At 57.8% G+C, this 54,824-nt stretch carries 61 protein-coding genes and 1 pseudogene (2 of these 62 running past the window's edge); 22 read left to right on the forward strand and 40 right to left on the reverse strand.

From position 1 onward, the window contains the following. The 8 genes in view from LIX15_RS19290 to LIX15_RS19325 are tightly spaced (at most 60 nt apart) and all read right to left on the reverse strand, a layout consistent with a single transcriptional unit that may run on beyond the window. Positions 1-901 carry the 5' portion of a phosphotransacetylase family protein gene (locus LIX15_RS19290; protein WP_227775172.1) on the reverse strand. The gene continues 188 nt to the left of window position 1, outside the view, so 901 of the gene's 1,089 nt are visible here — the first part of the coding sequence; it begins with the start codon at positions 899-901; its stop codon lies beyond the left edge, outside the window. Further along, positions 898-3,000, reverse strand: a complete 2,103-nt coding sequence (locus LIX15_RS19295; RefSeq protein ID WP_227775173.1) for an acetate--CoA ligase family protein — start codon at positions 2,998-3,000, stop codon at positions 898-900. The genes LIX15_RS19290 and LIX15_RS19295 overlap by 4 nt, the downstream gene beginning before the upstream one ends. 59 nt (positions 3,001-3,059) lie before the next feature. Then, complete coding sequence (locus LIX15_RS19300) at positions 3,060-3,476, reverse strand: GIY-YIG nuclease family protein (protein ID WP_227775174.1); 417 nt, start codon at positions 3,474-3,476, stop codon at positions 3,060-3,062. Further along, positions 3,473-3,901, reverse strand: a complete 429-nt coding sequence (locus LIX15_RS19305; protein ID WP_227775175.1) for a DUF4149 domain-containing protein — start codon at positions 3,899-3,901, stop codon at positions 3,473-3,475. Before LIX15_RS19305 ends, LIX15_RS19300 begins: the two co-directional genes overlap by 4 nt. Before the next feature lie 60 nt (positions 3,902-3,961). Next, positions 3,962-4,381, reverse strand: a complete 420-nt coding sequence (locus tag LIX15_RS19310) for a YbaK/EbsC family protein (protein WP_227775176.1) — start codon at positions 4,379-4,381, stop codon at positions 3,962-3,964. Further along, positions 4,314-4,997, reverse strand: a complete 684-nt coding sequence (locus LIX15_RS19315; RefSeq protein WP_265338383.1) for a methyl-accepting chemotaxis protein — start codon at positions 4,995-4,997, stop codon at positions 4,314-4,316. Before LIX15_RS19315 ends, LIX15_RS19310 begins: the two co-directional genes overlap by 68 nt. A gap of 1 nt (position 4,998) precedes the next feature. Beyond that, a complete protein-coding gene (locus LIX15_RS19320) occupies positions 4,999-6,822 on the reverse strand; it encodes a methyl-accepting chemotaxis protein (RefSeq protein WP_227775177.1) in 1,824 nt (607 codons plus the stop codon). Further along, the gene (locus LIX15_RS19325) at positions 6,819-8,060 is read right to left on the reverse strand and encodes an ABC transporter substrate-binding protein (protein WP_227775178.1); all 1,242 of its coding nucleotides are present in this window, start codon (positions 8,058-8,060) and stop codon (positions 6,819-6,821) included. The genes LIX15_RS19320 and LIX15_RS19325 overlap by 4 nt, the downstream gene beginning before the upstream one ends. Before the next feature lie 213 nt (positions 8,061-8,273). On the opposite strand from LIX15_RS19325, the gene LIX15_RS19330 reads away from it, so the two are divergent. After that, entirely contained in the window at positions 8,274-8,648 is a 375-nt protein-coding gene (locus LIX15_RS19330; protein WP_227775179.1) for a secondary thiamine-phosphate synthase enzyme YjbQ, read from the forward strand. Here the strand turns inward: LIX15_RS19330 and LIX15_RS19335 are convergent. The 5 genes from LIX15_RS19335 to LIX15_RS19355 form a co-directional block, all read right to left on the reverse strand. After that, complete coding sequence (locus LIX15_RS19335; protein ID WP_227775181.1) at positions 8,641-8,940, reverse strand: zinc ribbon domain-containing protein; 300 nt, start codon at positions 8,938-8,940, stop codon at positions 8,641-8,643. The two genes, LIX15_RS19330 and LIX15_RS19335, sit on opposite strands and share 8 nt — an antisense overlap. 110 nt (positions 8,941-9,050) lie before the next feature. Next, positions 9,051-10,622, reverse strand: coding sequence for a uracil-xanthine permease family protein (locus LIX15_RS19340; protein ID WP_227775182.1), 1,572 nt, complete (start codon positions 10,620-10,622; stop codon positions 9,051-9,053). Positions 10,623-10,699: 77 nt separating this feature from the next. After that, complete coding sequence (locus LIX15_RS19345) at positions 10,700-11,659, reverse strand: carbohydrate kinase family protein (protein WP_227775184.1); 960 nt, start codon at positions 11,657-11,659, stop codon at positions 10,700-10,702. Positions 11,660-11,961: 302 nt separating this feature from the next. Continuing rightward, a complete protein-coding gene (locus tag LIX15_RS19350; protein ID WP_227775186.1) occupies positions 11,962-12,732 on the reverse strand; it encodes a sugar phosphate isomerase/epimerase family protein in 771 nt (256 codons plus the stop codon). Between the two features lie 46 nt (positions 12,733-12,778). Beyond that, complete coding sequence (locus LIX15_RS19355) at positions 12,779-13,756, reverse strand: CARDB domain-containing protein (protein ID WP_227775187.1); 978 nt, start codon at positions 13,754-13,756, stop codon at positions 12,779-12,781. 127 nt (positions 13,757-13,883) lie between these two features. Here LIX15_RS19355 and LIX15_RS19360 point away from each other — a divergent pair, with 127 nt between their 5' ends. Together LIX15_RS19360 and LIX15_RS19365 are read left to right on the forward strand one after the other, a co-directional pair. Continuing rightward, positions 13,884-14,804, forward strand: a complete 921-nt coding sequence (locus LIX15_RS19360; protein ID WP_227775188.1) for a gluconate 2-dehydrogenase subunit 3 family protein — start codon at positions 13,884-13,886, stop codon at positions 14,802-14,804. Beyond that, positions 14,797-16,563: a GMC family oxidoreductase gene (locus LIX15_RS19365; RefSeq protein ID WP_227775190.1), complete on the forward strand. Its 1,767-nt coding sequence runs from the start codon at positions 14,797-14,799 to the stop codon at positions 16,561-16,563. The genes LIX15_RS19360 and LIX15_RS19365 overlap by 8 nt, the downstream gene beginning before the upstream one ends. Before the next feature lie 89 nt (positions 16,564-16,652). Here the strand turns inward: LIX15_RS19365 and LIX15_RS19370 are convergent, their stop codons facing one another. After that, positions 16,653-17,258 (reverse strand): hypothetical protein, encoded by a 606-nt coding sequence (locus tag LIX15_RS19370; RefSeq protein WP_227775192.1) that lies wholly within the window; start codon positions 17,256-17,258, stop codon positions 16,653-16,655. A 228-nt stretch (positions 17,259-17,486) separates the two neighbouring features. On the opposite strand from LIX15_RS19370, the gene LIX15_RS19375 reads away from it, so the two are divergent. Continuing rightward, positions 17,487-18,815, forward strand: coding sequence for an APC family permease (locus LIX15_RS19375; protein ID WP_227775194.1), 1,329 nt, complete (start codon positions 17,487-17,489; stop codon positions 18,813-18,815). A gap of 29 nt (positions 18,816-18,844) precedes the next feature. Here the strand turns inward: LIX15_RS19375 and LIX15_RS19380 are convergent, their stop codons facing one another. Next, positions 18,845-20,059: a Cdc6/Cdc18 family protein gene (locus LIX15_RS19380; RefSeq protein WP_049970716.1), complete on the reverse strand. Its 1,215-nt coding sequence runs from the start codon at positions 20,057-20,059 to the stop codon at positions 18,845-18,847. A 1,468-nt stretch (positions 20,060-21,527) separates the two neighbouring features. Next, positions 21,528-22,958 carry an aldehyde dehydrogenase family protein gene (locus tag LIX15_RS19385; protein ID WP_227775196.1) on the reverse strand — a complete coding sequence of 477 codons (1,431 nt, stop codon included), beginning with the start codon at positions 22,956-22,958 and terminating at the stop codon, positions 21,528-21,530. A gap of 293 nt (positions 22,959-23,251) precedes the next feature. Here LIX15_RS19385 and LIX15_RS19390 point away from each other — a divergent pair, with 293 nt between their 5' ends. Beyond that, a complete protein-coding gene (locus LIX15_RS19390; RefSeq protein WP_227775198.1) occupies positions 23,252-24,055 on the forward strand; it encodes a hypothetical protein in 804 nt (267 codons plus the stop codon). 42 nt (positions 24,056-24,097) lie between these two features. Here LIX15_RS19390 and LIX15_RS19395 read toward each other — a convergent pair whose 3' ends face one another. Continuing rightward, complete coding sequence (locus tag LIX15_RS19395; protein WP_227775200.1) at positions 24,098-24,835, reverse strand: DUF7504 family protein; 738 nt, start codon at positions 24,833-24,835, stop codon at positions 24,098-24,100. Between the two features lie 115 nt (positions 24,836-24,950). Between LIX15_RS19395 and LIX15_RS19400 the strand changes: the two genes are divergently transcribed. Continuing rightward, positions 24,951-26,036 (forward strand): NADH:flavin oxidoreductase/NADH oxidase, encoded by a 1,086-nt coding sequence (locus LIX15_RS19400; protein WP_227775202.1) that lies wholly within the window; start codon positions 24,951-24,953, stop codon positions 26,034-26,036. Between the two features lie 99 nt (positions 26,037-26,135). Here LIX15_RS19400 and LIX15_RS19405 read toward each other — a convergent pair whose 3' ends face one another. Further along, a complete protein-coding gene (locus LIX15_RS19405) occupies positions 26,136-26,624 on the reverse strand; it encodes a DUF7992 family protein (RefSeq protein ID WP_227775203.1) in 489 nt (162 codons plus the stop codon). A gap of 194 nt (positions 26,625-26,818) precedes the next feature. On the opposite strand from LIX15_RS19405, the gene LIX15_RS19410 reads away from it, so the two are divergent. The 3 genes from LIX15_RS19410 to LIX15_RS19420 are packed head-to-tail and all read left to right on the forward strand — an operon-like array spanning position 26,819 to position 27,859. Further along, positions 26,819-27,166 carry a helix-turn-helix domain-containing protein gene (locus LIX15_RS19410; RefSeq protein WP_227775205.1) on the forward strand — a complete coding sequence of 116 codons (348 nt, stop codon included), beginning with the start codon at positions 26,819-26,821 and terminating at the stop codon, positions 27,164-27,166. A 1-nt stretch (position 27,167) separates the two neighbouring features. Next, positions 27,168-27,551, forward strand: coding sequence for a DUF7521 family protein (locus tag LIX15_RS19415; RefSeq protein ID WP_227775206.1), 384 nt, complete (start codon positions 27,168-27,170; stop codon positions 27,549-27,551). Then, the gene (locus tag LIX15_RS19420; RefSeq protein WP_227775208.1) at positions 27,548-27,859 is read left to right on the forward strand and encodes a DUF7521 family protein; all 312 of its coding nucleotides are present in this window, start codon (positions 27,548-27,550) and stop codon (positions 27,857-27,859) included. Before LIX15_RS19415 ends, LIX15_RS19420 begins: the two co-directional genes overlap by 4 nt. Here the strand turns inward: LIX15_RS19420 and LIX15_RS19425 are convergent. Beyond that, a complete protein-coding gene (locus LIX15_RS19425) occupies positions 27,846-28,589 on the reverse strand; it encodes a sensor domain-containing protein (protein WP_227775209.1) in 744 nt (247 codons plus the stop codon). The genes LIX15_RS19420 and LIX15_RS19425 overlap by 14 nt on opposite strands. A 198-nt stretch (positions 28,590-28,787) precedes the next feature. Here LIX15_RS19425 and LIX15_RS19430 point away from each other — a divergent pair, with 198 nt between their 5' ends. Both LIX15_RS19430 and LIX15_RS19435 read left to right on the forward strand, forming a co-directional pair. Continuing rightward, entirely contained in the window at positions 28,788-29,393 is a 606-nt protein-coding gene (locus tag LIX15_RS19430) for a halocyanin domain-containing protein (protein WP_227775210.1), read from the forward strand. Further along, positions 29,390-29,983, forward strand: coding sequence for a hypothetical protein (locus LIX15_RS19435; RefSeq protein ID WP_227775211.1), 594 nt, complete (start codon positions 29,390-29,392; stop codon positions 29,981-29,983). Before LIX15_RS19430 ends, LIX15_RS19435 begins: the two co-directional genes overlap by 4 nt. Positions 29,984-30,040: 57 nt before the next feature. On the opposite strand, the gene LIX15_RS19440 is transcribed toward LIX15_RS19435, so the two are convergent. After that, positions 30,041-30,631: an HAD family hydrolase gene (locus tag LIX15_RS19440; protein WP_227775212.1), complete on the reverse strand. Its 591-nt coding sequence runs from the start codon at positions 30,629-30,631 to the stop codon at positions 30,041-30,043. Between the two features lie 130 nt (positions 30,632-30,761). On the opposite strand from LIX15_RS19440, the pseudogene LIX15_RS19445 reads away from it, so the two are divergent. Continuing rightward, positions 30,762-31,963 (forward strand): annotated as a pseudogene (locus tag LIX15_RS19445) (CobW family GTP-binding protein). Here the strand turns inward: LIX15_RS19445 and LIX15_RS19450 are convergent. Beyond that, positions 31,964-32,110: a hypothetical protein gene (locus LIX15_RS19450; protein ID WP_227775213.1), complete on the reverse strand. Its 147-nt coding sequence runs from the start codon at positions 32,108-32,110 to the stop codon at positions 31,964-31,966. Positions 32,111-32,271: 161 nt separating this feature from the next. On the opposite strand from LIX15_RS19450, the gene LIX15_RS19455 reads away from it, so the two are divergent. Both LIX15_RS19455 and LIX15_RS19460 read left to right on the forward strand, forming a co-directional pair. Further along, entirely contained in the window at positions 32,272-33,468 is a 1,197-nt protein-coding gene (locus tag LIX15_RS19455; protein ID WP_227775214.1) for a GNAT family N-acetyltransferase, read from the forward strand. A gap of 52 nt (positions 33,469-33,520) precedes the next feature. Next, positions 33,521-34,240, forward strand: coding sequence for a DUF7547 family protein (locus tag LIX15_RS19460; protein WP_227775215.1), 720 nt, complete (start codon positions 33,521-33,523; stop codon positions 34,238-34,240). Positions 34,241-34,710: 470 nt separating this feature from the next. On the opposite strand, the gene LIX15_RS19465 is transcribed toward LIX15_RS19460, so the two are convergent. After that, positions 34,711-35,076 carry a Zn-ribbon domain-containing OB-fold protein gene (locus LIX15_RS19465; RefSeq protein WP_227775216.1) on the reverse strand — a complete coding sequence of 122 codons (366 nt, stop codon included), beginning with the start codon at positions 35,074-35,076 and terminating at the stop codon, positions 34,711-34,713. Then, positions 35,076-36,227 carry a thiolase family protein gene (locus LIX15_RS19470; RefSeq protein ID WP_227775219.1) on the reverse strand — a complete coding sequence of 384 codons (1,152 nt, stop codon included), beginning with the start codon at positions 36,225-36,227 and terminating at the stop codon, positions 35,076-35,078. Before LIX15_RS19470 ends, LIX15_RS19465 begins: the two co-directional genes overlap by 1 nt. A gap of 259 nt (positions 36,228-36,486) precedes the next feature. On the opposite strand from LIX15_RS19470, the gene yciH reads away from it, so the two are divergent. Continuing rightward, positions 36,487-36,786: a stress response translation initiation inhibitor YciH gene (yciH, locus tag LIX15_RS19475; RefSeq protein WP_345409544.1), complete on the forward strand. Its 300-nt coding sequence runs from the start codon at positions 36,487-36,489 to the stop codon at positions 36,784-36,786. An 18-nt stretch (positions 36,787-36,804) separates the two neighbouring features. Here yciH and LIX15_RS19480 read toward each other — a convergent pair whose 3' ends face one another. Then, the gene (locus LIX15_RS19480) at positions 36,805-38,430 is read right to left on the reverse strand and encodes an acetate--CoA ligase (RefSeq protein ID WP_227775222.1); all 1,626 of its coding nucleotides are present in this window, start codon (positions 38,428-38,430) and stop codon (positions 36,805-36,807) included. Between the two features lie 172 nt (positions 38,431-38,602). Here LIX15_RS19480 and LIX15_RS19485 point away from each other — a divergent pair, with 172 nt between their 5' ends. After that, entirely contained in the window at positions 38,603-39,196 is a 594-nt protein-coding gene (locus tag LIX15_RS19485; protein ID WP_227775223.1) for a DJ-1/PfpI family protein, read from the forward strand. 57 nt (positions 39,197-39,253) lie between these two features. Here LIX15_RS19485 and LIX15_RS19490 read toward each other — a convergent pair whose 3' ends face one another. The 5 genes from LIX15_RS19490 to LIX15_RS32865 all read right to left on the reverse strand — a co-directional run bounded on the left by LIX15_RS19490 (position 39,254) and on the right by LIX15_RS32865 (position 42,480). After that, a complete protein-coding gene (locus LIX15_RS19490) occupies positions 39,254-39,766 on the reverse strand; it encodes a twin-arginine translocation signal domain-containing protein (RefSeq protein ID WP_227775225.1) in 513 nt (170 codons plus the stop codon). Between the two features lie 583 nt (positions 39,767-40,349). Next, positions 40,350-41,408: a tyrosine-type recombinase/integrase gene (locus LIX15_RS19495; protein WP_227775227.1), complete on the reverse strand. Its 1,059-nt coding sequence runs from the start codon at positions 41,406-41,408 to the stop codon at positions 40,350-40,352. Then, positions 41,395-41,787: a DUF5805 domain-containing protein gene (locus LIX15_RS19500; protein WP_227775229.1), complete on the reverse strand. Its 393-nt coding sequence runs from the start codon at positions 41,785-41,787 to the stop codon at positions 41,395-41,397. Before LIX15_RS19500 ends, LIX15_RS19495 begins: the two co-directional genes overlap by 14 nt. Positions 41,788-42,040: 253 nt before the next feature. Further along, the gene (locus LIX15_RS19505; protein WP_227775231.1) at positions 42,041-42,352 is read right to left on the reverse strand and encodes a hypothetical protein; all 312 of its coding nucleotides are present in this window, start codon (positions 42,350-42,352) and stop codon (positions 42,041-42,043) included. Further along, positions 42,349-42,480 (reverse strand): hypothetical protein, encoded by a 132-nt coding sequence (locus LIX15_RS32865; protein ID WP_265338384.1) that lies wholly within the window; start codon positions 42,478-42,480, stop codon positions 42,349-42,351. The genes LIX15_RS19505 and LIX15_RS32865 overlap by 4 nt, the downstream gene beginning before the upstream one ends. Before the next feature lie 53 nt (positions 42,481-42,533). Between LIX15_RS32865 and LIX15_RS19510 the strand changes: the two genes are divergently transcribed. Then, complete coding sequence (locus LIX15_RS19510) at positions 42,534-42,785, forward strand: hypothetical protein (protein ID WP_227775233.1); 252 nt, start codon at positions 42,534-42,536, stop codon at positions 42,783-42,785. Positions 42,786-42,844: 59 nt separating this feature from the next. Here the strand turns inward: LIX15_RS19510 and LIX15_RS19515 are convergent, their stop codons facing one another. From LIX15_RS19515 to LIX15_RS19525, 3 genes are all read right to left on the reverse strand, one after another. Further along, positions 42,845-43,069 carry a hypothetical protein gene (locus LIX15_RS19515; RefSeq protein ID WP_227775234.1) on the reverse strand — a complete coding sequence of 75 codons (225 nt, stop codon included), beginning with the start codon at positions 43,067-43,069 and terminating at the stop codon, positions 42,845-42,847. Next, positions 43,056-43,376, reverse strand: a complete 321-nt coding sequence (locus LIX15_RS19520) for a hypothetical protein (RefSeq protein ID WP_227775237.1) — start codon at positions 43,374-43,376, stop codon at positions 43,056-43,058. Before LIX15_RS19520 ends, LIX15_RS19515 begins: the two co-directional genes overlap by 14 nt. A 102-nt stretch (positions 43,377-43,478) precedes the next feature. Continuing rightward, positions 43,479-43,802 (reverse strand): PadR family transcriptional regulator, encoded by a 324-nt coding sequence (locus tag LIX15_RS19525; protein WP_227775239.1) that lies wholly within the window; start codon positions 43,800-43,802, stop codon positions 43,479-43,481. 639 nt (positions 43,803-44,441) lie between these two features. On the opposite strand from LIX15_RS19525, the gene LIX15_RS19530 reads away from it, so the two are divergent. Then, positions 44,442-44,753: a hypothetical protein gene (locus LIX15_RS19530; RefSeq protein ID WP_227775241.1), complete on the forward strand. Its 312-nt coding sequence runs from the start codon at positions 44,442-44,444 to the stop codon at positions 44,751-44,753. A 512-nt stretch (positions 44,754-45,265) separates the two neighbouring features. Here LIX15_RS19530 and LIX15_RS19535 read toward each other — a convergent pair. The 3 genes from LIX15_RS19535 to LIX15_RS19545 all read right to left on the reverse strand — a co-directional run bounded on the left by LIX15_RS19535 (position 45,266) and on the right by LIX15_RS19545 (position 46,227). Further along, positions 45,266-45,595 (reverse strand): hypothetical protein, encoded by a 330-nt coding sequence (locus tag LIX15_RS19535; protein WP_227775242.1) that lies wholly within the window; start codon positions 45,593-45,595, stop codon positions 45,266-45,268. Further along, entirely contained in the window at positions 45,592-45,822 is a 231-nt protein-coding gene (locus LIX15_RS19540) for a hypothetical protein (protein ID WP_227775243.1), read from the reverse strand. Before LIX15_RS19540 ends, LIX15_RS19535 begins: the two co-directional genes overlap by 4 nt. Positions 45,823-45,972: 150 nt before the next feature. Beyond that, positions 45,973-46,227, reverse strand: a complete 255-nt coding sequence (locus LIX15_RS19545; protein ID WP_227775244.1) for a hypothetical protein — start codon at positions 46,225-46,227, stop codon at positions 45,973-45,975. Positions 46,228-46,508: 281 nt separating this feature from the next. Between LIX15_RS19545 and LIX15_RS19550 the strand changes: the two genes are divergently transcribed. The 3 genes from LIX15_RS19550 to LIX15_RS19560 all read left to right on the forward strand — a co-directional run bounded on the left by LIX15_RS19550 (position 46,509) and on the right by LIX15_RS19560 (position 47,949). Beyond that, positions 46,509-47,063: a hypothetical protein gene (locus tag LIX15_RS19550; RefSeq protein WP_227775245.1), complete on the forward strand. Its 555-nt coding sequence runs from the start codon at positions 46,509-46,511 to the stop codon at positions 47,061-47,063. Between the two features lie 317 nt (positions 47,064-47,380). Further along, positions 47,381-47,770 carry a DUF7344 domain-containing protein gene (locus LIX15_RS19555; RefSeq protein WP_227775246.1) on the forward strand — a complete coding sequence of 130 codons (390 nt, stop codon included), beginning with the start codon at positions 47,381-47,383 and terminating at the stop codon, positions 47,768-47,770. Then, positions 47,767-47,949 carry a hypothetical protein gene (locus LIX15_RS19560; protein WP_227775247.1) on the forward strand — a complete coding sequence of 61 codons (183 nt, stop codon included), beginning with the start codon at positions 47,767-47,769 and terminating at the stop codon, positions 47,947-47,949. Before LIX15_RS19555 ends, LIX15_RS19560 begins: the two co-directional genes overlap by 4 nt. Before the next feature lie 103 nt (positions 47,950-48,052). On the opposite strand, the gene LIX15_RS19565 is transcribed toward LIX15_RS19560, so the two are convergent. From LIX15_RS19565 to LIX15_RS19580, 4 genes are all read right to left on the reverse strand, one after another. Beyond that, positions 48,053-48,352, reverse strand: coding sequence for a hypothetical protein (locus LIX15_RS19565; RefSeq protein WP_227775248.1), 300 nt, complete (start codon positions 48,350-48,352; stop codon positions 48,053-48,055). Between the two features lies 1 nt (position 48,353). Then, positions 48,354-48,530, reverse strand: a complete 177-nt coding sequence (locus tag LIX15_RS19570) for a hypothetical protein (RefSeq protein ID WP_227775249.1) — start codon at positions 48,528-48,530, stop codon at positions 48,354-48,356. 230 nt (positions 48,531-48,760) lie between these two features. Next, positions 48,761-49,045: a hypothetical protein gene (locus tag LIX15_RS19575; RefSeq protein WP_227775250.1), complete on the reverse strand. Its 285-nt coding sequence runs from the start codon at positions 49,043-49,045 to the stop codon at positions 48,761-48,763. A gap of 12 nt (positions 49,046-49,057) precedes the next feature. Then, positions 49,058-50,983, reverse strand: coding sequence for a hypothetical protein (locus LIX15_RS19580; RefSeq protein ID WP_227775251.1), 1,926 nt, complete (start codon positions 50,981-50,983; stop codon positions 49,058-49,060). Between the two features lie 269 nt (positions 50,984-51,252). Here LIX15_RS19580 and LIX15_RS19585 point away from each other — a divergent pair, with 269 nt between their 5' ends. Continuing rightward, entirely contained in the window at positions 51,253-52,914 is a 1,662-nt protein-coding gene (locus LIX15_RS19585; protein WP_227775252.1) for an O-antigen ligase family protein, read from the forward strand. A gap of 313 nt (positions 52,915-53,227) precedes the next feature. Here LIX15_RS19585 and LIX15_RS19590 read toward each other — a convergent pair whose 3' ends face one another. Beyond that, a protein-coding gene (locus tag LIX15_RS19590; protein ID WP_227775253.1) for a glycoside hydrolase family protein crosses the window boundary here: on the reverse strand, positions 53,228-54,824 show its 3' portion. The gene runs 95 nt beyond the window's last position; only the last 1,597 of its 1,692 coding nucleotides appear in the window; its start codon lies off the right edge, out of view — the gene reads right to left on this strand; the stop codon is at positions 53,228-53,230.

The following is a 54,824-nucleotide window of genomic DNA, read 5'->3' on the forward strand; positions in this document are numbered from 1 at the left end:
TTTTCTCCTCCGCCTTCCCGATGACTGCTCCGGGCGGGCGAAAGCCCCCCGTCAGAATCAGGCATTTCACGCCGGGCGCCTCCAGCGCGACGGTTTGCAGGTCGGGGCGGTCGCCGCCGGTGACGAGGACGGCGTCCTTCGTCCGGCGAAGGTGGCGAAGCGCCTTGTCGCCGCTCATCGCACCGACGAGGAAGCGTTCCACGAAGGCGTCCGTGTCGCCCCCGGTCAGCACCTCGGCGTTGAGTTCGGTCGCCAATTGGCCGACCGTGACGCCCGCGAGGTCCTGTTGGCGTGGAACGACGCCGAGAACCGGAATTCCTCTCCCTTCGAGGAACGGAACCACGTCCGTATCGAGCGGGTCGAAATCCGTGTTGGCCACGGCGTTGAACAGGACGCCGGAAAGTCGGTCGCCGACGTCGTTCACCGCGGCGAGCAGGTCGTCAACGTCGCTTCCGTTTCGGTAGTGCGAGATGAGCAGCACCTTGGCGTCAAGCAGTTCGGCCACGTCGGGGTCGGTAAGTTCCACGATTCCGCCCGTCGTGAGCTTGCCGCCGCCCTCGATTATCATTAAATCGTGACCCTCGGCCAGCGAGTCGAAACTTTCCCGAACCTGTTCGCGGAGTTCGTCGGAACTCTCCCGTCCTCGAATCGCCTGCTGGATGAACGTCGGCGAATAGACGATGGGTTCGAGTTCGTGCATCTCGGCGTCCAACTCCAACAGCTCGCGGGCCAGCATCGGGTCTGCGTCGAGCGTCTTGCCAACGTTGCTCTGGAGTCTGGTTCCTTTGGGTTTCATGTAGCCCACCGACAGTCCGCGCTCCTGTGCGAGTCGCGCCAGAGCGAGGGCGACGGCGGTCTTGCCTGTGCTTTCTTCGGTTGCTGTGACGAGTATCGTGTTCATAGTTCGTCGGTGTCCACGGTCAGTCGAATGTCGATAGCTTGCACGCCGTCGGGCGTGGCGACGAGGGGGTTTACGTCCAGTTCGAGAATCGCCGGGAAGTCGGTGACGAGTTGCGACAGTCGTTGAATACTTTCGACGATGCTTCCTACGTTTGCGGCGTCGCGGCCCCGCGCTCCTCGAAGCAGCGGCGCGGTTTCGATGTCGTTCACCATCTCGCGGGCCTCGCGTTCGCTCACGGGTGCGACCCGGAACGTCGTATCTTCGATGATTTCCACGAAGATGCCGCCCAATCCGAACAGCAGGAGCGGGCCGAACTGCGGGTCGCGGTTCATCCCGATGATGGTTTCGGTGCCCGAATCGAGGTTCACCATCTCCTGCACCTGTACGCCGAGAATCGTCGCGTCGGGTTGGTAGTTGCGCGCCCGCGTCACGAGGTCTTCGTAGGCGTCGTACACGTCCTCGTCCGGAACGCCGACTTTCACGCCGCCGATGTCGGATTTGTGCAGGATGTCGGGTGAAACGATTTTCATCACGACATCGCCCTCGATGTCCTGTGCGGCGTTCACCGCGTCCTCCGGGGCTTCCGCGATAGCTCCCTTCGGCGTCGGGATTCCGTAGGCCGAGAGCAAATCCATCGCTTCCACGCCGAGGCGGTTGTCGCCGCGGTCTTTCGCCCGTGAGAGGATTTCCTCCGCGTGTTCTTCGTCCACCTCGAAGCGGGTCGGGTCTTCGTATTCGCGCTCGCTGATGTCGCGGAACGTGGCGAGGGCGTCTAAGCTCCGAACTGCGCGCGCCGGGTCGAAGTAGTTCGGAATCCCGTCCTCGCGGAGGGTTTCTTCTGCATTCTCGGTTCGTTCGCCGCCCATCATCGCCGCGGCGACGGGTTTGGCGTGCTTCGCTTGGAGTTCGCCGATTACCTCGGCGAGTTCTCCGTAGTCGAGCACTGCGGTCGGTGCGGAAAGCACGACCGCACACCCGACGTTATCGTCGGCTAACGCGATATCGACGGCTTCCGCGAAGCGGTCGATATCGGCGTCTCCGATGGTATCTATCGGATTGTAGATGTTGGCCTCCTCGGGGAGGGCCTCGGAAAGCGCGGACAGCGTGTCCTCCGAAAACGACGCCAGCGACAGCTCCGAATCGCCGACCGCGTCGGTGGTCATCACGCCCGGTCCGCCCGCGTTCGTGACGATTGCCACGTCGTCCTTCTCGGGGAGCGGTTGCCCCGCCAATATTTGTGCGAAATCGAACAGTTCCTGGACTGTATCCACCCGCAGGACGCCCGCCTGTTCGAGACCCGCTTCGTAAGCCCGGTCGCTTCCCGCCAGCGTCCCCGTGTGCGAGGAGACGGCTTGCGCCCCGGCGTCGGTTCGTCCCGACTTGACCATCACGATCGGCGTGTCGTCCGTCGCCTCGCGCGCGGACGAGATGAACTCCCCGCCGTCCTCGACGCCTTCGAGGTACGCAAGAATCACGTCCGTATCCGGGTCGTCGCCCCACGCTCGGACGAAATCCGTTTCGTCCAGCACGGCCTTGTTGCCGAGCGAGACGACGTCCTTGAAGCCGAGTCCCTCGTCGTTAGCCCAGTCGAGCACCGCGGTGATGAACGCGCCCGATTGGCTCATGAACGACATCGACCCGGACAGGGCGTTCTCCGGCCCGAACGTCGCGTTCAAACCGAGGGGCGTGCTCATCACCCCGAGGCTGTTCGGGCCGACGAGGTTGATGTCGTACTCCTCGGCGACTTCCTGCAACTCCCGTTCTCGTTCGGCCCCTTCGCTTCCCGTCTCGCCGAATCCCGCGGTGATGACGACGACGTTTTCGACGCCCGCCTCGCCAGCGCCGCGAACCACATCGACGGCGACGTGCGGCGGGACGACCACCACCGCGAGGTCGACGTCGGGCGCGGACGCGAGGTCGGGGTAGCAATCCAGCCCGAACACCTCGTCGTAGTTCGGGTTCACCGGCACCGTCTCGCCGTCGAAGTCGTCGCGCAGGTTCGTCACGATAGCGCGACCGATGGAGCCTTCGCTCTCTGTCGCTCCCACGACTGCGACGCGCGACGGCGCGAAAAGGTCTGAAAGTACGCGGTCACCCATCAGTTGAGGGTCGGTGGGGAACGGATTAAAAGTAGTCCCCGTCTTTCAAATTTCGAGAATCAATTCCTCTCCAGTTCGTGCGCCCGTCGAACCGCCGATTCGAGGGTGGTCTTTTCGGAGGCGAAATGAAGGTGCGTTCCGCAATTACAGTCCGACGCCCCGATTCCGGAAATCGGCGAAACCTCTCCATCGAGGTTTCGGACGACCTCGCACTCCACGTCTTCCCCGGCAGTTCGCACGTCGTCATCCAACCGCGATTCCGGACTTCCGAGTAGATAGTCGATGTGCCAGTGACGGGCGTCGTTCTCCCTGGCCGCGACTCGCGCGTGGCGCGCCACGCGCGAGAAACCGCCCCGTCCGAAGGCGCTGCCGGTGTAAGCGTACCACCCCAAATCGAGTCCCCTCGTTCCTTTCGCACCAAATTCGATTTTGGTGGCGGTTTCGAGTTCGACCAGCAGGGTGTACGTCCCTTTCATAGATGCGAGAGGACGAGCGCGCCGGCCACCGCGAGCATGGTCACGCCGTTCAGTATCACCGACTGCTTGTGGTATTTTGCGAATCCCTCGTCGCCCGCTTCCTCCATCTTCGGGATGAGTCTGGCATTGGCGTAGATGGTCGCGGCGAGCGCCACCAGCACGAGCGGTGCGACTAAAAATGCGGAAATCGATTCGAGCATTTCCTCGCTCCCGGCGATTATCGCGGCGCTGACCGCGGTAAATCCGAGAATTTCGCCGAATTCGTAGTATTTCGGAAAAATGGCGTTCACCACCTGTCCTGCGCCGCCGTCCAACACGTCGAACGTCGTGGGTGCGCCGATGAACGAGAAGAAAACCATTGCTCCGAACCACATGCCGAGGGTTGCATTCAGCACAACCAGCATGCCGGTTTCGAGGAGGGTCATGGCAGAACAAACGAACGGAACCGAAATCGGTGTTTCGTTTGTTACTCGAGTTTTCCGGTCTCACTCGCTCACGTCCGCGACGGTGGCTCCAGACAGCTCCCGTAGTTTCTCGGGAGAAATCGGAAACACGGCTTTCGGCGTTCCCGCCGCACCCCACACCGTCTCAAATTCGGTGAGCGTCTCGTCCAGATAAACGGGTAGTTCGCTGTCGTGGCAAAAGGGCGGCACGCCGCCGATGGACCAGCCGACGGTGTTTCGGATTTCGTTGGCGTCAGCCATCCCCACCTCGGTTTCGGGTACCTCGCGCAACTCCGCGAGCTTTTCCTCGCTCATTCGATTCGCGCCGCTGGTGACGACCACGACGAGGTCGTCACCTGCACGAAAGACGAGACTGCTGGCGATTTGAGCCACATCACAGCCGATTGCTCGGGCGGCGTCTTCGGCGGTTTTCGTCCCTTCCGGAAACTCGTGAACGTCCACGTCGAAGTCGTATTCGTTTCGGGCGCGGTCTTCGAACTCGCTGGCTCGTTCGTGCATGACGGAAATGTTGTTCGAAACGCCAAATCGGTGATGGTGGCGGTAATCGAAACTCATCGCCGGACCGAAAAAGAGGAAAACCGATTCTACTGCGATCGTCAGAATCGTCCGCGTCGTCCTGATACGCGACGTGGAAGTCGTCAACCGTAGCTGCGAGCGACTCGGCTTTCCGGGCGAGCGATTCGGCGCTCTGGGACACTTCGCCGAGGGATGCAGTTTGCTCTTCTGCGGCGGCCGCGACGTCCTCGGCTTCTTCGGCAATCTGCTCTCCGATTTGGCTCACATCGTCCACCATGGCGACGACGTCCGCGGTCGTCGCCGCCTGCTCGTCCGTCACGTCGTTTATGTCCTCGACGGTCACTTCCGCTCTCGCTCGAACGGTTTCGATGCGTTGTTCGATGTCGCCGACCGCCTCTTTCGTTTCGTTTGCGAGTTCTTTCACTTCGTTCGCGACGACTTCGAAGCCGTCGGTGGAACCGTCCGCACTCGCCGCCTCGATGTTCGCGTTCAACGCGAGCATGTTCGTCTGGTCGGCGATGGAGCGAATCAGTTCGACCACGTCACCGATGCGTTCGATTTCCGTTTCCAGTTCTTCGATGTGTTCCCGATTCGATGGCCGCCATCTCTTCGATTGCGGCCTGTGCCGCCTCCCGACCGTCCTCGCCGAGCGTTTCCGCGTGGTTGGCCGATTCGGCGACTTGGTCGGCGGAGGCCGCGATCTCTTCGATGGTCGCCGACAGCTCGCTCATCTCTCCCGCGGTGTGTTCGAGGCGTTCGGACTGCTCGACCGCCCCTTCGGACATCAACTGTGTCGATTCGGTGACCTGCCGACTCGCCTGTTCGATTTCGTCGGTGCTCGCGGTCACTTCCTGACTCGCCGCGGTGACGGTTTCCGCGAACTCGTTGACGTCGCGTATCGTCGCTTCGAGTTCGTCCATCATCTGGTTGAACTCGCGGGCGATGTCGGTCATCGGTTGCGTCGGGCTTTCCGTCGCCATCCGCTGTGTGAGGTCGCCGTCCGCGGCCTGCCCCATCACCGTACTGAACTCGTTGGCCTTGCGCTGAAGCGCCGCGTTGAGTTGCTCGGCCTCTTGCTGTGCCGACTCCGCCCGCGCCTGCGATGCCTCCGCCTCGGCGCGGGCGCGTTCGATATCCGTCACCATCGCTCGAAGGTCGGTTCGCATTTCCTCTAGCGTCTCGCCGAACTCGCCGGGAACCTCCTTATCGAACACCGGCGCGTCGAACTCCTTCCGAGAGAGGGCGTCCGCCTGTTCTGCCACCGTATTCAGGTATTCGTGCATGGATTCGAACGAACCGAACAACGTTCCCATCTCGTCTTCTCGTTTCGTTTTCGGGAGTTCCGCGTCGAGTCGTCCGGCGGAAATCTCGTCCGCCGTCTTCGAAACGGTCGCAAGCGACTGCGCGGTTCCGCGGCCGATAGAGAGTCCGACGACCACGAGCATCAGCACGGCCATCACCACGAGTACCCCGATGTTCTGCGTAACGTGTGTTTGGAGCGCGAATGCGGATTCGACCGGAACCTGATACAGCAGAATCCAGTCCGTTCCGACGACGGGCGTGTACGCCATAACCGCCGACTTGCCGTCGGCTCCGGACGTTCGTTTGATGTCGCTGTTACCCGAGAGACCGTCCGCGATGGCGGCGCTCGCGTCGTCACCGTACCCCGACAGCAAGCGGGCGTTCTGGTTGTCGAGAACCACGGTTCCCTCTCCGTTCACGACCGTCATGTCGCCCGTCGCAATCGGCGACGAAAGAGCGTGTGAACGCTCGGTCAGCGACGTCGTCATGACGACCATCCGATTCGAATCGGCGGTCGGTGCGACGAACGCGGTCACCGGTTCGCCGCTCTCCTCGTACGGATTCATCACTTGAACGGAATCCGAACCGGACACGGATAGCGAGCCGTTCGCCCACGCGGCGTCGCTCGCCGACGGTGATGTCCCGACTAACTCGTCCGTCGTGCTGGCGAGCACCGTTCCGTTTCGGCTATCGACGTAGTGAATCGCCCGCACATCGTTCGGGAGGTCGATGAGTTTCCGCTCGACGAGCGCCTGTCGCTCCGAGTTGGTCTGATTCGCGGACACCGATTCGGCGAGGAACCGCGTCGTCGAACGCTTCTTCGTGACCCATTTGTGCAGGGCCTCCGCCTCGCCTTTCGCCGAGTTGTTGATTTCCGTGCGGTTTTCTTCCTGCACGAGCTGTTTGGTGTCGAAGTGGATGTAGAACCCGATAGACGAGATGAGAATCAGTATCGTGAACAACACCGTCCCGAACTTCGCTGCGTAGCTTCGCCTGATTCGCGTCGGGAGCACTCCCTCGATTCGGCTCTGGATACCGCGACGGGAATCGTCGGAGTCGGTCACTGTTCCATCTTCCCTTCGAAAAAGGACGAACGCAGGAGTTCGAGTTCGGTGATTGCGCCCCCGTCCACCTGCTCGATGATGTAGGCGTTGAGCGGTTCGAGATTCGCGTTCAAATCGACCGAACTCGACGCACCTTGATAGTTCACGTCCCTGCCAGCGTCGATGAGCGTACTGGCGCGCTCGAAGTCATCGACCGAAACCGTCTGGCCGCGTCCGCCCGAAACGGAGACGAGGTTGTTACTGATGGCGGTCGCAGACGCTTCTCCTGCACTTTCCATCGCGAGGGCCATTAAAAACAGACCGTCGTAGGCCTGCTGCGTGTAGGCCGCGAGCGGCGCGATGTCGCGGAGTTTCTGTTCGAGTTCGATGGCGCCGGTCGTGTTCGTCGCGGCCACCGACGCGCTGTACATGCCGTCCATGTGCGGGGGAATCTCGCTCGGAAGGAGTCCTTCGCTGAGGACGTATTCGCCCTCGTAGGAACTCTCGACCAGCGCTTCGAGAACCGTCGTGTTACCGGATTCACTGGCGAATGCGACCGCATCCGCACCGGACTCCACAATTTTCTTGATTTCCATCGAATACGTTTCCCGTCCGGTCGGGAACGGGACCGATGCGACCACGTCGCCGGAAACGTTGGATTCGATGGTATCCGCGAGTCCCGCACCGAAGCTGTTGTCCACGTACAGAGTAGCAACGCTTTCCACACCGACGTAGCGGTCACTGTTGAGCACTTTCGCCATCACGAGCGCCTGCTGGATGTCGTTCGCGGCGGTGCGTCCGAAGAACTTCGTCCCGTTCGACAGACCCGCCGTCGCAAGCGCGGGATGCGTACTCGACGGACTCACCGCGAAGATATCTTTGTTCGGCAGTTCCTCCGCGAGAACCATCGCGATGTCGGTGACGACCGGGCCGACGAATCCGATGACACCGACATCGGAGAGCGTTTTCAGTGCGTCTTTCGCCTGTTTCGGGTCGAGTGCGGTGTCTTCGACCGTGAGTTCGATTTCGCGGCCGAGTGGGCCACCTTCCTGATTTACATCGGTGACCGCCTGCTCGATTGCTCGTTGATGGTGTTCGGCGACGGTTCCGAGAAAGCCATCGGCCGATAGGGGAAGAACCGCACCCAGTTGAATCGGTGAACGGCCGAGTTTGCCACCGAGACAACCGGCGAGTGCGCCGGTCGCTGGAAGTGTACTGGCGAGACGAATATATATTATTCTCCACACATCAGTATTCATATATACAGATGAATAGGCAAATCGAGGATAATCCTTTCGGTTCACATATCAGTCGTGATAATTGGCGGGTTATTTGTTGACAGTATAACGCTGATTCGACGTAACACGCAAAAGTTGCAAGGCAGGGACGGATGACAGTCGGTCGCAAACGAACGTTTCATATTCACAACGCTACGAAGCGATGGTTTAGAACCTGCGGGTCGAAGACGGGGTATGGAGTTCGAAGTCAGCACGTCGAAACGAGTGGACGTCGTCGATATTACCGAGCAGATTGAACGGCGGGTTTTTTCCGATGCCGATACCTGTACCGTTTTCGTCCCGCATACGACCGCGGGTGTGGTCGTGAACGAGAACGAATCTCGGCTGCTCGCCGACCTCGAAACTGCTCTTTCGTCGCTCGTTCCCGAGAGTGGAGGATATCAGCACGACGAGGTAGACGACAACGCGGACGCACACTTACGTTCGTTGCTTCTCGGTTCCAGCGTTACGATTCCCGTCACGAATGGCAGCCTCGCGCTCGGCACGTGGCAGTCGGTACTGTTCGTGGACTGCGACGGCCCGCGAACCCGGCGAATTATTATCAGATAAACCGCGTGCCGCAGTTCGTACACTCGACTTTCTTCTTGCCCGTGGCGGTTCGCTCCACCGAGAGCGAACCGCCGGAACTGCACTCCGGACAGACGCTCTTCCCAGTTTCGCTGGCTTGGTGCTGTGCCATCCACCGCAGGTTTTTCTCGGCGTGGTGGAGGCGGTCTTTCGTCGTTTCGAGCTCGTCGCGAAGGGCTTTGACTTGCGATTGGAGGTCATCCGCCTGCGAATCGTTCGTCGTCTGCTGGTCGTCCGAGGTGCCCGTCGTGGTTTCCGATTCGTTTACCGTCATTGCTATCTATCCTTGTTGCGTGCTATCTCTAGTCACATCAGGGGAGAATAAAAGCTTGTGGGCAAAAGTTGCGGGAACCAATCGCGTGTGAAAACGAGTCGGAGAACGAGTTAATCGGCCGTTGAGTCCGAACCGCGACCGGTGCCGAATCGCTCCATCGCGGTTTCGAAATCGCTCTCGTCCTCGGTTATGGCTTCCCACGCTTCGAGGCCGCGCTCCCCGCGGGTTCCTTCGACCGTGTTGTCGAGGACGAACGCGACGAGACCGCCGACGGCCATCCCGGTTCCGAGGATGACGTACAACGTGTTCGAAACGAGGTCGGTACCCAAGGCGGGGCCGAGCACCGCGACGTTCGCCAATCCTTGCTGGAACAGTTCCGCGCCGGTCTGGCTTTCGGTGCCGAGACCGCCGATGTACGCCGGAATCGCGAGCCCGGCGAACATGGCGAAGCCGACGATGAACAGGTTGCGCTGGGAATCCAAATCGACGTATTTCAGGTTCGACAAGCCGACAGCGGCGATTTGTCCGAACATGGCGATGAACAGGCCGCCGATGATGGGCGCAGGAATCGTCGCGACGAGTTGGCCGAAGTAGCCGACGAACCCGACGACCAGCATCAGGATCGCTCCGATTTGGACGACGTGGCGCGAGGCCACGCCGGTCAGGCCGATTGCGCCGATGTTTTCGGAGTAGGAAGTCGAACCGTTTCCGGTTCCCATGACCCCGGCGAAGACGCTAGCGATGCCCTCCATTCCGATACCGTGGTCGATGCGCTTTCTGCTCGGGGCGCCGACGCCCGACAGTCGGGCGACGGCGTGGTAGTCGCCGAAGCTTTCTATCATCGACGCGACGACGCCCGCGAACATGCCGATGATGTACGGAAGCGTAAATTTCGGCATTCCCCACTGGAGGGGCATCACTGGCTGAATCGGTTGGGCACTCGCCACTTTCCCAAGCGCTACGTAACCCGGCGTTCCGGGCGCGTAAAATCCGGTCACCGACAGCATCGCGGCGATGAACCACGCCGAAACGACGCCGAGGAGGACGGGGAACAGCCGAAACGCGCGGTGATTATCGAGATACTGCGAGAAGAGAACGATGAGACCGACCGTTAGGCCGACGAGCCACCAGTTCTGATTGGACGCCGCAATCTGCGGAACGTTGAACAGCGACAGGCCGATGAGCGCGATGGTCGGCGCGATGACGACCGGCGAGAGGTACTTTTTCAGTCGGCCCATCAAGCCCAGATAGCCGACCAGCACCTCGACGGCGGCCGCCGCGATGACCGCTCCCTGTAGTTCGAGCAGGGTGACGCGCCATCCGCCGCCGATAACGGCGATAATTGCCAACGCGGGCGCGAGCATCGAAAACGTCGCCCCCTGCACGATTGGGTACCGGTTGCCGAACGTCGTCTGAGCCAGCGTGGCGAGTCCGGAGACGACGAAGAAGGTGCCAACGAACTGCGCGGTCTGGTCTGCGGGCATCTCCATCGCGCCCGCGAGCGCCAGCGGAACGGCGATGTTCGCGCCGATCATCGTGAGGTAGTGTTGAAATCCCAGCAGAACCGATTCCCCGGTCGGCGGTTTGTCCTCGATACCGTACTCCACGAACGACGCTTCCTCCAACGCCGCGTCGTTCGCATCCGCCGACTCCCCATCCGTATCACCTGTCGTTCCTGTCATACCTTCTCAGTCGCGATCTGTTGTTCGGATTCCTCGTAATCGGCATAAAAGTGCCGTTACGAACTCCGGAGGAAAAATTACGATTTTCGAATTTGAGCGACGGACGGTCGGTTCGGTAATGCCGTCATTGCTCCCGACTCCGTCGTCGTCAAGGCGGCGACGGCGTTGGCGAACGCGAGCACTTCGGAGAGCGGTTCGCCGCTAGCGAGCGACGCAAGCGCGCCAGCGGTGAACGCATCCCCCGCACCCGTAGTGTCCTCCACGGAAACGTCGTAGCCCGGGTGACTCAGGGTGTTTTCATCCCACGGTGCATCCTCGGTCGCGTGAGCGTGGGCACCGTTTTCCCCGAGCGTGAGCAGGCAGGTATGTGGCCCATTCTCGCAGACATCGACCGCGAGATTGATCGGGTTTTCCGCGTCGAATCCGGCCGTTCGAAGGTCTTCCGGGGTCGCTTTCACCACGTCCGACAGGCGAAGCATCTGGTCAACCATGTCGAGGTAGCCGTTTTCCGGCCACAGTTCGGGACGAGCGTTCGGGTCGAACACGACGGAACAACCCGCTCTTTTCGCGCGTTCAGCGAGGTCGAGCGTGGCCCGGCGACCCGGGTTGGAGGCCAGCATCACCCCGCCGACGTACACCCATTCAACATCAGCCAGCACGTCGTCGGAGACCCCGCCGGGGCGGAGTTGGGTATCCGCCGTTCCGTCGCGGTAGAAGCTGAACTCTCGGTCGCCCGCTTCGTCGTGCGTCACGAAGGCCAGCGTCGTTTTTGCGTCGGAGTCGCGTTCGACAAATCGGTCGGGAAGAGATTCCGCGAGCGTGTCCGCGAGAAAATCGCCAAACGGGTCGTCCGCGATGCGAGTCCAGAACCACGGCGTTTCGTCCAGCTTGGAGAGTGCGACTGCGACGTTCGCGGGTGCCCCGCCCGGTCTGCGGTCGAACGACGATACGTCGGAGAGCGCACCGGGCTGTTCCGGTAGGAAGTCCACGAGCGTTTCCCCGGAGACGAGGATTCGCGGTTTCGGTGTCTCGGTCATGGTACCCCGTGAGAAGCCCAGTAGGAAAGGGTTTGCTTACTCGATGTGGTTTGTCGCGTGAAAGAGGGAATTGTTCGTGTCGATTATCTCGAAAGGATGGGTTTCGGATGGTTTCGGCGAGGGAAACTATCGAGACTGCGAAGCGCAGACCGGTTACCTTCATTTTCGTTCGTTCCTCTCCGGCAAAACGCTGGGCGGGGAGAACGACAGCCTACCCGCCCAACCCCGAATAGACTGGTCGATTTCCGCGTGACGGTTCGTCTTTCTGAAACGGTGGTCGACTAAACTACCGTTTTCCCGCTTCAGAGCAGCGTATCGAGATACGCCTTGCTCGTCTCGATGTAGCCGTAGTCGAGGGTGAACACCTCAAGCGAGAGCGTTCCGTTCCAACCGTCAGGCAAAGCTGCGAAAATCTCGCGGAAATCGATCGTTCCCGACCCGAACGGGAGATGTTCGTCCTTCGCCCGGCGCGTGTCGTTCAGGTGGAAGTGCGAAATTCGGTCGCCGTGTCTTCCGACGAAGGAGGCCGTGCCACCTGAATCCAGCCCGTCGATTCGCGCGTGACCCGTATCCAGCGTCATCGAAGCGTCCGTCTCCTCGAAAATCCGGTCGAAGTCGTGGATGGTGAACCACCCGTCCGGGATGTTCTCGACGCAGATTTCGAAGCCGAGTTCGTCCGCGAACTCGTCGATTTCTCGAACCGACCGGACGACGTTCGACCCGATAATTTCGGCATCCCACGCGGGTTTCCACGCGCTCGAACTGGCGTGGAGAACGCCTTTGGTCGCTCCGAACGCGCTCGCCGTTTCGACGGCCGCCTGTACTTCCCGAATCGCGCCCCCCCGAACGTGTTCGAAGGGGGAACCGATGTCGAGCGCGAACGGCAAGTGAACCGCGAGGTCGAGGCCGCAGTCGTCGGCGCTCGCCCGGACTGCATCCGGGTCGAGATGCTGGCGCTCGGTCGCGCTGTCCATCATCAGTTCGACGTAGTCGAAACCGAGGTCATCCGCGATTTCGAACGCTTCCCCGTACTCCATCCCGATTTGCGTGACGAACCCCGTCTTTGCGTCCATGTCCGGCGTTCGACGGGTGAAGAATTAGCTCTGGTGGGGGAGGTCGTCAGCGCCGAAGCGAAGCCGACTGGTTCTCGTTCGTCAGCGAGATGCTCGCCGATTGGTTGTCGTCGAAGGCGTACACGCCGTGAGTGAACGTTCCCGGTTCGCTCGGGAGCGTCCCCGGACTAACTTCGAAGGTCACCGTCTGCGACTCGCCCGCACCGAGCGTCAGCGTCTGTCGCTGAACGGTAACCCCACTGAACCGGTACTGCAATTCCTCGGTTCCGTTTCTGTCGCCGGGATTTCGAACCGTCGCGGAGACGTTAAACGACTGGCCGACCGGGACGGTTTCCGGCGCGCTGAGGTTCGTCACTTCGAACGGCCTCTCTTCCGGTCCTGCGATTGCGCGACCCGGCGGAACGGTGGGGCTGCCGACGTTCGTACTGATGTTCGACTCGCTGAAGGTCATCCCGTTGGCTTCGACCGACAGCAGGCCGAGAGCAACCCGGGCGTGTGAAACGCCCGACGGTGCCGTGAGCGTACCATCTTCGAGGTTTTGCCGCGTTCTGGCCGCCGCCGAGGGGGTGACGTCGTCTCCGAGTGCAATTCGCGTATTCGTCACGACCGTCGAGGTTCCATCCACCGTCACCGCGCCGCGTTTCACGAACAACGACAGTGTCCCGTTTCGGAGCGTCAGCAGTCCTCGTTCGATGTGGAGCGGAGCGCCAGCGACGGACACAGTTTCGCCTTCGATTAGTGCCGGTTCGAAGGACGCGTTGGTCTGTGATTGCTGTTGTCCCGCCTGCTGGCCCTGCTGTGATTGTCCCGACTGCAATAGATGTGCTTGCGATGCTTGTCCTGTCTGCTGTGATTGAGACTGTTGTGTCCCGTCCGTCGTCTGTGCGACACCGGCCATCGGCGCGACGACGAGTGCGACTACCACGAAGACGACGCCGAATCGAAATCCCTGCATCGTGCGTTCTACTTCGGTCGGCGCGTTAAACCGACCAGACCGTTCGCGGTGTTCGTCAGCAGTACTCATCGCATTCGCCGATACTATCGCCGATTACTATTCCGGTGGGATGAACAACTGACCAATTACTCCGTGAACAGTCCATAACGGTCGATAATGATTATTCAATCGCACTGGTCGAACAACGGGGACGAAGATGCCAGAAGAACAACCGGAGACACGATTCGATTTCACGCGACGCTCCTTTCTCGGACGGTCAGGGCTCGCAGGAGGAGTAGTTCTGTCGGGGCACGCCGCCGACGTCGCGCGCGGAGAAGTACAACAGGACACACCGAACGGTGATACCGGAGTGGACGAGGACGCGCTCGTCCAACTCGACATCGACCAAGCTCGGCTAGTGCAGGCGATGGCGGAGCGGATTTATCCGTCAGACGAACTCGGGCCAGGTGCGGCCGAACTCGGCGTCGTGTACTTCATCGACCGTCAACTCGCCGGTTTGTCCAACGGATGGGGAGAAGGGGCAAACTGGTACATGGAACCGCCGTTCGTCAACCAGTTCGAGGGTGCGACACTGAATCAGGGATGGCAGTCGAACCTCGTCCCGCAGGAAGCTTACGAGTTCGCGCTCGGATGGATAGAGGAATACGCGAGCAACGAGTTCGGCGGGAGCTTCATCGACCTTTCGACGGAACAGCAAGACGAACTGCTCACGGCGCTCGAAAACGACGATCCCGACAACTTCCGTTCGGTCAAACCGTCGGAGTTTTTCACGCTCTTTCGAACGAACGTTCTGGAAGGCGTCTACTGCGACCCGACTTACGGCGGCAATCGGAATATGGCCGGTTGGCGAATGAAACGCTTCCCCGGGTCGCCCGGCGCGCTCGGCAGTTACAGAGAACTCATCGGCAGGGAGGGATTCATCAGGATACCGCCGCGAAGCGTCGAGGACGACGTGGAGTCCACCGGAATCGAAACCGGTTCGAGTTCGTCGAATTCCGCAAACTCGTCGGAATCGGCAACTCACAGCCACGGTCACAGCCACGGCCCGCGGTACGAACTGGAAGGCGAACAGAAAGACGAGGCGCAGGGCGATTCGGAGGAAGATACCGATGCCTGAAGTGTTAGATCCGGTCGATGTGGTCTGCGTCGGCGTCGGATGGACGGGCGGCATCATCGGCAAGGAACTCGCGCAGGACGGCAAGCAGGTCGTCGGTATCGAGCGCGGCGGCGAGCGCGGCCCCGAGGATTACCTCACCATGCACAACGAACTGCGCTACGCCCTGCGGTACGAAATGATGCAAGACCTCTCGAAGGGGACGCTCACGTTCCGGAACGAACCGAACCAGAAAGCTCTCCCGATGCGACAACTGGGGTCGTTCCTCCCCGGGAAGGGCGTCGGCGGAGCGGGCGTCCACTGGAACGGCCAGACGTGGCGATTCCTCCCCTACGACTTCGAAATCCGGTCGCGGACGCTCGACAGATACGGCCCGGAGAAGATTCCGGAGGACATGCAGTTGCAGGACTGGGGTATCACCTACGACGAACTCAGGCCGTACTACCGGGAGTTCGAGGAGATGACCGGCATATCGGGTGCGGCGGGCAATCTGAACGGAACCATTCAGGAGGAAGGTAATCCTTTCGAAGGACCGCGAAACGAGTACCCGACGCAACCGATGATTACCTCGCCCGTTTTGGGACGATTTATGGAGGCCTCGGCGAGCGTCGGACTGCATCCGTTCATGGCACCCTCGGCGAACCTCTCGGAGGCGTACACGAACTCGGACGGAGTCGCGCGCGGACCGTGTCAGTACTGTGGTTACTGCGAACGATTCGGCTGTGAGTGGGGGGCGAAAGCCGACCCGACGGTCACCGTCCTTCCGTCCGCACAGGAGACCGGCAACTTCGAGCTGCGAACGCAGTGTGACGCGCGCCGTCTCGTCTACGACGAACAGGAAGGCCGCGTGACCGGCGTGAAGTACGTCGATACGGTTGACAACACGGTGTATATCCAACCGGCGGAGGTCGTCGCGCTCACCGCCTACGGCCTGTGGAACGTCAAATTACTCCTGCTATCGGACATCGGCGAACCGTACGACCCGGAAACCGGCGAGGGCGTCGTCGGGAAGAACTACTGCTATCAGAACTTCGGCGGCGGCGCGGCGGGCTACTTCGACGACGAGGAGTGGAACCTCTACATGGGTGCCGGGGCGCTCGGAGCCGCGGTGGACGACTGGAACGGCGACAACTTCGACCACACCGATTTGGACTTCCTCCACGGCGGCAACATCGCCATCAGTCAGACGGGTAAGCGGCCGATAGCCAACAACGAATCGCCGCCGAACATAGAAAAGGAGTGGGGGGCCGAGTTCAAACGCGCCAGCGTCAAATACCACAACAGCACGGCCAGTATCTCGGCGCAGGGTGCGGTTCTTCCCCATCGAACCAACTACCTCGATTTGGATCCGACCTACACCGACGAGTGGGGCGACCCACTGCTTCGGATGACGTTCAACTGGACGGAACAGGACAGGAAACTCGCTGAATTCGAAGGTCAGCGCTGTGCCGAAATCATCGAAGCGATGGGGCCGACGAAGATGGGCGTCGGAACGGAAGTCGTGGGCGAGGGCGGCAACTACGATATTCGTCCGTACCAATCGACGCACAACACGGGCGGCGCGGTGATGGGTTCCGATCCGAACCAATCCGTCGTCAACTCCTACCTCCAGTGCTGGGACGCGGAAAACCTGTTCGTTCCCGGAGCCTCGGCGTTCGCACACAACAGCGGCTACAACCCAACCGGAACGGTCGGTGCGCTAGCGTATCGGGCCGCGGATGGCATCAAGCAGTATTTCAAGCGGCCGGGGATGCTTGGGTAGGACGCAAAAATTCGGTTCGGGCGGTTGCGAGTTCGATTTAGCGAACGATTCTTTTCGTTTCCCCACAGTCTGTTACTGCTACCGCGTCCTCAGCCACCACCTTGCAGAGTGACTTCTCCGACCATCGTCGTCGGATGGATGACGCAGATGTACTGCGCCACGTCCTGCGTGGCGACGAACCGAAGCGTCTGGGTGGCTCCCTGCTGTGAAACAGTTTCCGTCACGTCGATTGCGTCATCGGGCGGCGTTACCTGACCGCCGCCTCCACCGCCTTGTCCCCCGCCGCCTCCCTGATTACCGCCGCCACCGCCGCCCGTGTTCGTCTGCACGTCGGGAAAGATAACCGGGAGGTTCTGTCCGTCCGAGTCCTGCAAGGCGAAGTTGTGGGGTTGGCCGTCTACGTTCTCCCACGTCACTTCGTATACGTTCCCGGTTTGTAGCTCAAGCGTCGGATTCTGCTGTCCCTGGATGGACTGCGGTGAGCGCCCCTGCCACGCCTGTACTTCACCGCCGAATTCGAACGACTCCGCGACGTTTTCTCCCTGCGCTGACGAAAGCGCTGAAATCGTGGACAGTCCAACAAGCGACCCACCTGTGACCGTGAGAAATCGTCTGCGAGTCGTTCGTTTGCGGGTCGTTTGTTCGTGAGCAGTTCGTCCGGAAATTCGATTCCGTTCGCTCGATGGGGTTGTCATACCGCAGAGACAAACAGCAAGAGAATCAATAAACGAAAGCCATCGTTCGAACCGTTGTGCGGCTTCACAACACCGACCAATCCGCGTTTCGTGGCAGTAACCGAGATAACGGCGGGTGAGGCGCGTTTATCGAACAATTACCGACGAGGGAGAAACCGTGTAGCGACAGGGAAGACGACGGAATTTCTAGCGTTAACGCTGATAGGAGTGGAGGCCGAGTTCGGGACGATGGCATCCCAAAAAATCGGACTGGGAGAATCCGTCTCGATGGCGGTTGGGGGGATGGTCGGCGGTGGTATCTTCGCCGTCCTCGGAGTCGTCGCCGTGACCGCTGGAACGCTCGCGTGGCTCGCGTTCGTCGTCGCGGGCATCATCGCGCTCTCGGCGGGCTACTCGTTCGTTCGACTCGGCTACCTCTCTGAGAACGGTGATGGACCACTCACCTACATCGAACGATTCACCGGAAGCACGAACCTGGCCGGGATGGTGGGGTGGACGTTCGTCGTCGGCTACGTCGGAACGATGGCTATGTACGCCTTCGCCTTCGGCGGATACTTCGTCGAACTCGTCGGCGTGGAGTCACTCGCTGGAATTCCCGCGCGACCACTCGTTTCGGCAACTGTCGTCGCCGCTTTCGTCAGCCTCAACGCGCTCGGAGCGCACGCTTCCGGGCGAACCGAGGACGCGCTGGTCGGGCTTAAAATACTCATTTTGCTTCTATTCGGTTTCGGCGGACTCTACTATGGGTTCACGCGCGGCGAAATTCGGTCTGGAATCGCTGCGTTCGGTACCGGCCCCGTCGTCGCGGCGGCCCTCTCGTTCGTCGCGTTCGAGGGGTGGGAACTGCTCCTGTTCGACCGTGACAGCATCCGAAATCCGGACGAGACGATACGAACCGCGATTTATCTCTCCATCGTCGGCGTTACCGGTCTCTACGTCATCGTGGCAGTCGTTACGACGAATCTCGTCTCCACAACAGTCATCCAGCAGAATCCCGACACTGCACTCGCGATGGCGGCGAAGCCGTTTCTCGGTCAGATCGGGTTCGCCCTCATCTCGGTGGCCGCGCTCTTTTCCACCGGAAGCGCCATAAACGCGACGCTGTTCAGTTCGTCTCGCCTGTTAGACAGCATGGTTTCGGAGGAATACCTCCCCGCGCAACTCGGAGGGGATGACGGACACGAACCGGTGCGGGCGCTGGTCGTCATCGGCGTGCTCACGGTCGGGTTCACCGTTTTCGGGAACCTCGATGGAATCTCGTCGTTCGCGTCGCTCGCGTTCATCGTCATCTTCGGAGGTGCGAGCTATCTCGCCTTCAGAACCCGACACGTGGGCGCGACAACCGGAAGCACGATCGTTCCCGCAATCGGAAGTCTCGGTGCGGCCGCAACGGTCGGCGCCCTCCTCTGGCATCTCTACACGAATCAAGGCTCCGTGTTCTGGACGGTCGTCATCATCGTCGTCGTCGTGGTGACTGTCGAACTGCTGTACTTCGAGCGAAAGCCGATAGAAGACGATCTGTCCGCCGTGGAGTCGAGCGTCGAGGATGTCGTGTAGTCGAAGCGGGAATCGAGGTCGAAAGTCGCTTAGACGTAGCCCTTGACGCTCGTGTGAACCCCCATGGCCTCGAGGGTTTCTTCGAGCGCGTCGAGAACGACCGCGAGGTCTTGCTGGAGGGCGTACTCACGGTACTTTCCGCCTGCAGAGCCTTCGTTGATTTCGGACACCGAGAGGATGCCGAGCATCGAGAGATCGTCGAGATGCTCACGGAGCCAGCGTGCGGTGAGGGCTTCGCGCTGTGCAGCGTCTGAAAGCGCCTTGTACCGTGAATAGATTTCGCGCGAACGGGCGGGAGTCTCGCTTTCCGCTTCGAGGGTTGCGAGAGCGTAGACGACCAGTCGCTCGTGGTCGTTCAGGTCTGCGATTCCCCGAGCGACCTGCTCGCGTTCGAGCAAATCGCGACCTCGACGGACGTGTTCCTCGGAGACGCGTGCGGCGTTTTCTTCGCGCGCGAGGTCGCCGGCCTTCAGAAGCAGATCGAGTGCTTTTCGCGCGTCGCCCGATTCCTGCGCGCCGAACGCGGCGCACAACGGAATCACGTCGTCCGTCAACACGTCGTCTTTGAACGCGACTTCCCGGCGTTGGTCGAGGACGGCCCGGAGCTCGTTCGCGTCGTAGGTCGAAAACGAAATCGAGCGCTCACAGAGCGAGGAACGAACTTTCGGGGAAAGACCATCGCGGAAGGTGAGGTCGTTGCTGATGCCGATGAGACCGATTCGTGCCTCGGTGAGATTTTCGTTTTCGCGCGCACGGGAGAGTTGGTAAAGAATGCTATCGTCCTTGAGGTGGTCGATTTCGTCCAGCACCAGCAGAATGATACCGCCGTGGGTGTCGAGTTCGTCCCACATCAGTTCGTACACCTGCGACCGCGAATAGCCGGTTTCGCTGATTCGGTTGGCCGGGTCGCGAAGGGTGTTCACGAGATGGCTCGCTACACGATAGCTGGAGTTGAGACCGTCGCAGTTGACGAGTTCGGTGAAAATTTCCAAGTCGTCGTAATCGCCCGCGTTGTGTTCGAGTTTGTCGAGCAGGAATCGCGTCGCCGCCGTTTTTCCGACACCGGCTTTGCCGTAGAGGAAGATGTTGTCCGGTTGCTCTCCGTAGATGGCGGGTTGGAGCGCTCCGTGATACTCGGCCAACTCGGAGTCCCGCCCGACCAGCGTATCCGGCGTATAATCGTCAAGCAACGCTTCCCGATGTTTGTACGGGGAGTGTTCGCGGACGAATTCGAATGAACCCATTACTCCACCGCAAACGGAGCAAGTTCATAACCCTTCCGAACCACCCGTTCCTATGTTTCCTGTGTTTCGTGAGAAACGGCTGTGTCTGACGGATAGCGTCCGTAATCCCGTTCTTCGGTCGTTTCGTAGTCGTTGGACGTTCATCGGTTGTCGGGTAAATCATCGCCAAACCACCCGTTCCGCTGAGTCTTCTGTTTCTTTTGACGTGGATACTTAAAAACCACCCCCACCCCTCTGTTCCGCTGTATCCGCGAGAAGGGGACAAGTGGGGATGTGACGGGAGGCTCTAGAACAGGAAGGTTCAAGTCAATATCACCACAACCATAACCGCAAACTAGACAAAATAGACTATTTCATTGATATCGACTATGGATAATTCTCGATTTGAGATAGCCATCTCACCCCCACCCCTCGTTCGAGCGAGAAAACAGCGGAACAGAGGGGTGGGGGTATTTATAAATCGAACGTTTCAAAGGAAACAGAAGACGTATTGGTATCTCCCGTTCCACCCTACGTCTATAGAGAACAACGGAACGACGGGGTAGGTGAAAACTGCCGTGAAAGCAGATAACGGTGGAAGCCAGTGAAAATGGAGTCCCCAAAGACAGCGGAACGACGGTGTGTGTTGTGTGAGAAACAGTGTCTCATCTTCGAACCCCGTGAAGCATAAATGGAGAAAGCCAACATTGGTGGAGCTAACATTGACACACCTTCCGTACTCCGCTTTGAACGTATTCCATACCCCGTTTTAACGCGTTCCATACTCCGCTTTAATTACGTTCGACAGCGCATTCGCCCCATCTCCGCGCTTTTCACACCCTCGTTCTATATTATCACATCTTTATTCTACTACGTTCTATTCCATTTCCCTATCATCGCGCCTTCACCTCCCATATATAATTTTAGCAACAATTATATTACATTACACCCCACTCCTCTACTCGGGTGCATTCTATCAAAACAGCAGGAATGTGTGTGTAAATTCTTCGAGCGAGCGGGAGACTTCGGTTTATCGGGAGGAGAACAGCGGAACGACGGGGTATTGCGTCGGTTCCTTCACGGCGTAGAACTGGTTCGTAGTTTCGATTTCGAGACGGCCGAAAGCAACGGCTAGAGCGGACAAACGACGGAATCGGCAGTTCGACGGATGAAAGACGGTAAAAGAACAAAAAACAGAGGAACGACGGGGTCTGTCGGAAATAATGCGAGGGAAACGAACGTGGGGGGGATAATACGAACTCAAAGCGGCGGAGCGGTGGAAGAACCTATTTTGAAAACACCGTGTCGAAAGTTACAAGCCCAAAGACAGCGGAACGACGGGGTAGAATTCGAAGTACTGTGTAACTTGGCGAGTAATTGTTGGGATATAATCCAGCCGGCAATCCGTCAGACACAGCGGAACGGCGGGGTTCGGTATTGCGCCGCGTTCGACGTCAGATAAACAGTGGATTCGAACGACGTTCGGGAGTTAGAGGATGATGCTCTTTTTCCGCACCATCTCCTCGATGGTCAGGTGAAGTCCCTGCCGACCGATGCCAGAACCTTTGTTTCCGCCGAACGGAATGTCGCCAAGTCCGTGGCTCGGCGCGCCGTTGATTCTTACCGCTCCGGCGTCGAGCTTGTCGGCCATTCTCCGCGCGCGGTCGTAATCGTTCGTGAACACCGCGGCGTCGAGCGCCAAGTTGCCGCCGTTCGAGATGTCGAGGGCTTCCTCTTCCGTCTCGAAAGTGGTGACCGCCGCGAGGGGACCGAACTGCTCTTCGTGGATGACTCGGGCGTCGTGGGGAACGTTCGCCAACAGGGTCGGCTCGAAGAACTGGCCGTCGCGGTCGCCGCCGCGAATCAGGTCGGCACCTTTCTCCACCGCATCCTCGACGAGTTCTTCGACCCAGTCGGCCTGATCTTCGCTGATGAGCGGCCCCATCTGCGTTTCCTCGTCGAAGAGATCGCCGATGACCCAATTATCGATTTCCCCCTCTAGTCGTTCGACCACTTCGTCGTGAACATCCTCGTGTGCGACGACTCGACTCACAGCCGAGCACCGCTGTCCGGCGTACTTGAACGACCCCTTGGCGCAGGCTCCGGCCACATCGGAGAGGTCGGCATCCGGGAAGATGACGGCGGGTGCGTTTCCTCCCAGCTCCATGTGTAAGTTGACCATGCCGCTCTTTCGCGCGACGTGCTTCCCTGCCGGACTGGAACCGGTCATCGTTATCATGTTTATACGGTCGTCGCCGACGAGCAGGTCGCCGATTTCGCTCGCACTGCCGGGCGTGAAGTTGAACGCGCCGTCCGGAATATCCACTTCGGAGATTATCTCGGCGAGAATCGCCGCACTCACCGGCGTCTTGCTTGCGGGTTTGAGGATGACGCAGTTACCCGCTGCAAGTGCGGGGGCGACCTCTAACGCCGTCGTTGCGAGGGGATAGTTGTAGGGTGTGATGGCCAAGATGGTACCAATCGGTTCAGGTTTGATGATGGCTTCCCAGCCTTCGTGTCCGTCCGTCGTTCCTTCGCGGAACTCGCCGCGGAGGTCATGGGCTTCCTCGGCGGCCCGACGGAAGCGTTCAGCGGCGCTCTCAACTTCGCCGCGCGCGCTCGAAATAGGCTTGCCTGCCTCACGAACGATAACCTCCGCCAACTCCTCTTTCCGTTCGAGGAGGCCGTCCGCGATGGTTTCCATCCACCCCGCGCGCTGAGGGATGTTCGTCTCGCGCATTTCCGCTTCAGCGCGCTGGGAGGCCGCAAGTGCCCTGTCGGCCTGTTCGGCGTCAGCGGCGGCGACTTCAGCGAAGATACCATCGTCCGCGAGGTCGGTTACCTCAAGCACGTCGTCGGCATCCAGCCACTCGCCATCGATGAACAACTGCTCTCGGCGATGGAGACGTTTCTGTGTCATAGCTATCCCTTAGCACTCCGTCGGTAAATTATTTACTCACAACTGGATTAATGACTTCCGTTACTTCCGACTCTTTTCATGAAAAATGCTACCGTGTAGCGTTCGATATCGCATACCTCGAACCGGCATTCGAATACATGCCGTTTGAACGTACTTCGAGGAGAAATTCGCACCGTAGACGTATTCCTGTACCGGCCGGTGGTGTGCTATGAACCCCGTCCGCGAATTATTCCTCGTGATAATTCCGTTGAAACACTTATGCCATCTCACTCGAACGATATACCAACTATCGTATGGTTTCGAAGGGCTTCTTTCGGGGGTCTCGGGAACTGGTTGAGCGAAGCGATGGCCGACATCGGTTTTTCCAGCACCGGGGCGAACGCTGTCTCAGCGCACTCGTTACGGCAGGCCGTGGCGTTGCTGGACTCCAATCGTCGCCTCCCGAGCGAAAAATCGAGTATTTCGACGTGTTGAGCCAAATCAACGACCACTACTTCGAAGCGCGGTCGTTCGAAAACAACGTGAAGGGGAGATTTTATCGTTACAATGATGAGACGGAACGGCGGTTTCGTTCGTCGGTCACAGAGGAACTATCCCGGTCGGTCGAACTACTTCACCGACTGCTGATAGCTCACGATGCACTTCTTGAGTCGGGTGGCGATACCGGCCAGCGCGAATCAGTCGATCGGTTGGGTTCGACCAATCAATCGAGTTCAGTTAATCAGTGCGAGCCGGTCAACCAACGTGATTCTGCCACCCGCTGCGACTCTACTGGAACCACCCGTCGAAAGCAGGTAGCGACGGTTTCGAGGTACACGGGAAGCGCAGTTCGCGGCGGTTGGTATCCCGTCATTCAATCGTATGACCGCTCCCTCAATCCCGGCGAACGAATCGCGGAAGGAAACCGACGACGACGCCAACGACTGTTCGGCCAACAAGATATTCCGGGAGTCAAGCAACTACTCGACACACCGCTGTTCGAGCAGATAACGGACGACGACATCGTTCGCCTTCGAGAACTAGACCGTTTCGTACCGACGGAAGGACGAATCGTTACTCGGTTGAACAACCGCCAACCGTGGCTTCTGGCCGATTGATATCGATAGCGTACTGAACAAATTTCAAATCCGAATCCGAATTCAGAGCGACAGCCAATCCGTCGTCACGTCTTGTCGCACCAACTGCCATCTGTGTACCGGCTCTCCGCCGGTCGTCCGAACCTCGACAACGGCGTCGAAAACCGGCGCGAGCATGATTGCAGTGGTCGAATCCATCTCGGTCGGAAGATGAAAGTGAGCCATTCCGTTGACGTTTCGGACGCGTGCGGTCAAAATGTGTAAGAATCGGAACACTGCTTCGTGGTTGTACTCTTCTAAGAGCGGGACGAGCGAGTCGAAACACATCCGCAGTTCACCCGATTGTAAGCCGCCGCTCTCTCGCTCGAACTCGTCGATGGCCTCGGAAATCGTGATTCCGAGGCGGGCGAGACTTCCACTTGTGAGGACGGTCGTTTCCGACTTGTCATCGGAGCCGTGTCCGATGTCGTGGCTGGCACCGTCGTGATTGGTGTTCGCCACCGTGGCGCTTCGCGTGTGCGTCGCTCGCTCGATGATTTTTACGTTTCCGTCGTTCGAACCGAGGCTCACTCTGTTGCATGCTTCGTGTGCGTGACTGTTTGCGCCGTCGGTTTTGACGAACAATCGATATCGCGGCTCCGTCTTGGATTCCCCGAGAAATCGCTCGCAAGCTTTTCCCATCGTTGGCTGTGGTCCAACGAGGAGTAGTCCGCTTCCACGGCGCTTGAGTCCCGCCAGTGTTCGAGTGAAGATGGCCGCCGTTTCCGACGAATGGGCACTGTTTTCGCCACGATTCTGCATTGTTTCACAAATATATCACACTGTATAATAAGTTTTCGGGTAGCCGTGTCGTGACTATCGGCAAACACGGCAGTGTCTGTAGCTGTTTTCACTATCAGATGCGTAGACGGGGACGATGGCTGACGACCTATTCAGTAACATTTCGTTTCGGGAGAGTACGGCACGAAATCGCGTGATGGTGTCTCCAATGTGTCAGTACTCCTGCACGGAAGACGGACTGGCGACGGATTGGCATCGGGTTCACCTCGGAAGTCGTGCGACCGGCGGCGCAGGAATCGTCATGACGGAGGCTACGGCGGTCGAGCCTCGTGGCCGTATTTCGCCGAACGACCTCGGTATCTGGAGCGATGAACACGCGGACGCGCTCGAACCTGTCGCGCGATTCATCCGAGAACGGGGTTCGGTTCCGGCGATTCAGCTCGCGCACGCGGGAAGAAAAGCGAGCAAATCCCGGCCGTGGGAAGGAAGTACGCCGCTCCAACCGGACGAAGGCGGCTGGGAGACTGTCGCACCGAGCGCCGACACGTGGCCCTACGACGCCGAACCGCCTGAGATTCGCGAGATGACGAAAGATGACATCGGAACCGTCGTGGACGCCTTCGCAACCGCGGCGGAGTACTCCCTCGACGCCGGGTTCGAAATCGCGGAAGTTCACGCCGCCCACGGCTATCTGCTCCACGAATTTCTCTCACCGGTTGCGAACCACCGCGAGGACGAGTACGGTGGACGTTTCGAAAACCGAATCCGTATCGTCCGCGAGGTGACCGAAACCGTTCGAGAAATCTGGCCGGACGACAAACCCGTGTTTGTCCGCATTTCCGCAACCGATTGGCTTCCGGAGCGAGACTCGTGGACAGTCTCCGATTCGGTTCGACTCGCGGATCGACTGTCCGACGTGGCAGACCTCATTGACGTGAGTGCTGGCGGTCTGCATCCCGACCAACGAATTCCGAGTTCTGGGCCGAACTATCAAGTTCCGTACGCCGAGCGAATCCGCGAGCAGACCGACCTCCCAGTCGGGGCAGTTGGCGGGATCTCCGAACCGGCACAGGCCGACGCCCTCATTCGGAACGAGCGCGCCGACCTCGCCATCGTCGGCCGCGAGCATCTCCGCGACCCGTACTTTACGCTCCACGCCGCGGAGGCGCTCGGGGCAGAAGACCGAATCGAGTGGCCACAGCAGTATCGACGGGCGGTGTGAGCGACTGTCCGATGTAACTTTGCTTTAACCGCTCCAACCTATCAGCTACTCACCGCCGTCTGTCTTCTCGACCACTATTCGTCCGATTTCTCTCGACCACTATTCGTTCCGATTTCGTTCGTTTTCGCGGAGGTCGTCGTCGCGGGCGTTGTACTGTTCGCCGAAGGTTTCGGTCATGTCGCGCTCCTCCTCCCACGCGACATAGTAGTCGGAAAGAACGCCAGCGACAGTCTCGCCCAACTCGTCCAGTTCCTCGTTGATTTCGGACACTCGCGACCACGAGTCGAGCAACGGGTGCTGTCCTTCCCAGTTTTCCCCGATTTCTGGCGATTCGTATCTCACTTCCGTCGCCTCCTCGTCCCAAAAGAAATCGAGTTCGGTCAGCAAATCGAGGTCGAGGAGGACGCGATACGAATCGGCAGAAAGCGACGTTTCCGCCGCCCACTCGCCGAACCCCTCCTCCCACGCGTTTTCCTCACCATCGAGATACGCCTGCAGATCGCCGCGTTTCTCCCCGTCGGGTTCGTACTGATCTTCGCGTTCCCCGTCGATAATCGGTGGGTCGGGTGTGCTCACGTCCAGACTCATACACGGAGAGACGCGGTTCAGAACGATAAACTATACATGCCGGTGCGGATTCCGAACGACGATCTTCTCACGGTCGCCAACTCTGCAACTGTAACTGTGGGTTTAAGTCACCGGCATACCGACATTCACCGACTCCATGACCGTATCGGGCGCCGTGAACGAACGTCGATATCACCTCGGTACCGCCGAATAGAATGGCGGAGGACAGCGAGGTACGGGAAATCGCCGCGCTCCTCGAAGACGAATACGCCCATGCAATCCTCATCTACACGAGCGAAAACGCCATGTCTGCACCCGAACTGAGCGACGCGTGTGAGGCGTCCGTTTCGACCATCTATCGCCGTATCGAACGCCTTCAGGAACACGAGCTACTCGACGAACAACTCCAGTTAGACCGAGACGGACATCATTACAAAACGTACACTGCCCGGCTTGAGCGAATCGAAATCGAACTTCGTGAGGGAAAATTCGAAATCGAAGTAACCTATCGTCCGGCGGACGCCGCCGACCGATTCACCGATCTGTTCGAGGGGTTGCGATAGAATGGACGCTCGCATCCTCCTTCAGCAATCCACGAATGGGATCGGTGGGTCGCCGCTCGTCATCGTCCTCGCACTTCTCGGGCTGTTTGTCACCGTCGCCCTGTCGCTCGTCGTCGCGTATCTGGTCGTTCGCGGTTACCGGCGGAACCGAAATCGAGCGCGATTGTTTCTCGCAGCCGGGTTGATTCTGCTCACGACGGGGCCGATTTTGATTCAATTGGTACTGACGAATTTCATGGCTGTTCCGGCTGTCGTCCGTTCCGCGGCCGCCAACGCGAGTAAGCTACTCGGGCTGGGCGCGATGCTGTACGCGATTTACGGCGTCTCGAATCCACGAACGAACACGAAAACGGGTGACGCCGGCGGCTCACGGGTGAGAAGATGACGTGGACGATGCTCCAACTCCCGAATACAACACCGGACACCGAAGGGCTAATCTTCGTCTTTGCGGCGGTGACCGCCATCGTCGGTCTGTTCGTCGCGTACCAAGCCTTTCGCGGCTACCGACGCAACGAAAGTCGTCCCATGCTGTATCTCGCGCTCGGGGTAATTTTCCTCACTACCGTACCCGTTATCGTCGATTCTGCTCTGTCGGGCTTGACGGAAGCGACCGATGCGGGGATTTTGCTCGCGGTTACTTTAGCCCATCTCGTCGGTGTCAGCTCGATTCTGTACGCGATCATGAGAGCATGATTCGTGCGTACCGACCCCAGATTCCTGCGAGGGCATTGAACAATTGCAGTGAAATCAGCAAGAGAACCATTCCGACAGCTGAAACGAACAGCGCGCCGAGAAGCGTCTCGACGCGCCACGAACCTAGCTGAAATGTTGTCGTCAGACCGACCAACAGGTTGTCCCACCCGAACAGAATATCGAGCGTAAACGCATCCGATGGAATCGGTCCGTAGGCCGAAACGGGTGCCTCTTCGTAGTACAACGGGGCCAGCAGAAAACTGCCGATCGTTGCCATCAGCGACGAGAGCAGGCCGAACACGACGGTTCCGTAAACGAACTCACTAAGCAGGTACGCGACTCCCTTCCACGTTCCACTGTTCGTTACGAGTCGCTTGCCTCGAATCCAGATCGTTTTCCCCGCTTTGTCGTCGAAGATACCTTCGAAATCTGCTTCAGACGACGGTATCTCGACTCCCAATAGCAGTCGAACGAGGATTCGTTCGAGTCCCGTGAATCCGACTACCAGTGCGAGACATAGAACGAGAATCGGAATGCCGACAACGATGATTACGAGGGGAAGTCCCGTCAACACCCCTGTCGTCAAAACGGTGAAGTAGAGAATCCCCAGCGGAAACATCGCTACGAGATAACAGAGGTTTCGGTACGTCTGCCCTCTCGCCGGGGTACGGAGGAACCGAGCAACTGCTCCGTCGTAGGTACGCGACCGCGGTGATTGGTTAGTTGACATCGTTGTGCGTTTTGAAGCCGTTGAATCTTGCTATCTGTACTACACAGGCAGTGTTCTTAACCGATTGGATTCGGAAAACGGCCGGCCTTCTCACGATAGCGGAAAAAAGACGAGAGCAACTATATAAATATTTTGTACCGTTGCTGCGCTGGCGACTGTGCTGTCGGCATTATCGCTATTTCGCGCATCGAACCTTGTATGGCTAAGCGAAACACCGCTGCCGAATGCGCGAGCAACAAACCGTCTGACTCCCGGCCCCTAACGAAGTCCGGCTCCCCCGAACGAACCGAAATCAACAACACCCTACGCGAGAGGCGACAAGTCCTCCGCGCCGCCGCCGGTGTTATGTTCGCTGGCTTGCTTGCCGGTTGTACCGACGGTAGTAGCGGCGCCCAAGATACGACTGGAGACGGTGAAACGAGCGCCGATGGCTGGCTATCTGAAACCGACAATTACGATTCGGTCGAGGATATGACCGGAAACGACCGCATCACCGTCGAAGTCGGTGTGAAGGGGAACAACGGTGCGAATGCATTCTCGCCCCCCGCAATCGAGGTGTCGCCCGGAACGACGATAACGTGGAAATGGGTCAACGGTTACCACAACGTCGTGGCCACAGATGGTTCGTTCGACAGCGGACAACCGGAAGAAGGTACGACGTTCGAATACACCTTCGAAACGCCTGGAACGTCGCTCTACTACTGTAAACCGCACGAATCGATGGGGATGAAAGGAGCCATCGTCGTCGCAAAGGACGGGAGCGAACCCGCTGACGAAACGACAAGTCGGACTGAATCGCGATGACTCAAACTGCCAATAACCGTACGGGGCAAAACGTGTTGTCCGCGACGTGGTGGACACCACGACGAACGAAACTAGCCAGCTTTTGCGGTATCGTCGGTGGTCTGGGCTTGACTGCACTTTCGATTACTCGAACCGGGGTCGGTCTTGATTTGGGCGCGATCAACGCGCTGTATCCAGTCGGCTACCTTCTGTTGTCCGTTTCACTCCTCGCGGCCGACGCTCGATATGTCTCGGAGTACGGTCGTCGCGGTCGTCTCCTCGCCGTTCTTCTCTCGCTCTCGCTGCTGAGTTACGCCGGTTCAATCATCGTCCTGCTGGTGAGCCGAATCGGATTCGGCTCCGTACAAACGCCAGTGACCGGACTTATCGGAATCGCGTTCCTCGCGATGCGACTGCTCGGAAGCCTTTACGGAGTTCGCCTGTGGCGACGTACGGAAACCCGTCTTACGGCGGGATTGTTCATCGCCGTCCTCCCCGCCGCACTCCTCCTCGGCCCGCTTGCCGTCGTCGGTTTTCCGGCCTTTTGGATCGAATCTCCGCTCTATCTTGCGTTCATCGCCCTCGGATACGATCTATGGAGGGGTAACTAGCCTCCAGAATTCCGTTTCATTCGGTACTGACGACGGATTCAGGGGTCCGTACCGGTATCACACTCGCCGAAACGCGGTTCCCGCTCTCCGAGCGGTCTCCGCGTCGCTGTCCGAATCCCGGACGAATAGTGTCTTCTCCGGTTCTGTCCCCAAGCGTCCCACGGCGGTGAGAAGCGGTTCGGGATGCGGTTTTCGATTTTCGACCGAGTTCCGGCCGACGATTGCCCCGATTTCTTTCGAAATACCGTGTGCGTCCAACGCCTCGCGGCACGCCGCCTCGCAGTTGAGCGAACAGATGCCGACCGGTACGTTCGCTTTGACCAGTTGTCCATATCCGGTAACCGTTCGGAGTTGCGCGCCCCTTCGCGCTCCGCCGCAGCGATGTGGGATTCGATGTCCTCCATCGCGCCGATCTCCTCTGCAATCGGCACCAAGTCCAGCGCGTCGTTCGCGTTCGGAGTTTCGCCGTGTTCTCCGAGTATCCGTTTGATTTCCTCTGCCGTCTCCTGCCAATCCACGGCGAGCCGCACCAACGTCCCGTCGAGATCGTACACGATGGCGTCGTACGAAGTAACCATGCTCGTAGGCGACGAGAATACGGCATAAATGTTTCCTCGCCGCTCGACGAGCGAAAAATACGCTATTCATCGCGTGAGTGCTTTATGAACCGCATTTAGCAGTGCGGGTTCGACTATCGCCTGTCGGGTTTCGACGGCTCGTACACGGTCTTCGAATAGGCATGCCAACTCCTATCTCGAAGCAGACCGATACCGGAGCTATGGGGGACGAACGAATTCCGATTACGGTCGTTACGGGGTGTCTTGGCGTGGGAAAAACGACGCTCATCAATCACGTTCTCGACGACCCCGGCGACCGCAGTATCGCCGTCGTCGTCAACGACGTGGGTGAAGTGAACGTCGATACCGAACTGATACGGGGTGCGACCGACGACATCGTAGACCTCTCGAACGGCTGTCTCTGCTGTCAGCTTCAGGACGACCTCCGGTCGACGCTCGCTTTACTGAGAGATAACCGTGAGTTCGACTGTCTCCTCATCGAGGCGTCGGGCGTGAGCGAACCAATTCCGCTCGCTCGGACGCTCCTCGGCATGGACGACGAGGAACCCGATCCAAGCGTAGCGTATCGGTTAGATACGATGGTTTCGGTCGTCGATAGCGTCGGCTTTGCGAACGCGTTTGATACCGAAACCGGACGGCTACGCGAAGCGAATGTAAGTAACCCTCGCCCGCTAACGGATGTGCTGGTCGAAACCGTCGAGTTTTGTGATCTCCTCTTGTTGAACAAGTGCGACGCTCTTTCCGAAGATTCGCTGGACGAGGTGGAAGCACTCGTCAGGGAACTACAGCCGAACGCCGAACTGATTCGGACGACCGACGCCGCCGTTTCCCCCGAAACGATCCTCGAAATCGAACCGGCCGGTTCGATTTCGAGGACGCGCGACGCTCGCCGGGATGGAAACACGCGCTGGCGGGCGGCGGAAGAACCGATGGCGTTCGACACGAGCATCGTGATGATACCACTCATGACCATCCCGATGACGTCGATACCAGCCGCGACGGCCACGACCACGGTGAGCATACCCACCGGACACGCGACTCGGCAACTGAATCCATCGCCGACCGAATCGAAACCGTCGTTTACGAGCGCGAACGCCCGTTTCAGCCGAACCGGTTGAACGCGTGGTTGGATGATTGGGACGGGAATATCGCTCGGACGAAAGGCGTTTGTTGGATAGCCGGGTGGGACGGTGACGCGATGGGATTGAATCAGGCAGGCCCGTCGATTCGTTGCGGGTCGCTCGGCGAATGGAATCCGGACGAACGAATGACGCGACTCGTCCTCATCGGCACCGACATCGACGAAAACCGTGTTTCGGATACGCTCGATAGATGTCTCGTCAGGGCAGATGAGGAGGGCACCTCGTGGAATCCGGAGCGCGGCCCGTTTCCGCGGCGTTAACTACGCGAGTTGGTCGCGGAGGTCGTCCCACGATTCGTGGAATCCGTACTCGTCGTCACCACGGGAACTGACTGCGCGCTGATACACGTCGTCGTACGCGAGAAGTTTCGTCCAGCCGTCTTCGCGAGCGGTGCAGTACTGGCACATGGGTGTGTAAGACGCGGTGGGGACGAATAATCCTTTGCGAGGCTCGGTAATCGACGGTTCTCGCCCGTGTCCGTAACAAGCATCTCTTCAATTTAATATCGCGAAATACGATATATGTAGTCGATACGAATCTATTTCTCGCTTCACATCTACCACCAAATATGCCCGAATACCGCCCGATTCCCGCAAAGCGCAAGCGGGAGTACGACCAGTTTTTGCACTACGCCTTTCGTCCGGAGGACGGCCCTAAATCCGACGAGGATGACGACGACAAACCAAATCTCGGCGACCGACGGGGACTCTTCGACGGCGACGACCTCCTCTGTGTCTGCAAACACCACTGGTTTACCACGCGCATCCGAGACGAGTGGCACGAGATGGCCGGACTATCCGCCGTCGCTTCGCCGCCCGAAAGTCGTCGCGGAGGATTGGTACGGCAGATGCTCAAGCATTCGCTCGCCGAGTATCGTGAAAACGAGGCGTACTTCTCCGCACTCTGGCCGTTCTCATACGAATTTTATCGAAAATACGGCTGGGGAACGGTGAACAAGTACACGAAGTACGAGACGACGCCCGACGCCCTCGCGCTAAATACAGATCCAACAGGCGACTTCCGCCGACTCGATGCCGACGAGTGGGAACTGCTCCAGTCGGCGTTCGACGCCCACAGCGAGGGGTACGCGCTTTCCATCGACCGAACCGAAGAGTGGTGGCGTCACCGCGTTTTCGAAGGGTGGAAAAAAGATCCCTACGTGTACGCGTGGGTGCCGAATAGGGAGAAGAATGCTCGCGGCTACGTCGTCTACACGATCCAAGAGGAAGATGACGGCGACGGTAAGCGACTCAAAGTCTGGGAGATGGCCCACGCGGACGACGAAGCGTACCGCCACCTGCTTCGGTTCGCGCAGTATCACGACTCGCAAGTCGAAACCGTCGAACTATCCCACGAACCCGAAAACACGACCCTCCTCGACATGGTGGACAATCCGCGCGACGTGAACTGCGAGATTGAAACCGGCCCGATGTTCCGACTCGTGGACGTTCCCCGTGCCCTCGAAAGCATCTCTTATCCCGGCGAAATCTCCGAAAACATCGTCCTTCGCGTCGCCGATTCGCTGGCGGAATGGAACGACGGGACGTTCGAACTCGACACCGACGACATCGTCCTTTGCGACCGAACCGAGGACGACCCGGACGTGACGCTCAACGTGAATACGCTTTCGCAACTGGTCGCGGGCTACTACTCCGTAGAGGACGCCGAGCGATTCGGTTCCTGTTCCATCGAATCCGACGACGCCCGCGTCCATCTCAACTCCTTATTCCCGAAGCGAGACGTGTTCCTCCGGGAAGGATTCTAACGACCAGTTTCGACCAGCCAATATTTTTGTTCTGCAGTGCGAACGTCCGGCTATGCCAAACGACCCGGACGACCTCGAAAACCGAATCGAGGAGTTGGAGACAATGTTACGCGATTTGCAGACGGAACTCCAGCGCCCTCCTCACGGCCCGTTCGGTCTTCCCCGCCCGCCCACTCCCCGTGAAATGCTCTCGTTCACCAGCGAGTACGCTCTCCCGACGCTCATCACCATGCTAGAGGCGAACATTCGCGCCCTCAAGGCGCTCCAGCAAATCATCCGCCTCGTAGACCCCGAGTACGATTCGACCCGCGAAGCGCGCTCCGAACTGAGTTCCCGCGCGGGACGCGCGAGTCAAGCCACGTTAGACCGGCTTCAATCCACGCTCGAAGACGTCGAAGGCGCCCTCACGGAAGGCGGTCTTCCGCAGGAACCCGGCGCGCGCCGGATTCTTGAAGACGCACGCCGACTCAGCGACGACATCCGCGAGGAAATTTCTGCGGGGAGAGAGCAGGCGGACGACAGTCGTGAGGCGATGAAGACGGACGAGAAGAGCGAAGAAGGCGAAGCGGGCGAAGAAATCGAAGTAGAGGAGGAAAAACCGCAAGTCGATGTCGATGCCGAACTGCGCTCGATTCGGGATGAACTGGGCGTTCGCGGTGACGGGGATTCGGAGGGTGATTTGGATACGGGAGACAGTTCTGAAGACGATGATTCAGCGGAGGACTCGGAAAATGGGGCGACTGCTGGCGATTCGGGCGATTCTGAGAAGTGAAACGCTTTTTGGTAGACTGTCTGTTTTTCGTGCTGTGTCTTTTCGATGCTAGCAGTTGTTGACTCCGCTGAACCTGCCACTACGGCAAATTCGTCACTCTGTGGAGAATATTTCCGACCAGTCGATTGCAAATCACGTCAACACACAACCGCAACCGCACTGCGACAGCCACAATCCTCCCCAACCGATTCCTTCGCTCCTTTCAGTCGCTCAGTCAACCCTCGCACGCTGTCAGCACAGACCTTCGGACGTGAAGTCCTCAGGCGTGTGCCAGCGCGCGCCATGTGGCCAATTCGGGATTTCGGATGGTCACAACTTCAGACAGACACAAACCGCATGGCGCGTGCGTCAGCAAGCCACACTCAACTCAATCAATAATTAGAATCCAGTAGAATTGGAAACAGCTAGCCACACCGAATCAAACCACAAATCGAAAACAGCTAGTCAGATAAAAACCGACTCTCGCCGAGTCACTCCAGAGGCTCGAACCGATAGCCGTCCCACTCCTGACTCTCTTTCTCCCGAATCCCCGCGTTGGGGTCGCGCAGTTCCCCCACGTACACCGGGCGAACCTCGTCCCCAATCTCGATCTCCCCGGTCGTCACCTGTCCGATTGTCCGCACCGACCCGCCATCTACGTCGAACTCCACGATTGCGAGGTGGTTCGGTTGCCGAACGCCGGGTGGGGTCGCGGTGCTGGTCGTCCACGTCACGACTTCGGCGATTCGGTCGGTCAAATCCACGGTTTCGGTTTGCGGTTCCGCACACTCCGGACAGCGTGGATGCCCCGGAATCGAGAGGTGGCTGTTCGGACAACGGTGTGCTTCGAGGGTCATTATCGCGCCTCCATGATGGTGGTCGTGACGCAGTTGCCGAACCCGCCGACGTTGCAGGCCAGCGCGACCTCCGCATCGACCTGTCGCTTTCCGGCCTCGCCGCGCAATTGCTGGTGCAGTTCGTAGGCCTGTGCGACCCCGCTCGCGCCGAGCGGGTGACCCTTCGATTTTAGCCCACCGGAGGTGTTGATGGGCAGTTCCCCGTCGCGGTCGGTGACGCCCGCCTCGACGGCTCTCCAGCCTTCTCCCCGGTCGAAGAAGCCCACCGCCTCGCTCTGAAGGAATTCGAGGATGGTGAACATGTCGTGGAGTTCCGCCACGTCCACGTCGTCCGGGTCGCGCTCGGCCATCTGGTAGGCGAGTTCGCTGCTCTCGTAGGCCGCGCCCATCACCGTCGGGTCGGCGCGTTGGTGAACGACGTGGGTGTCCGTCGCACCCGCGATGCCCGAAATCACGGTGTAGTCGTCGGTGTACTCCTTTGCCTTCGATTCGGGACAGAAGAGGAGCGCCGCACTCCCGTCCGTGATTGGACAGAAGTCGTACAGTCGCAGCGGGTCGGCGACGATTGGCGACTCCATCACCGTCTCCAAATCCACCGCCTTGCGGAACTGGGCGTGCGGGTTGTCTATCCCATTTTCGTGGTTTTTCACGGCTACCTTCGCCAAACTCTCGCGCGGCGCGTCGTACTCGTGGAGGTATCTGCGGGCGGTCAACCCCGCAAAACTGGGGAGCGTGACGCCGTGTTTGTACTCCTCGGGATGCGTGAGCGAGGCGATTACGTCCGTTGACTCGGCGGTCGTTCTGTGGGTCATCTTCTCGCCGCCGACGAGGAGGGTCAGGTTGCTCGCCCCTGACGCGACCGACTGCCACGACGAATAAATTCCGGCCCCGCCGCTCGCGCTCGTCTGGTCGATTCGCTGGGTGTACGCCGGAAGTGCGCCCAAATCGTGTGCCAATGCGTTCGGAATCCCCGTCTGTCCCTCGAACTCGCCGCTCGCCATGTTCGAGACGTACAGATGCTCCACATCCAACGGCGAGACGCCAGCGTCGTCGAGGCAGGCTTGTCCGGCCTCCGCGAGCAGGTCGCGTATCCACCCTTCGCGGTTGCCGAACTCCGTCATCGACGCGCCGATGACTGCGACTCGGTTCATGGCACAGACGACGCGCGGGTGGGTTTAGAATCTTGAGATTCCCGAAAGGGAAAGTAGTTGTCACGAACTGAACTCCTGTCCGGTACTCGACGAATGACCCTCCTTACCGCTCTCGCTACGGCATCGATTGCCGGTTCTGGTCGCCTCGACGCCTACTCGCACAACGACGGTGAGAAACGCCTGAACTAGTGCTCAGACGGATGTTCAAAAAATGATGTGAGACAGAGCCAAGATACTGGATACCATACCCTCACCTGCCGTGGCAAAAGACGACTTCAATTCCATCACGGGACTACCGGAAGAACTCGGCATCGACGAGGATTTGGGGCGAACCGAACAGCGCCTTCGCGTCCGAATCGAAAAACGACGCTACGACAAGCCGGTGACAATCGTAGAGGGATTCGACACCGACTCGGTCGATTTGAAAGAACTCGCGTCGGAACTCAAACGGAAGATGGCAACCGGCGGGACGATACAGGACGAAGCAATCGAACTCCAAGGTAATCATCGCGAGCGAGTGGGGGAGGTTCTGCGAGAGAAGGGGTACGCCATCGAGTAGGCGACCGCTGAACCGAAACTACCCGAACTTCGCCTGTTCCCTGTCTCGGAGTTCGATACGCCTGATTTTTCCGCTGGAGGTTTTCGGCAGTTCGTCCACGAACTCGATTCTGCGCGGATATTTGTACGGCGCGGTCTCCTCTTTCATGTACTCCTGCAGCTCCTCTACGAGTTCGTCGCTTCCCTCGTAGCCGTCCGCGAGGATGACGTAGGCCTTGACGACGTTTCCGCGCTCGACGTGGGGACTGCCGACGGCCGCGGCCTCCGCGACTGACGGATGGCCGATAAGCGCATCTTCGACCTCGAACGGGCCGATTCGATAGCCCGAGGAAATGATGATGTCGTCCGCCCGGCCTTCGAAGAAGAAGTAGCCGTCCTCGTCCTTACTCGCCAAGTCGCCGGTTCGGTAGTACGCACCCGAGAACGTCTTCTCGTCCAAGTTCGGCTTCTCGAAGTAGCCGTCGAAAATCGCGGGACTATCGACGGGAACCGCGATTTCGCCGATTTCTCCTTGCTCAACTTCTTCGTCGTCCACCGTGTCGATGATGGTCGTTCCGAGTCCCGGTGTCGGTTTGCCCATGCTTCCCGGTTTTACGTCGATTCCGGGATAGTTCGTCACCAGTGCGACGGTTTCGGTCTGGCCGTAGCCGTCCCGCGGCGTCACGCCGAACGCTTCATCGAACGCCTGAATCGGTTCGCGGTTCAGCGGTTCGCCCGCCGAAACGACTTCCGTCAGCGAGAGGTCGTAGTCGGCCATATCCTCAATCTGTGTGAACATCCGGTACTGCGTCGGCACCGCACAGAGTCGGGTGACGCCCTCCTCTTCCATCAGCGAGAGGAACGTCTCCGGATCGAAGTCACCTCGATAAATTAACTGCGGCGCGCCCGTCGCCAGCGCGACGCCGACGGGACTCCAGAACCATTTGGCCCATCCGGTTCCAGTCGTGGCCCACAGCAGCTCGTCCTCGAAATTCATCCCCTGCTCGACGCCCCACCAGTAGCGTCCGTTGACGCGCTCGAAGCAGTGCATCCAGCGATGGCGGTGAAGCACGGGTTTCGGTTGTCCCGTCGTCCCGCTGGTGTAGTTGATGGACATCGGCGACTGCGCGCCGATGTCCGGTCCGTCGTGATCGGTCGATTCGCCATCGACTACGGCGGCGAAGGATTCCCAATTGCCAGTCCGCGACCCGTTCAGCACGACCATCGTGTCAAGCGGCGTCTCGTCCAGAATCGGTTCGACCATCTCCGTCAACTCGTCGTGACAGACGATGGTCGTCGCCTCGCAGTCGTTCGCGCGGAACTGGAGGTCTTTCGGCTTCAGCATGGCCGAGCAGGGCACTAAAATCGCGCCGCGTTTCAACGCCCCGAGCTGAATCGCGAACACATCGGGATGGCGCGGGAGAAGGTGCATCACCCGGTCGCCCTCACCGACGCCGAGCGATTCGAGCGCATTGGCGAACCGGTTCATGTCGTCGCGCAGGTCGGCGTAGGTTCGCTTTTCTTCACCACCCTCATCATCGCGGAATTTGACTGCGAGTCGGTGGCCGAATTGTTCGGCGTGCGACTCGATAACTGCCGGAAGATTGTACTCTTCCGGAATATCCCACTCGAACTCCACACGTTCGCGCTGGTAGTCGATTTGCATTCATCGAAAAATGAACCGAGGGTTATTTGGCTTTGTCGTCTGCTATCATGGTTCGAACAGAAATGCGGAACACCGATCACGTCCGTCTCCTCGGTCGTCGATATCGGTTCCCGCCGATTTGCCCACTCTATTTGGCAGTATCTATTTGCTCCGTCACGTCGTATGCTTCCCGATGGCGGAAAAGAAACTGCTGATGATAGTCGGCGATTACGGCGAGGATTACGAGATTATGGTACCGTTCCAAGCGCTACAGGCGGTCGGCCACGAGGTCGATGCCGTGTGTCCCGAGAAAAACGGCGACGATACGATAAAAACTGCGATTCACGACTTCCGGGGCGACCAGACGTACATCGAGACACGAGGACACGACTTCGCGCTCACGGCATCGTTCGACGACATCGACCCCGCCGACTACGACGCCCTCGTCATCCCCGGCGGTCGCGCACCCGAATACCTCCGGAACTACGGCGAGGTTATCGAGACCGTTCAGCACTTCGATGCCGAGAACAAACCCATCGCCGCCATCTGTCACGCCGCCCAGATTCTCGCCGCGGCGGACGTCATCGAAGGGCGAACGTGTTCGGCTTACCCCGCGCTGAAAACCGACGTCGAAGACGCCAGTGGCGAGTACTACGACGGTGTGACGACCGACGGTAATCTGGTGACCGGTCGCGATTGGAGCGACCACGTCGAATGGCTCTCACAGTTCCTGGACGTGTTGGGAACGACCATCGAGCACGAAGAAGTAGTCACTGCCGACGACTGATTACTCTCGCTTCCCAATCGTACTGTTCGCCGAAAAATGAATCCGTTTGGATGCGCTTCAGGCGGACGAGTTTCCGTTGGATGCGTTTCCTTGTGTCGTCGTCGTGGTGTTTCCACCGCCGCCACCTCCTTGGAGGCTGGTGCTCAGCAGGTTGAGTTCACTGCTGAAGATGGTCGCATCTCCCGACAGCCTCCTCTGGTCATCCGTGCTGAGGCTCGCATCCCGCGAGAACAGAACCGTGGTAATCGAGGCGTTTCCGTTCCCGAGGTTGTAGCGGATAACCCACCCGCTGTAGTCGTCCGGTTGGCTGATTTCGGGCACGTCGCCGCCACCGGGTAGTTGGAGCAGCTGAATAACCGTCGACTGGTCTAACGTGTTTTCGACGCGGAACTGGACGTTCGGGTGGTAGTCGTACGTGTAGACCAACACCTCGCTATCCTGTGCGGCACTGGTTCCAGCGCTTCCAAGGCCCAACGCCAGCGCACCCGTCGCGAGCGCACCTTTCTTCATGAACGACCGCCGTTCTGTCGATTCGACGTTTTCGGTGTCGTGATTTTTATTCTCGGACATCTCTCCCTCGCGCACTTGTAGGTCGGTACCTCTGATAAAGCACATAGAAGTTTCAAATTTGTAGAGCTATCCTACCGCCCGGAAAACGAGGGTAATCCTCGTAACTGCTGCAGTAATGACCGTTATACCACTGTTGTTTCGGAGTCCGTAAAACGGCAGGTGTGGCCATCTTTGATATAGCAATATGGGATTTATAAGATTTGTTTCGGACATCCCCCTTCGCTTTTTGTCGCGTCGAATGTCATTTTTGCAAGATGAAATTCACGAAAAACGCGCAGTTCCGTCCTCGCTGATTCGAAATTCGCTGTGAATTGCCATCTTCTCTACGCGCTCCATCAACGGATAACCACCTGTACTGTTCCGATTCGGTTTCATGTGGCCCGATTCTCAACGATTCCACGATACCAGGGTGAGTTCAGCTGAACGAACGGATTTATTTCACACGTATTCGTCTCCGTTCCGTACGACCGCACATACGGTGTAAAACCCGTGTCGAGGCTACTCACCACACCTTCTCGTATATCTCGATTCTCGACAGCTATCCAACTACCCAACTCTAGTACTCGATAGCGCGAAAGGCGATTTACGACAGTGTGTAGATGTTCGCTTCGTACACTTCTCGCACGCGATCCCCCCAGTTGTGCGTGTAGGTGTCGATGATGTCGCTCGCCACATCGCCGCGAAGGTATTTGACGATGCCGCGGTCGCCGGTTCGGTCGCGAAGATGTGTCGTGAAGAAATGCCGGAAGTAGTGCGGCGTGACGTTCTCTTCCGCACCGCCGCCGGTTCGGTACCATCCACGTTCGCGGGCGTGCCGTTCGACGATGTTTCGAATCATTTTGGGCGTGAGTCGTTTCCCCCAGTTGCCGCTCGTGCTGACGAACAACGGTTCCGCAGGCGATTGGGCGTCCGGTCGAATCGCGAGCCACCGGACGAGTACCCGCCGGAGTTCATCATCCACCGGCACGATGGTTTCGCGTTTTCGCTTGTTCGAGGCAGTTCGTTCCTCTCCGTTGATGGCTTGCCCTCTGACTGCATTCGCGGCGACGAAAATCGAATCCGGACGTCCGTCGAGTGATGGGCGTTCGCCGAGCGAGTAGGCGCCCCGCGCATCTTCGTCAGCGAGATTCACGTCTTGCAGATCGAGGTTGCTCACCTCGCCGACACGCATCCCGGTTTTCAACAGGGTGAAAATAACGGCGCGTTCCAGTGGATGCGTCACTTCGGAAACAAATTCGCGCATGTCCACCACCGAAATCTCGCGCCGCATCGGGTCTTTGTCGATGGATTCGTGCATCTCCTCGACCACGAGCGCCATCGGATTCGACTCGAACGCGCCAACCTGCGTCATGTAGGCGTAAAATCGGTGGAGGTAGGAGGCGTAGGTTGCGATAGTGCTTTCGGCGTGGTCGCCACGAAGAGTGTGAATCCACGCCATGCAGTCGCGCTGTGTCGCCGTTTCTGGGACGACACTTCGCCCCGAGAGGTTCTGCTCGGGATCGGTGAGAAACGCCTCGAAACGCCGCAGAACGCGCTTGTAGGCGTTTCGGGTTCGCTCGCTTTTCCCATGATAGAGCAAGTCTTGGAGGAAGTATCCGACCGGGTCGTCGGGGTTCGGACTGTCCGAACTACGTGCGGCCATCGACGCCTCCCACGAGCGTGTATCCTCCGTGCCGTCCGCTATACTGCACTCGATTTGCGGACTGAAGTTCGTTCAGCGCGTTTTCGAGCCTATCCTCGAAATTTCCGGCTAGTCTCTCGACTAGTTCGTCCCATGACATCTTTTCCTCGGATGCAAGGGTTTCGAGCAGGCGTGTTTTCAGCTCGTCACCCCTGGGGTTCGACCCTCCTTCAGAGGTCTGCGCGGGGTTTATCTCGAAACCGCGTCTTCCGGCCTGTACCATGGTTCTGACGAACTCGCTCTGACTCATGTCGAGTTCGTCGGCGTGCGACCGCCATTCATCTTTCTGATACTCCGGAATGTATGTTTTTACGACAGTTCGGTTCGTCTCTTCGGGCATGATTGCACCTCACTGCCTCGGTATTTTAATTTGTCCCATGAAGCGTGATAAGCAAATTAATCTCCCCACGTGGGACATCGGGCATCCCGACAACGGTGTGCGATTCTCGCCCGTCCTTGCAGGTTGGTTCGGGCGAACCTTGCAGAAATGCCTTGCAGCCTTGCAGCGGAAACGTGGTGTGTTCGCCGCCGAAGCGTTACTCGAGTCGGTAGTTCGTTCACCTCTAGTGTTATAAAACCCAGTGTCAAACATATTATCTCTCCTCTCGATCTAGAACCGCGGTGTTCTCATTCGCGTACTCGCAGCGCTCACACGCAAACCGAAGTGTGAATGTGTCGCCATCAGTCAGGTTGTTTTCGCGCGTGAAACTACCGCGATGAAGATGACCACAGCGCTCGCACGTACTGACGTGGTCGACAACTCGCTCGGCAATCTCGCTCGAGGTTAGCCCATCCGTTTCGATCACGTTCCGACGCTCGACGCAATCGTGCAGCCGAAGCGCGGACAGCGTCCGGAATGAGTATCCGCACTCGTCGCACACGTGCTTGGTCTGTTCGACGGTCATGCCGACCCCTCCATGATCGGTCGACCGGACATTATCCAGTCGAATGCATCGTGCTCGTCAGATAGGTGGTCGGCTAGGTGGTCTTTGCTCGGGACGCGATCGCCGCATTCGGGACAGCGCTCGGCCATCAGGCAACCCTCCCGGCATGTTTATCCTTGCAGGTTGTGTCGCATCGAACGGTATGTCCGATGGCACTACGATCGGCATTTGGGTCGGTGAGAATGACGACGTCGTCGATCAGTTCGACGAGAAGCTCGGCACCCACCCCAAATACTCCCGATCGGAAAGTATCAAGGATGCAATGGCCCTCAAAATCGCTGTCGAAGAAGTCCTGGACGAAGTCGGGTATGATTTCGACAGCGAACGATCGAAGCGCCATTGGGTTCGACAGGCGCTGCTCGACCACGCTCGAGACGAAATCAGTCCCGAATAGCTGACTGTTCTTGTCCGATACGGCCCCCATAAACTGCATATCGCGATATTCAATTTGCATCAGTTCTCACCTCCGGCGATCGCGATCCAGGTCTCGTCCGGAATTCGAAACCAGACTGTCGCGGCGATCAGAATCGACACCGTCAGCAACGCGAGACTGTTGATGACGACGAATAGCTCGACTGCCGAAAGCGTCGCGGACTGTAGCATAATCGCCCAGAACCCCGACGCGACGACTGCTAGCACAAACGCTTTGGTCAGTGCGGCATCCCTATTCACCGTCATCGTCGTCACCTCCGGTCTGTCGGATCGACTCGAGCGCGTTCTCGATCGCGAGATCGAATGGTTTGACGAGAACCGTGACGATGCACCGGCCGTCCATCAACAACAGCGCATCCGTATCGTGATGATACCGACATTCGCTCATGCCAGTCAGGCGATCGGCCGATCGGACTCGTTGGGCTTGCATCCACGCTCGCTCAGGGCTAATCGAGTCCGACGGCGTTCTAGCGTCCCACTGATCGGCTGCATGAGACGAGACGTACGGGACGTCGAGATCGAAAACCCGGGTATTGCTGTCGGGCTTACTCATTCGACACCACCTTCTGGAACCGCGGTCGGGGTTGGGGTCGGTCGAAGGCCGTACTTGATCGACGTCAGCCCGATCGCCGCGACCGTCATGCCGACGATGGTTTCAAACATCGCTCTCGTCGTTCCCGACGTTGAGTTTCCGGTTGATCCAGTCGCGACGCGTCTCGAGCGCTTCCCGGCCGGAATCGGAAAGCACGTACTCATTGGTGCGCCTGTCGAGCGGTCGTTTGTCGACAAGCCCGTCTTGGACGAGCGTATCGAGGTTTGGATACAGTCGCCCGTGATTGACCTGCTCGCCGTAATAGTCCTCGAGACGGCGCTTGATGGCTAGGCCGTAACAATCGCCTTCGCGAGCGTCGAGCTCGGCGATCACGCCGAGCGTTGTGAGTTGGAACTCGGTGAGATCCGAGATAACGCGGATACTCATGCAGCGACACCCCCAGAGAACTCATCGGAAAGAGGGCACTTTCCGAAAGTTCCAATAGCTGTGCCTTCGTACGAACTACTAGTCTCGTGAGTCATTGTTGTGGTTGCGAGACTCCGGTGATGCGGGGACTGTCGTGATGGGCTGTCCCCCGCAACTGTCCGGCGTCGGTTTAGTCTGTTGTCCTGATAATCACTTAAATTAGAGCCACCCGGAGTGAAAGTGAAACTGCACGACAGCGCCGACTTTTCAATATTATTTACAATTGACGCTGGACTATTCCAAGGAGTATCGACTACTCCTACAAGGCCGGAATACTGGTCAACAAGCTGTTCCTTACACGGGACAAGTCCCGTATATCTATGTGTGTAGTCGATGTATGATTGCATGTCTTCGACCCTCTCGGTGGAAGACACCGTCTCGGGTGTTGGTGGCACCCGGGGCACATTGCGGTTAGGCCCTGTATCTACTGGATTAAGGCGGATCTTCCAGTTAGTACTATATAATTCTAGACTCTTAATATTACCAGTGGGAAGATACCGACGTCCATAAAGAATCTTACCAATGGGTAGATACTGAAGTACTCTAGACTATGACCTGTTCCCAATGGTTCTAAGTGCAATCATACCGTTGGTAGTATTAATGAGCGCCACTATGACTGGCCCAATGATCTTTCAACGCCCGACGGATCGCCTGATACTGGAGGAATTACAAGATGCGCAAAATCTTGGGGCGAACGTCGCAGAAGCAATCGATCGTCATCGGAAAACTGTCACGACACGTCTTCGACAGTTAGAAGACTACGGATTAGTCAATAATGTTGGCCGCGGTGTATATGCGATCACGGAGAAAGGCGAGGTTGTTCTCGAGAACTTTGATGATTACGAGCCGAACAACACCGATGCATTCACGGAGATCGTGGAAGAGGAATTGAGCGACCGTCGCAAGGAGTAGGAAAGAGGAAAGCGGTTCGTTGAATTGGTTTAGACAATTTCATGAGTTAGTATGCTATACTAACTTGGTCGCTTCCGATCAATCGCCGAAAAGGGAAGTAGATTCATCCAGGAACTTGCACATACACGGTCGACAGATCGATGTTTCGCCGATGCCGTCAACCGATACCGGTATCGTCCCGTTGTTTCTACAGCCGGGCTTAGCACAGTAACCCCCCAGCGCTTCCAACTCGGTGCGCAATTCACCGATCTGTTCGACTAGTTGTTGCGCGCTAGATAAACCGAACCGGGTCTGTGGGTCAGTCTCGACGACGTCCAATAGCCGCTTGATCGGCGGGGAAGACTGCTCACTCATCGTCGTCTCCTTGTCTGTAGTGTACTACGTCGCAATCCTGATTAACACACTTAGCGTCGGTAGTGTGATCCATCGTGGGCTGTCCAACAACTTCGCACAACGGGCAGGGTTCATTAGCGTCCGAGAGATGATCCCACCGATGGATATCCTTCGAAGACTCAACGTCGGTCATTGTCGTACCTCACGTTTGAAGACCCGCACGCCTCGCAACTCACCAACGTCGGGAACTTCTCGGTTGTTGGACGGACGTGTCCACAGAATCCGCACACAATCGACGTGCCATCTTCGCTATCCTCTGCCCGACGTCGCTTTAGTTTACTGATGAGGTCGTCAAGTTCCTCGCCCGTGAGTTCGTCTCCGAGGACATCGGCGAGCAGGTTTTTGTCTCCATTCCCGTCCTCCAGTGCAAGCGGCATTGCACTTAGGGGCGTGTCTGCCATCAGGTAGATTCCACGCTGTCGAATTGGCTGTGTGTCTTGAACAGTCATCGTCGTTCCACCCGTGGATTTCCGCCGAATTGGTTCGGTTCCAACGCGACCTCTTCACCGTTGATTTCGATTTGAAGCACGCCACGCGACGGAATCTCGATTTCCATTTCTTCGTCGTCACAGTGAGACATCCCGCTGTCATCGAGCGTAACGGCACTTATCGTGAGAGTGCCACTCGAATCATTTCCCGCGTACTCCAGATGCTCACTACGGCGTTCAGACTTCACGATTCCAGCACCTCCACGGGCCACTCACGGCGGCACTTCCGACACAAGTCGAGAAGGCTGTTCGACGGGTCTCGGCACGCCTTCGTTCCGATGTTCGCACACTCCGGCATATCACATTCTTTCTGTACAGTCTGGTTTTCGGATTTTGCATCACTTTGAGTCATCATCATCTCCTCGAGGATCGTCGACGAGCTCGTAGAGCTCAGTGTCCAATAGGTTCTGCGCGTGGTTGTGTTCGGCAAGGTTGATCAATCGTTGTGAGACGTACGCGCGCGAGACCTCATCATGATCGTCATCGTTGAGCAACCGCTTTTGGGCATAGGCTGCGGTGATGCACTGTTTGTCGTCAAAATACTCGAGCAACAGGTGGTCGATGCTTCGCAGTTTCTCTGGTGCGAGGGTCATATGTCCTCGTTTACGAGTCACCATACGTTTCTTACGATGTTGCCTAACCTTGTAAACCTATGGATGTTAGCTACTATCTCTAACTAACAATCTTAGCTAACATCGTTAGTTATATGGTGCTGGGGGTTATACTATAGAGTAGGAAGCGCGGGATACCTTCGCAAAAGGGCCCGGTGTTGATGCACCGAACCGCGCTTCAGGAGCTACTGAAGCACTATGAACGAAACCCCCGTTGATGAAAAACGTATCGACTACCGACCACTGATCGGAGGGCTCAACTGATGGCGAACTACGACGAGAAACCAAACGGTGGGTCACTCTCGATCGAGGCACGCATCGGAAAGAAAGTCTTCGAGCCCGTCGCCCGAAAGAACCCCGACGCCGAGACGTTCGCGAACGCGGACGACGACAGCTACCCACGTCAGTCACTCGAAGACGCGATCGACGCTGGCGAGCTCCCGGCCGACATTGACGACGAGTTTGTCGAGCGCTGTTATCTCGTCGAACTGCGACTCGGCTGGCTGACCTACGAAAAAGCCGATGGTGCGACGCCCTACATGCAGGCATACTACGCGCGTGGCGACAACCGCGGCTACCACCGCCGGAACTACGAGATTGACGCCACCGAAGACGGCGACTTCGTATTCCCCGACGATCTCACGATTTACCGATCGGTTGTGACTGACCGCGGCAACCCTAACCCGGTGTCTGTATTCGGCGTGAGCAAGCAAAAGATTCGACGCGAATACCGCGCTGTGCTGAAAAACGCTCACGGCATTGATGCACAAGCCAGCAGTGCAGGGAATGTCGATGGCAGCCAGGGGGTCCGATCCTAATGTCGATCGCCAGTTGTTCCGACGCTCCTGATTCAATCGGAATTGACGATCGCGACCGTCGTGCAGCGACCGAGCTGCTGTTGGTTGCACCGCACGCACCCGGCATGTTCGAAGTGTATTCCGAAGACGGATCGCAGTATATCGTCGATCATCGCGATGGCGCGTGTACGTGCGCGGATCACAAATACCGATCCGAGCATGGCGTGATCTGTAAGCACCGCCGTCGAGATGGCGTGCGGGACGCGACCGATCCCTGTCGGACTAGACGTCGATCCGCTGCTGGCGCGCCGATTTGCCGATGCAGGAGGTGACGTTTGATGGCGCGAATCGATCGCGATCAGATCTTCCACCTGCTCAAATCCCGACGTCGCCGACTCGTGCTCGACGTGCTCGACCGAAGCAACGGCCGGATGCGGTTTCGCGATCTCGTCGAGTCTGTCGCGAGTCGCGAATACGACACCACTCGCGACAGATTAGATTCGACAAAACGAAAGCGAACGTACAACGCGCTGTATCAAACCCACATCCCGGCGCTAGCCGATGTCGGCGTCGTGGATTACAACAGCCGATCACCGCGCGGGACGATCCGACTCGGCGAACGTGCCACGGACGTCCTGTTCTATCTTCGGATCGACCCAACCCAACAGATGACAAGCGTCTCCGACCGTGTTGAGAAAGTCATCGATCGGTTGGTGAGATGGCTATGAGCGAGACACAGATCGTTCGCGAGCCCGCTGACGGAGAACCTGGATTGCGCGTTGTTCCGTCCGGCGGCCGTTTTGTGATCGAACACTACTGGCCCGGCGGCGCGGGAGAGGGCATCGTCGTCGATGCCGATGACATTCCGGGGCTCATCGACGCACTTTCGGCGCTGTCCGACGACTAATTTTTACTTTTGTTCGCGACCGGGTTAGTATTCTATCTTAACGATAGCGATGCCTCTAGTCGTTAGTATGGCGTACTAGCGAAAGATAACTCTCGAAAAACAGTTACAGGGGGGACGGGTCGTCTGCTCGTGTTACTCGCAGAAACCACCGTGTTCCGAAGAGTGCAGCAAGGGCGTATCCTCCTGCTTCGAGCGCGAGCGCCCAGAACGGCGTCCAAACAACTCCGCCGTTGGCCACTAGCAAGAGGATAAACCCAACGTGGCCGAAGTACCGTGCATATTCGTCGTCGGTGTCTTCATACCGGGGCAATCGCCATATCGCGACACCAAATCCAAGCAGAAGCGTGCCAACGAGCAATCCGGCGAGCTTGATGGAGATCTGGATCGTCCATTGATCTACCATGTTATTCCCTCCGGAGAATGTCGATTTGCATGGTTGCGTATATGGCTGCCGCGAGCAGTATGATCGCCTGCCGACTCATTGTATAGTCGGGGACAACTTCTTGCCGGACGAGTAACGCGAGAAATAGTAGAAACGAGACGACACCAAGACCAAGGTGGATTTTTTCTTTCGTTTTCATTCATGTCGGGATGTGATTGTTGTATCATGATTGGTGCCCCCTTTTCGACAACAAACCATCAACTTAATTTCACGCCTTTTCTGCATGGCGGAAGAATCATATACTGGATTTGTGTCGGTATGGGGTGCCGCCTCTTGCGAGGGGGCAAAGCTCGGAGTGGGGGATTTCATCCCCCTGCTTCTAGGGCGATACGTTCTACGGTGGTGGATCCTCTCCATAGTGTATCCTCGTTAGAGTTCGTCAGGGTGCGGTGCCGAATTGATAAGCGCTTTGAGTAAGGTTTCGACGAGTGCAACTGTCCCGCCCATCGCCGCGAGCCGCGTTTTGATCGCCATTTGCGAAGGGATGACGCCCGTTTGCGCGTAGACAATCCCAAGCCCAAGGCCGATGAGAACCGGCGGTGCGATCTTGATTAACTTGATCTTTTGGCCTTTCTTCTGTCGGTTTTTGATGGCGTAGGTAAACGCATACCCAACGCTAGCGATGCAACTTTGGATGACTAGTGTAATGTCCATCGGTGAATCAGGTCATTGGTTGAAAAATCGGTACAGGAAGGCATACAGGGATTTTATGAATCCCATCGCTTCCTCGTCGGAAACGCTGTCTGCCGACCGAGTCAATTCCGCAACGGTGGTCGGTTCGGGTTTCTCACCAGGTGGTGCGAACTTGAGTTGTGTATTGCCGTTGACTTCCAGCGATTCGATCTCGCCGGTAAACCAGTACGCATCCGTATAGTCGATCACTTCGCCGGAGATGATCCGGCCATCGATCGAGTCGGTTGTGTCGACGCTTCCATACGGTGGCGCTGGGGCGATCTCCCCTGATATCTCGGCGCGATAGGTTGCCCCGCCATCGACATTCCGGCCGTCGAACATCAACAACTTCGCGTTTTCGGGTTTTGAATGCGCGCTCGCTGGCCGGAATGCGAGCAACTCATCAACCGTCTTTTCAGTTGTGGTGACGGCTCCTGCTGGTGCAAAGAGTAACTTCGGATCGCCATCGACAGACAGCGACCGGATTTCACCATCGAAACGATAGGCGTCAAGATAATTATCAGCCCATCCGGACACCGATTTTCCTTTGATTGAATCTTCGGCATCGACGCTCGCACCGTATTCCGCGACCGCGCGAAGGCTGCCACTCACCTCGAGCTCGTATTCGACCCGATCGGTTTCGGTCGCATCGATGACGAGCAAGTGCCCGTCATCCTTTGATCCAGGTGTCTCACCGACCTTCGGCGGTGGATCCATCGTCGGCGTTTCGGATGCTTGCTTTGGCGTTCCTTGGGTCATCGCAACGTCGACTGGCGTTCCAGACACGATCCCGCCGCTCGAGTTCGTTGTGCCACTGATCTCGCCAATCTCGTCCGGCGATTTGCCGATATTGATCGCCGCGTATTTCTTCCACCCGCCGTGATCGATTTCGGCATTCCTGACATTGAGTCGCTTCTGATTCCCGCCAGCGCCGTCTTTGTCGTTTTTATCGACCGGGCTTCCGTGGTAACCCTCATACTGTATTCGGACGTCCTCGATTTCGACCGATTCACAGGGACTATGCCACGCGATCGGCGGTCGCGAGTCCCACGGCCCCTCGCCACCATCGAAATCCCCGGACGGTGAATAGAACTTGAAATCACAGTCGCGGATCGTCAGCGTCCCAGGGTACGCCTCCTCATCGTCCCCTTCGATTCGAACCCCGCGCATCAATGACCCGCCAGACCACCCTTGCCTCTGTAGGGGGACGTCGTAATTCCGGATGAATTGCGATCCTTCGACGAGTGAATCGCCGCCGAGTCGAACGCCAACGTTTGTGTTCCTGAAATACGAATCGACGATCTCAACCCTTCCAGGGTGGTTATTTGCGTAAATCGTGTTCTCACCCCATTGCTCCATCCACAGATTTTCGCATCGGATCGTACCTTTCATCTGATCGTTGGCGATCAAGATACCACGACGGTTTGTCCTGGCACCTGGTGGCCCGCTCCCGTCCGGCAGGTAGACATTTCGAATGATGCTAGTCCCATCCGGATCGGTCTCATAGATCCGGAGAAATGTCACGCCGTGAATGCCCATGTCTCTCGGCTTGCCATCTTCGCCATCGGTGCCGCAATGGCCGCGTGCGATGACGTTTTCGTATCGCCATCCACTTGCTTCGAGATGGAATCGTGGGGGATAGGGGCACGTTTGAAAGTCGAGCTCGAATCCGTCGAAGACAAATCCGTCGCCGTATATCTCAAACCAGTTTCGCATTCGGGTCGTCTGTGTTGGGACGAGCGTTGCGTTATTCCCGCGAAACTGGATGTTCGGATTATCGGTCGCGAACTGATCGAGACGGTATCTCCCTTCCGGGAAGTAAAACTCCGTGCCTGATGTGTTGTGCTCGTCGAGTATCTTGTCGATCGGTTCTTCTCCGGTTCGATCGGCACCCTCTTCGATGATGTTTATTCTTGTCATTGTTGTAACTATGTACCGCAAGGATCGTCGCGAGAAACCACTCGCCCCACGCGCAATGCTGGGGGTCACTGTTGGCTTGATTTTGTGACTGTACGAGAAAACTTATGTACAGATGGTACCGACGGTACCATTGTGGCCAAAGAACGAAAACGGCCGTCCGTTTCACCTGATGTGTATCGCCGTCTCGATGTCTATCGAGCAAAAAATGGACTGAACAGTATCAATGACGCTATAGACCATCTACTGACGAACTACGCGGAATCTAAGTAATGATGCAAATATCGCGCATTCTTCGTCAATCAACTGCCCTGCAATACGCAGCGGTGCTGATCATCGGATTGGTGTTCGGAACTCCATTGATTGATGCGATCGCACATGGGTTATTCGGAACGCCGCCCCTCTATTCAGTCGCCTTTACTGTCGTGTTGATCGGAATTCTCTATGCGACGATTCTCTTCCGAACTAAAACGCTTGGATTGGCGCTTACTGTCGCGCTAATCGTGACGTCCATGTTTGGGGCGAATATCCCGTTTGCCTCTGCTGCTGCACTCCGACAATTTCAGGGGAATTTAGGGCCACAACTCTGGCTGTTAGAAGTCCCGCTGATCCTTCTCGTCGGGTATTTTGCTGTCTATAAACGATCCATCCGAGACACAACCTCCCGAACCGAACTCCTCTTTGCCGGATTCGTTGGGTGGTCGTTAGTCGTGGCACTTGTCGGAAATCCGGCGGGGATGGACGCTGCACTCTATTTCACGCTTCGAATGCTCGTTGGCTTGCTGGCGTTTGGCGTTTCGATGCGTGCTGTTAGAACCGGCGTGATCGGATATACGACCGCACTCACTGTCTTTTGTGCGACCGTCGTTGCTCAAGCTATCTTCGCTGGTGTCCAGCTCGCTGCAGGACATTCATTCCGACTCACAGTGCTTGGTGAGGCGGTTATCCCAAGACTCGACCCGATTGTCTATCCGAATACAGGATTTACCAGCGATATCATCGCTGGCGCGTTCACCGGTCACGGGTATATCCTTGGCATTTTGAGTGTCCTTGTAATACCAATCCTTCTCGTCTCTGCTGTCAAAGCTCACCGGAAATGGAGTGTCGTGCTTTTCTCAACAACCCTCTATCTGATACTGATTACCCGAACCAGTGGATCTGACTCAATCCGCGGAGGAATTCTTATCGTGCTTGGCACGGCACTCCTTGGGGTTGCACTCGCGTATTACGGATTGTTTGGTAGTGTCCAAACGAGGATTACAGCGCTCCGCGAAAAAGTAGCTGGGATCGGGGCGGTTCTCTTCGGCGTATTTGCCATCGTGTTTTATCCTTCAAAGCGAATGTCGGTCATCGCTCAAGAATCCAAAACACAACCCACTCCTGAAACAACGACGACTGCAACAACGACGACTGCAACACAGACGACATCCACCACGACCACCGGACAAACAGTATCAACCACGACTGAGGCGACGACAACGACAACAACGACTGCCGAAGCTACCGCCCCAGCAACGACGTGGGGGCACCGATGGGAGCAATACCGCGCCGGGATTGAAGCCTTCGTCGAGAACCCGCTCTTCGGCGTTGGCGGTGGTAACTTCAACTACGTCTCAGGAACGGTCTATGGGCCGATGGATATTCACCGGATGGCCGTCCACAATATCTATATTGGGCTCCTTGCCGAGACAGGCCTACCCGGATTCTTACTGTACATGGGTGCGATACTGTCGGTTTTCGTTGTTGGATGTTTAGCCCTTCTACCGGGATCGAAGCTACGATTGGAGACAATCGGCGTTATGTCTGGATTGCTTGGTGTCCTTGGTATTGCGTTCTGGACGCATTCGCCAATTGACCGAATCACCGCCTTTGTCCCCTTCTGGATACTGTGCGGACTACTCGTCGGTAATTACTACACCGGAAGAGAGTCATAATGACAGTTACAAACAATGAAGGGATCGGTCTACTGAAAGGTCCAAGTTGGATACAGGGATTCATTTATTGCGTTTTGGGCTTTGCGCCGGTTGTTATCCTCGCATCCCTCATCGATGCCATACCAATATTCGGTGCCCGGGCTCACTCATTCGCCGCCCTCAACTTGGTTCTTCTATGGGGTGTTATCTCGTTACTTGTGACGGGTGCTTGTATCGTTCAATTGGGTTTGATGGCACTTCGGTACACCGTTAGTAACAACATGCAGGATAGAGAGTAGTGTTTCCTCGATAACGGGAAATGATGAAATTACCTTTACCGGTTGTTTGCGATGACTGCATCTGAATTATTGTCGTAGATACTGCCGTTCACCATATTCCCGACAATCACCGACTCATTGCTATTATTGGCAATATTGTTATTCGAGAAACCAACACAGATATTCCCGGTTACACTGCATAGGACGTCCGGACTGATGAGAATCCCATTTACGGACGAGCCATCTGGTTGTGTTGCGTTGGGATCTCCTTTCACCGTGTTCCCGGTGATCGTGATCGTTCCAGTGCCACCAGCACCAGTGATAGAATTGACGTGAATACCTGCACCACTGCCGTCATCAGGCGATGCACGAATCTTATTTTCGGAGATGGTTCCGGATTGGCCACCCTCTTCGACGAGAATTGCCTGCCACCCACCAGATTCATTTGTCGTCCGCGTTCCGAATGGTCCTTCGATTGTATTGTCGTTGATGGAAAAGCGTCGAACTTTATGCCCGCTGTCCGTTATTGAATCAACGAAAAACGTATCCCCTGAAAGGGTACTGTGGAGTGGTCGAACGGTATTCCTGACAACATTAATATTCGTTATATCGCCGCTCCGTGCCTCGATTGCAACGGCACTTGTGTCGAATTGACTCCCGCCGCCGAACGTGCAATCCTTGACCCAGACATTCGAGCTTCGACCGAACTCAACAGGGCTTCGCTCGCCTGCATTATAGATGGTGAGATCCTTTACTCGGATGTTTTTATATGGCCCTGAGCCCTGGACGTCGCCGACACCACGATATCCTACAGCTGATTGCCCGGCTGCATTCACGTCGATCGTGCCACCGCCATCGACGATAATATTATCTCCGTGAGTTCGAACGACAGTTCGAAAGTTGCTCAGATTCGACCCATCCGCCTGCCGAATGGTGGCTCCGGGTTCGATTTGTAGATGGTCGTTATCGCCTAAGATAACGGGATCGGTGACGCTGATCGTCGTTCCCGATGGGATGATGACGGTGTTCCCGTTCCCGACGTGGTTTTGCAGTTGGCTTTCGGCAGTGACGTATTTGATGGTGCCATTCAGTGACGGTGTCGTGATCGACTCGAGCGCGTTAACCCCGTCCGGCGAGATCGTCGAGCCGTCTAACCAGCTCGGAACGCCCCCTGTGTATGAATTCCCGGCCGGATCGGTGAACGTCTGGCCCGCGATGACTGTGTTTGGCGAAATCGTCGTCCCATTCAGCCAACTCGGGACGCTCCCTGTGTATGTGTTCCCAGCTGGATCGATGAACGCATCTAAGATTTGAACCGTCCCAAACGAATCGTCTTTCTGTCGGTTGAATTCGTTTGCCGGTTGGTCGTTAAGCGAGTCGACTTCGGCGATTTTGAGCGCTGGATTCGTCGGTGCCGATGCGCTCTTTGTCCGAATATCGATTGTGACGTCGTCATTAACAGATGGGTTGTAGACGACCCGAACCACGTTCACCCCGCTCGAGGTTGCCATCGACGCATCCGTCACACCAGGATGCTCGACTGGGTATGCTTGCTCGCCATTGACGATAATCGCTCGCCCGCTACCAACGCTAATATCGTTGTTTGCGTGATCGGCTGTTGTCGAGAGACCTTCAAAAATAAACCCGCTACTA

It is taken from the genome of Haladaptatus pallidirubidus (genome assembly GCF_020700235.1).
Classification (GTDB): domain Archaea; phylum Halobacteriota; class Halobacteria; order Halobacteriales; family Haladaptataceae; genus Haladaptatus; species Haladaptatus pallidirubidus.

Bases quoted from the DNA above. Each gene is read 5' to 3' on its own strand.
- LIX15_RS19295 (WP_227775173.1), bottom strand. From the start codon at position 3,000: ATGGGTGACCGCGTACTTTCAGACCTTTTCGCGCCGTCGCGCGTCGCA.
- LIX15_RS19300 (WP_227775174.1), bottom strand. From the start codon at position 3,476: ATGAAAGGGACGTACACCCTGCTGGTCGAACTCGAAACCGCCACCAAA.
- LIX15_RS19305 (WP_227775175.1), bottom strand. From the start codon at position 3,901: ATGACCCTCCTCGAAACCGGCATGCTGGTTGTGCTGAATGCAACCCTC.
- LIX15_RS19325 (WP_227775178.1), bottom strand. From the start codon at position 8,060: ATGAATACTGATGTGTGGAGAATAATATATATTCGTCTCGCCAGTACA.
- LIX15_RS19330 (WP_227775179.1), top strand. From the start codon at position 8,274: ATGGAGTTCGAAGTCAGCACGTCGAAACGAGTGGACGTCGTCGATATT.
- LIX15_RS19335 (WP_227775181.1), bottom strand. From the start codon at position 8,940: ATGACGGTAAACGAATCGGAAACCACGACGGGCACCTCGGACGACCAG.
- LIX15_RS19340 (WP_227775182.1), bottom strand. From the start codon at position 10,622: ATGACAGGAACGACAGGTGATACGGATGGGGAGTCGGCGGATGCGAAC.
- LIX15_RS19345 (WP_227775184.1), bottom strand. From the start codon at position 11,659: ATGACCGAGACACCGAAACCGCGAATCCTCGTCTCCGGGGAAACGCTC.
- LIX15_RS19350 (WP_227775186.1), bottom strand. From the start codon at position 12,732: ATGGACGCAAAGACGGGGTTCGTCACGCAAATCGGGATGGAGTACGGG.
- LIX15_RS19355 (WP_227775187.1), bottom strand. From the start codon at position 13,756: ATGAGTACTGCTGACGAACACCGCGAACGGTCTGGTCGGTTTAACGCG.
- LIX15_RS19360 (WP_227775188.1), top strand. From the start codon at position 13,884: ATGCCAGAAGAACAACCGGAGACACGATTCGATTTCACGCGACGCTCC.
- LIX15_RS19365 (WP_227775190.1), top strand. From the start codon at position 14,797: ATGCCTGAAGTGTTAGATCCGGTCGATGTGGTCTGCGTCGGCGTCGGA.
- LIX15_RS19370 (WP_227775192.1), bottom strand. From the start codon at position 17,258: ATGACAACCCCATCGAGCGAACGGAATCGAATTTCCGGACGAACTGCT.
- LIX15_RS19375 (WP_227775194.1), top strand. From the start codon at position 17,487: ATGGCATCCCAAAAAATCGGACTGGGAGAATCCGTCTCGATGGCGGTT.
- LIX15_RS19380 (WP_049970716.1), bottom strand. From the start codon at position 20,059: ATGGGTTCATTCGAATTCGTCCGCGAACACTCCCCGTACAAACATCGG.
- LIX15_RS19385 (WP_227775196.1), bottom strand. From the start codon at position 22,958: ATGACACAGAAACGTCTCCATCGCCGAGAGCAGTTGTTCATCGATGGC.
- LIX15_RS19390 (WP_227775198.1), top strand. From the start codon at position 23,252: ATGGTTTCGAAGGGCTTCTTTCGGGGGTCTCGGGAACTGGTTGAGCGA.
- LIX15_RS19395 (WP_227775200.1), bottom strand. From the start codon at position 24,835: ATGCAGAATCGTGGCGAAAACAGTGCCCATTCGTCGGAAACGGCGGCC.
- LIX15_RS19400 (WP_227775202.1), top strand. From the start codon at position 24,951: ATGGCTGACGACCTATTCAGTAACATTTCGTTTCGGGAGAGTACGGCA.
- LIX15_RS19405 (WP_227775203.1), bottom strand. From the start codon at position 26,624: ATGAGTCTGGACGTGAGCACACCCGACCCACCGATTATCGACGGGGAA.
- LIX15_RS19410 (WP_227775205.1), top strand. From the start codon at position 26,819: ATGGCGGAGGACAGCGAGGTACGGGAAATCGCCGCGCTCCTCGAAGAC.
- LIX15_RS19415 (WP_227775206.1), top strand. From the start codon at position 27,168: ATGGACGCTCGCATCCTCCTTCAGCAATCCACGAATGGGATCGGTGGG.
- LIX15_RS19420 (WP_227775208.1), top strand. From the start codon at position 27,548: ATGACGTGGACGATGCTCCAACTCCCGAATACAACACCGGACACCGAA.
- LIX15_RS19425 (WP_227775209.1), bottom strand. From the start codon at position 28,589: ATGTCAACTAACCAATCACCGCGGTCGCGTACCTACGACGGAGCAGTT.
- LIX15_RS19430 (WP_227775210.1), top strand. From the start codon at position 28,788: ATGGCTAAGCGAAACACCGCTGCCGAATGCGCGAGCAACAAACCGTCT.
- LIX15_RS19435 (WP_227775211.1), top strand. From the start codon at position 29,390: ATGACTCAAACTGCCAATAACCGTACGGGGCAAAACGTGTTGTCCGCG.
- LIX15_RS19440 (WP_227775212.1), bottom strand. From the start codon at position 30,631: ATGAATAGCGTATTTTTCGCTCGTCGAGCGGCGAGGAAACATTTATGC.
- LIX15_RS19450 (WP_227775213.1), bottom strand. From the start codon at position 32,110: ATGTGCCAGTACTGCACCGCTCGCGAAGACGGCTGGACGAAACTTCTC.
- LIX15_RS19455 (WP_227775214.1), top strand. From the start codon at position 32,272: ATGCCCGAATACCGCCCGATTCCCGCAAAGCGCAAGCGGGAGTACGAC.
- LIX15_RS19460 (WP_227775215.1), top strand. From the start codon at position 33,521: ATGCCAAACGACCCGGACGACCTCGAAAACCGAATCGAGGAGTTGGAG.
- LIX15_RS19465 (WP_227775216.1), bottom strand. From the start codon at position 35,076: ATGACCCTCGAAGCACACCGTTGTCCGAACAGCCACCTCTCGATTCCG.
- LIX15_RS19470 (WP_227775219.1), bottom strand. From the start codon at position 36,227: ATGAACCGAGTCGCAGTCATCGGCGCGTCGATGACGGAGTTCGGCAAC.
- LIX15_RS19480 (WP_227775222.1), bottom strand. From the start codon at position 38,430: ATGCAAATCGACTACCAGCGCGAACGTGTGGAGTTCGAGTGGGATATT.
- LIX15_RS19485 (WP_227775223.1), top strand. From the start codon at position 38,603: ATGGCGGAAAAGAAACTGCTGATGATAGTCGGCGATTACGGCGAGGAT.
- LIX15_RS19490 (WP_227775225.1), bottom strand. From the start codon at position 39,766: ATGTCCGAGAATAAAAATCACGACACCGAAAACGTCGAATCGACAGAA.
- LIX15_RS19495 (WP_227775227.1), bottom strand. From the start codon at position 41,408: ATGGCCGCACGTAGTTCGGACAGTCCGAACCCCGACGACCCGGTCGGA.
- LIX15_RS19500 (WP_227775229.1), bottom strand. From the start codon at position 41,787: ATGCCCGAAGAGACGAACCGAACTGTCGTAAAAACATACATTCCGGAG.
- LIX15_RS19505 (WP_227775231.1), bottom strand. From the start codon at position 42,352: ATGACCGTCGAACAGACCAAGCACGTGTGCGACGAGTGCGGATACTCA.
- LIX15_RS32865 (WP_265338384.1), bottom strand. From the start codon at position 42,480: ATGGCCGAGCGCTGTCCCGAATGCGGCGATCGCGTCCCGAGCAAAGAC.
- LIX15_RS19510 (WP_227775233.1), top strand. From the start codon at position 42,534: ATGTCCGATGGCACTACGATCGGCATTTGGGTCGGTGAGAATGACGAC.
- LIX15_RS19515 (WP_227775234.1), bottom strand. From the start codon at position 43,069: ATGACGGTGAATAGGGATGCCGCACTGACCAAAGCGTTTGTGCTAGCA.
- LIX15_RS19520 (WP_227775237.1), bottom strand. From the start codon at position 43,376: ATGAGTAAGCCCGACAGCAATACCCGGGTTTTCGATCTCGACGTCCCG.
- LIX15_RS19525 (WP_227775239.1), bottom strand. From the start codon at position 43,802: ATGAGTATCCGCGTTATCTCGGATCTCACCGAGTTCCAACTCACAACG.
- LIX15_RS19530 (WP_227775241.1), top strand. From the start codon at position 44,442: ATGAGCGCCACTATGACTGGCCCAATGATCTTTCAACGCCCGACGGAT.
- LIX15_RS19535 (WP_227775242.1), bottom strand. From the start codon at position 45,595: ATGACTGTTCAAGACACACAGCCAATTCGACAGCGTGGAATCTACCTG.
- LIX15_RS19545 (WP_227775244.1), bottom strand. From the start codon at position 46,227: ATGACCCTCGCACCAGAGAAACTGCGAAGCATCGACCACCTGTTGCTC.
- LIX15_RS19550 (WP_227775245.1), top strand. From the start codon at position 46,509: ATGGCGAACTACGACGAGAAACCAAACGGTGGGTCACTCTCGATCGAG.
- LIX15_RS19555 (WP_227775246.1), top strand. From the start codon at position 47,381: ATGGCGCGAATCGATCGCGATCAGATCTTCCACCTGCTCAAATCCCGA.
- LIX15_RS19560 (WP_227775247.1), top strand. From the start codon at position 47,767: ATGAGCGAGACACAGATCGTTCGCGAGCCCGCTGACGGAGAACCTGGA.
- LIX15_RS19565 (WP_227775248.1), bottom strand. From the start codon at position 48,352: ATGGTAGATCAATGGACGATCCAGATCTCCATCAAGCTCGCCGGATTG.
- LIX15_RS19570 (WP_227775249.1), bottom strand. From the start codon at position 48,530: ATGAAAACGAAAGAAAAAATCCACCTTGGTCTTGGTGTCGTCTCGTTT.
- LIX15_RS19575 (WP_227775250.1), bottom strand. From the start codon at position 49,045: ATGGACATTACACTAGTCATCCAAAGTTGCATCGCTAGCGTTGGGTAT.
- LIX15_RS19580 (WP_227775251.1), bottom strand. From the start codon at position 50,983: ATGACAAGAATAAACATCATCGAAGAGGGTGCCGATCGAACCGGAGAA.
- LIX15_RS19585 (WP_227775252.1), top strand. From the start codon at position 51,253: ATGATGCAAATATCGCGCATTCTTCGTCAATCAACTGCCCTGCAATAC.